The following is a 57,671-nucleotide window of genomic DNA, read 5'->3' as shown; positions in this document are numbered from 1 at the left end:
CCCGATCTTCCAGGACCTGAACAGCGGGATCACCCCCGCCGGTATCGAGTACTACCTGCCGCTGTTCTTCGAGGAAACCTCGACCCTGTTCGACTACCTGCCCCAGGACACCCAGGTGTTCTCCCTGCCAGGCATCGAACAGGCGGCGGAAAACTTCTGGAACGACGTGCGCAACCGCTACGAGGAGCGCCGCGTCGACCCGACCCGGCCACTGCTGCCGCCGGCCGAACTGTTCCTGCCGGTGGAAGACTGCTTCGCCCGCCTGAAAAGCTGGCCGCGAGTGGTTGCCAGCCAGCAGGACGTGGAAACCGGCATCGGCCGTGAACGCTTCCCGGCCCGCGAGTTGCCGAACCTGGCGATCGAGGCCAAGGCCAACCAGCCGCTGGCGGCACTCTCCGCGTTCCTCGATGAGTTTCCCGGCCGCGTGCTGTTCACCGCCGAATCCGCCGGTCGCCGGGAAGTCCTGCTGGAGTTGCTCGAACGCCTGAAGCTGCGACCCAAGACCGTCGACAGCTGGCCGGACTTCGTCGCCGGCAAGGATCGCCTGGCGATCACCATCGCGCCGCTGGACGAAGGCCTGGTGCTGGACGATCCGGCCCTGGCGCTGGTAGCCGAAAGCCCGTTGTTCGGCCAGCGCGTGATGCAGCGCCGGCGTCGGGAAAAACGCGCCGATGCCAACAACGACGCGGTGATCAAGAACCTCACCGAGCTGCGTGAAGGTGCGCCGGTGGTACATATCGACCACGGTGTCGGCCGCTACCTGGGCCTGGCGACCCTGGAGATCGACAACCAGGTCGCCGAGTTCCTCACCCTGGCCTACGCCGAGGGTGCCAAGCTCTATGTGCCGGTGGCCAACCTGCACCTGATCGCCCGCTACACCGGCAGCGACGACGCCCTCGCCCCGCTGCACCGGCTGGGTTCGGAAACCTGGCAGAAAGCCAAGCGCAAGGCCGCCGAACAGGTTCGCGACGTCGCCGCCGAACTGCTCGATATCTACGCCCGCCGCGCCGCCCGCGAAGGTTATGCGTTCGCCGACCCGAAAGCCGACTACGCGACCTTCAGCGCCGGCTTCCCGTTCGAGGAAACCCCGGACCAGCAGACCACCATCGACGCCGTGCGCGCCGACATGCTCGCACCCAAGCCGATGGACCGCCTGGTCTGCGGCGACGTCGGCTTCGGCAAGACCGAAGTGGCCATGCGCGCGGCGTTTATCGCCGTGCACGGCGGCAAGCAGGTGGCGATCCTGGTGCCCACCACCCTGCTCGCCCAGCAGCACTACAACAGCTTCCGCGACCGCTTCGCCGACTGGCCGGTGAGCGTGGAGGTGATGAGCCGCTTCAAGTCCACCAAGGAAGTGAACGCCGCGGTGGCGGACCTCGCCGAAGGCAAGATCGATATCGTGATCGGCACCCACAAGCTGCTGCAGGACGATGTGAAGATCAAGAACCTGGGCCTGGTGATCATCGACGAAGAACACCGTTTCGGCGTGCGCCAGAAGGAACAGCTCAAGGCCCTGCGCAGCGAAGTCGACATCCTCACCCTGACCGCCACGCCGATCCCGCGCACGCTGAACATGGCCGTGTCGGGCATGCGCGACCTGTCGATCATCGCCACCCCGCCGGCACGCCGGCTGTCGGTGCGCACCTTCGTCATGGAGCAGAACAAGAGCACGGTCAAGGAAGCCCTGCTCCGCGAATTGCTGCGCGGCGGCCAGGTCTACTACCTGCACAACGATGTGAAGACCATCGAGAAATGCGCCGCCGACCTCGCCGAACTGGTCCCGGAAGCGCGTATCGGCATCGGCCACGGACAGATGCGCGAACGCGAACTCGAACAGGTGATGAGCGACTTCTACCACAAGCGCTTCAACGTGCTGATCGCCTCGACCATCATCGAGACCGGCATCGACGTGCCGAGCGCCAACACCATCATCATCGAGCGCGCCGACAAGTTCGGCCTGGCACAATTGCACCAGCTGCGCGGCCGGGTCGGACGCAGTCACCACCAGGCCTATGCCTACCTGCTGACCCCGGGTCGCCAGCAGATCACCCCCGACGCGGAAAAGCGCCTGGAAGCCATCGCCAATACCCAGGACCTCGGTGCCGGCTTCGTGCTCGCCACCAATGACCTGGAAATCCGTGGCGCCGGCGAACTGCTGGGCGACGGCCAGAGCGGGCAGATCCAGGCGGTAGGATTTACCCTTTACATGGAAATGCTCGAGCGCGCGGTCAAGGCCATTCGCAAGGGCGAGCAACCCAACCTCGACCAGCCCCTGGGCGGTGGTCCGGAAATCAACCTGCGCCTGCCGGCGCTGATTCCCGAAGACTACCTGCCGGACGTGCATGCACGGCTGATCCTCTACAAGCGCATCGCCTCGGCGACCGACGAAGAGGGTCTCAAGGACCTGCAAGTGGAAATGATCGACCGCTTCGGCCTGCTGCCGGAGCCGACCAAGAACCTTGTGCGCCTGACCCTGCTCAAGCTGCAGGCCGAGCAACTGGGCATCAAGAAGGTCGACGGCGGTCCGCAAGGCGGGCGCATCGAGTTCGCCGCGGACACCCCGGTCGATCCGCTGTCGCTGATCAAGTTGATCCAGGGCCAGCCCAACCGCTACAAATTCGAAGGTGCGACCCTGTTCAAGTTCATGGTACCGATGGAACGTGCAGAAGAGCGCTTTAATACACTGGAGGCGCTGTTCGAACGCCTCACCCCGAAAACTGCCTGAAGGACGCCGTATGCGCCTGATACCCTCGCTGGCCTTGTTGTTGGTCCTGATCGCCCCGGCGGCGTTGGCCGACGAGTTGTATCAGATCGAAATGATCCTGATCCGGCAGAACCTGGAGCAACCCTTCCAGAGCCAACCGGCGCCCGAGGATTGGGCCAAGGGGGCCAAGCCGGTCACCGCCGACCAGGAACGCACCCCCAGCCTCAATGACATGACCGCCAAGCTCGGCGCCAGCGGCAACTACGAGGTGCTGCTGCACAAGGCCTGGCAACAGCCCCTGGGCGACCAGCCGAGCCTGATCTCGATCACCGAGGGCCAGGAACAGTTCGGCCAGTTCCCGGTGCAAGGCACCCTGAGCCTGACCCTCAAGCGTTTCACCGACGTGCAGGCGCAGTTCTGGGTCAACCAGTTCGACAACAACGGCGTGGTCAGTGCCAGCGAACGCTTGAACCAGACCAGCCAGACCAAGAACGGTCAACTCAACTTCCTCGATGCCGGCCACCTCGCCCTGCTGCTCAAGGTGACCTCACTCGCCGCATCGAAACGCGAAGCGCCGTCACAGAATCTCGACCAGTGAAAGTCCGATGCCCTCGTCCCTGACGCCCGCCCTGACGAAACCGCTCGCCGCGTCCTGGGTCAGTCGCTTCAAGGAACAGAGCCTGGAGCGTGGCCGACGTTACGCCCTGGAAAACCGCGTGAGGATCGTCCAGGCCGGCGACAGCACCATAACCGCCAGTTGCGAAGGCTCGGGCGGCAATACCTATCGCCAGACCATTCACCTGCGTGAGTCCGCCAAAGGCACGCTGCTGCTGGTCGACGCCACCTGCACCTGCCCGGTGCGCACCTGCTGCAAGCACACCGCCGCGGTGTTGCTGCAAGTCCAGGAAACCCTGGCCTATCCCGCTGCGGAAAAAGACGCCCAATTGCTGGAAAAACTCCAGGCCGTGCTGGATGCGCGCACGCCGTCGCCCTTGCCGCAACAGCAGATCGATGACCTGATGCCGGTGCCGCGCCTGTGGCTGGCGAGCATCGAGTTCAGCGCCTTCGAACCGCGCAACGGGCGGATGCAGCGCTATATCCAGCACCGCGCGGCACTGTCCTTCGAGTACCTGGGCGAATACGTCAGCGGGCAGAAAAACGCCGATATCATCCTGCGCCAGGAACACCAGAGCCTGCGCATCAAGCGCCAGCTTGAAGCGGAAAGGGCCTGTCGCGAGCAATTGCGCGTGCTGGGATTCAAGATCGCCACGCGCCAGAGCAAGGCGTTGCCGGAAAGTGCCGGCGAGCTGTTCGAAATGGTCAATGACAGCGCCTGGCTGAATTTCACCCTCAACGAACTGCCGGGCCTGCGCGCCCAGGGCTGGGAACTGCAGATCGAGGATGACTTCGGTTTCGACCTCAGCCCCGTGGAAGACTGGTACGCCACGGTCGACGAAGCCCCCGAGCGCGACTGGTTCGACCTCGAACTGGGGATCATCGTCAATGGCGAACGCCTGAGCCTGCTGCCGATCCTGCTGAACCTGGTGCGCTCGCACACCGAACTGCTCAATCCCGAGCGCCTGGCCCGGCGCCGCGACGACGAACTGATCCTGGTGAATATCCCGGCCTCCCCCGCCGGTAACCATGGGCCACTCCAGGTCGCCTTGCCCTATGGGCGCCTGCGGCCGGTACTGAACACCCTGGGCGAGTTCTACCTGCAGGAACCCGGCACCACGCGCCTGCGCCTGAGTCATGCCGATGCGACCCGGCTCAATCCACTGGACGAGCTGTCACTGCTCTGGGAAGGCGGCGAACAGATCCGTGGCTTCGCCCAGCGACTGCGGGATATCCGCGACTACAGCGCAACGCTTCCCGAAGGCCTCAACGCAACGCTGCGCCCCTACCAGCACGAAGGCCTGAGCTGGATGCAATCGCTGCGGCAACTGGAAGTCGGCGGCATCCTGGCCGATGACATGGGCCTGGGCAAAACCCTGCAGACCCTGGCGCACATTCTCAGCGAAAAGCAGGCCGGACGCCTCGACCGCCCGTGCATGGTGGTGATGCCCACCAGCCTGATTCCCAACTGGCTGGACGAGGCCGCGCATTTCACCCCGCAGCTCAAGGTGCTGGCGCTGTACGGCGCCGGGCGCAAGAAGCATTTCGAGCAGTTGCAGGACTACGACCTGCTGCTCACCACCTACGCCCTGCTGCCCAAGGATATCGAACTGCTCAAGGCCCAGCCGCTGCACGTGCTGGTACTCGACGAGGCGCAGTACATCAAGAATCCGGGCAGCAAGGCCGCCCAGGCCGCCCGTGAACTGGACGCGCGGCAACGCCTGTGCCTGAGCGGTACGCCGCTGGAAAACCACCTGGGCGAGCTCTGGTCGCTGTTTCACTTCCTGCTGCCGGGCTGGCTGGGGGACGTCAAGAGCTTCAACCGCGACTATCGGACGCCGATCGAAAAACACGCCAGCGAAGTCCGCCTGCAACACCTCAACGGCCGGATCAAACCCTTCCTGCTGCGCCGCACCAAGGAACAGGTGGCCACCGAGCTGCCACCCAAGACCGAGATCATCCACTGGGTCGAGCTCAACGAGGCCCAGCGCGACGTCTACGAGACCATGCGCCTGGCCATGGACAAGAAGGTCCGCGCCGAGATCACCCGCAAAGGCGTGGCCCGCAGCCAGATCATCATCCTCGAGGCGCTGCTCAAGCTGCGCCAGGTCTGTTGCGACCTGCGCCTGGTCAACGAAGCGCCGCTGCCCGCGCGCGGCAGCGCTTCCGGCAAGCTCGACAGCCTGATGGAGATGCTTGAGGAATTGTTCGACGAGGGGCGGCGGATCCTGTTGTTCTCGCAGTTCACCTCGATGCTGTCACTGATCGAGTTGGAGTTGCGTAAACGCGGGGTGGCCTACGCACTGCTGACCGGGCAGACCCGTGACCGGCGCACGCCGGTCAAGGACTTCCAGAGTGGCAAGTTGCAGATTTTCCTGATCAGCCTCAAGGCTGGCGGCGTGGGGCTGAACCTCACCGAAGCCGACACGGTGATCCACTACGATCCGTGGTGGAACCCGGCTGCCGAACATCAGGCGACGGACCGTGCCTATCGGATTGGCCAGGAGAAGCCGGTGTTCGTCTACAAGATGATTGCCCGTGGCACGGTTGAGGAAAAGATCCAGCACCTGCAACGGGAAAAATCGGACCTGGCCGCCGGCGTGCTCGATGGCCGCCAGGCCGGCGACTGGCAATTGCAGAACGACGATATCGAAGCCTTGTTCGCGCCACTGCCGGACAAGAAAGCGGGTCGTTAGCCTTAGCCGCCCGCTGCGAGCACCCGAGCCAGGGTCGACTTCACCTGCCCCATGCCGTCATGCAAGGCCTGCTCGATCTCGGCCATGGTAATGACCGCCGTCGACTTGCCCGCCGCCGGATTCACCACCAATGCCAGGCAGGCATAGTCCAGCTCAAGCTCGCGAGCCAGCGCGGCTTCCGGCATACCGGTCATGCCGACGATATCGCAACCATCACGCTCCAACCGGGCGATCTCGGCCACTGTCTCCAGGCGCGGCCCCTGGGTGCAGGCATAGACGCCATGGCTGCTGTAGGCACAACCCTCAGCCGCCAGCGCCGCAATCAACTGTGCCCGCAAGACTTCGCTGTAGGGATAGCTGAAATCGATGTGGGTCACCTGCTCCAGGTCATCGGCAAAGTAGGTGTGCTGACGTCCGCTGGTGTAGTCGATCAGTTGATGCGGCACGCAAAAATGCCCGGTACCCATCGCCGCATGAATCCCGCCCACGGCGTTGACCGCCAGGATCGCCTCCGCACCCGCCTGTTTCAGCGCCCAGAGGTTGGCCCGGTAATTCACCTGATGCGGCGGGAAACGGTGCGGATGCCCGTGACGCGCCAGGAACAGCACTTCACGCCCGGCGTATTCACCGATCTGGATATCCGCCGAAGGGGCGCCGTAGGGCGTATCCAACGCCAACGACTGGCGAATGCTCAAGCCTTCGAGTTGCGTCAGGCCCGTGCCGCCGATAATTGCGTAAACCGTCATGCAAGATTCCTCAGTCAATCAGTTGAGCATCTTTAAGCGCCATCAGCGCCGACAACCAGCGTGGGTCCTGGCGATAATCCGTGTGGGCGAACCCCTGGCCGCGCATCCGCGCAATACGTGGCGACGGCTGGACCTTCAGGCGCTGGACGGCACTCAAGGCCAGTTCGGCGGCCGCACGGTCGTTGCACACCAGGCCCATGTCGCAGCCGGCGGACAACGCCGCTTCGATCCGGCTGGCGGCGTCGCCGACCACATGGGCACCGGCCATCGACAGGTCATCACTGAAGATAACCCCGTCAAATTGCAATTCGCCACGCAGGATCTCCTGCAGCCAACGGCGCGAGAAACCGGCCGGTTGCGCATCGACCTGTGGATAAATCACATGGGCCGGCATCACTGCGGCAAGCTGTTTGCTCAAGCGGGCAAAAGGCAGCAGGTCATTGGCACGGATTTCGTCCAGGCTGCGTTCATCGGTGGGAATCGCTACATGGGAGTCGGCTTCAGCCCAGCCATGGCCGGGAAAATGCTTGCCGGTGGCGGCCATGCCGGCACTGTTCATCCCACGGATAAACGCCCCGGCGAGCAATGCCGCACGTTCGGGATCACCCTCGAAGGCACGACTGCCAACCACCGCGCTGCGCTGGTAGTCGAGGTCCAGGACCGGCGCGAAGCTGAGGTCCAGGCCCACCGCCAAAACCTCGGTCGCCATCAGCCAGCCGCACTGCTCGGCCAGGTATTCGGCGTTCGGATTGTCGGCAAGCGCGCGCATCGCCGGCAAACGCACGAACCCCTGGCGCAGGCGCTGCACCCGTCCGCCTTCCTGGTCGACCGCCAGCAGCAGGTCCGGGCGCACGGCGCGAATCGCCGCGCTCAGTTCGCGGACCTGACGCGGATGCTCGATATTGCGCGCAAAGATGATCAGCCCGCCAACTTGCGGCTGGCGCAACAACTGGCGATCTTCGGCCGTCAGCCAGGTACCGGCGACGTCCACCATCAGGGAGCCTTGCAGGGCAGTACTCATAGGGAATCCTTGGACAAAAGTGCCCATTGCCCTCGCGGGCCTGCACGCCAGGCGGCGACAGACAGGCACGGCAACGCCTTGCCATGGACAACGCCAGGCAAGCAGGAACGGGCAAGGGAGACTTGGAACAGAAAGAAATCAGGCATGGGCGGCAGCTTAGCGGATCGAAGCCGGCGCGCCCACCCGTAGTGCGTTAAACCTTGGCTGCCGCAGTCGTAGCCGGCGCCGGCGTCGACTTGCTACGCGGACGCAACTGCGCCGCCGCCATGGAGGCATCGGTCACACCGCTGTCGGCGCGCATGCCGGCCGCGAGGAACGGCACCATCAGGCGCATGACCTGCTCGATGGAGGTATTGACCCCGAAGTCGGTCTCGGCAATCGCCCGCAGGGCCTTGATACCCGACATGCTGAACGCCGCCGCACCGAGCATGAAGTGCACGCGCCAGAACAGCTCGATTGGGGGAATTCGTGGCGCTGCATCGTTGACCAGCAACATATAGCGGCGGAACACCTTGCCGTACATGTCTTCCAGGTAACGCCGCAGGTGGCCCTGGCTCTGGCTGAAGGCCAGACCCAGCAAGCGCATGAAGATCGACAGGTCGTTGCCGCTGCGCGGTTGTACCACCAGGGCCTGCTCAACGAGGATTTCCAGCAGTTCTTCCAGCCCGGGCTTGACCTCGGGCTTGGCCTGGCGGCGCTCCAGCTCACGGTCGAGGCTGATGCAGAACGGGCCGAGGAAGCGCGAGAACACCGCCTGGATCAGGGCTTTCTTCGAGCCGAAATGGTAGTTCACCGCCGCGAGATTGACCCCCGCCTTGCTGGTGATCAACCGCAATGAGGTCTCGGCGAAACCTTTTTCCGCGAACAATTGCTCGGCAGCATCGAGAATGCGTTCAACGGTTTCCGACTGGGCCATGGTTACTCCGCCTGACAAACACTTGTTTGAAACATACGTTTCAGCCCCAGGAATGTCAAGCCTGACGGTCCGTTCGTGGCCCGTCGGTCAGGCATTAAATCATACAAACCCTGGCCTGTAGCCATCCCCCCGATCCGGCTCGGACACCCTGGCCCGGCGACCGTCTGGCGGACGTCAGAAAAAGGAGGATTGCCAAGCGCCTTGCACTGTATATAATCCCAGTCACTGTATAAAAAGACAGAGCGCTCAAAATGATAAAACTGACGCCACGCCAAGCTGAGATTCTGGCCTTTATCAAACGATGCCTGGAGGATAATGGCTATCCGCCAACCCGCGCGGAAATTGCCCTGGAACTCGGCTTCAAATCACCGAACGCGGCTGAAGAGCACCTCAAGGCCCTGGCCCGCAAGGGTGCGATCGAAATGACCCCGGGCGCATCCCGCGGCATTCGTATCCCCGGCTTCGAAGCCAAGACCGATGAATCCACCCTGCCGATCATCGGCCGCGTGGCCGCCGGTGCGCCGATTCTCGCCCAGCAGCACGTCGAGGAATCCTGCAACATCAACCCGACCTTCTTCCATCCCCGGGCCGACTATCTGTTGCGCGTTCACGGCATGAGCATGAAGGACGTCGGCATTTTCGACGGCGACCTGCTGGCCGTGCACACCTGCCGAGAAGCCCGCAACGGCCAGATCGTGGTGGCGCGGATCGGCGAGGAAGTCACCGTCAAGCGCTTCAAGCGCGAAGGCAGCAAGGTCTGGCTGCTGGCGGAAAACCCCGAGTTCGCCCCCATCGAAGTCAACCTGAAAGATCAGGACTTCGTCATCGAAGGTTTGAGTGTCGGCGTTATTCGCCGCTGAAGGAGGCGTCATGCAATTCCAGCAAACCCCACAACACCCACAGCTTTCCCTGTTCGAAGCGTTCATGGCGCAACCCCTCGCGCCCCTGCTCAAGGAGGTGGTCGAAGCCCCCTGGAGCACTGAGCCAGAAGTTTTCAGTGAGCTGTCGTTGCGGGGCGCTGCCGGGAGTTGCCTGAGCCTGCTGGCGCCGATCCTGCGGGAATTGAGCCAGGATCAGGAAGCCCGCTGGCTGACCCTGATCGCCCCGCCATCGAGCCTGACCCAGGCGTGGTTGCGGGATGCCGGACTCAACCGGGAACGGATTCTGCTCCTGCAACCCAGCAGCGCTCAAAACGCCCAGCAATTGACCTGTGAAGCCTTGCGCCTGGGCCGTAGCCACACCGTGGTCAGCTGGCTGAATCCGCTGAACGCCAACGCGCGTCAACAGTTGATCAGCGCGGCTCGTCAAGGCGATGCGCAAAGTCTGAATATTCGCTTGGGCTGACTGATTGAACGGCCGTCAGGGCCGGTGCTTCATGCTGATCGCTTCAGGGCTTCTCCAGGACAGAGAAGCCGATCTGAAACAGCGCCGAACGAGCCTCGGTTCAGTGAAGAACCCGTGGCCCGCCGTCGTCCTTCTCGATCTCACCTTCGGCCAAACGCCCGGCCATCTGCACGCCCACGCTCAACATGGCCTTGGCCACCTCTACATGCTGGCCCTGCAGGAACGCCTTGGCATCTTCGGAAAAGTTAAGGGTCACCAGAGAACCTTCGTCCTCGGCCCGGCGCAGCTCGATACGGCCGTCCGGCAGCTCGACAATTTCTAGAAAGGACGTAGGCATAGTGTCTGTTCTCCACGAAAGGCCATCATTATATCAGTCATCAACGGCACCTCGCAGGAGAACTGAAGCGCTTTCTTTACCGCTTGATGAACATCTGACAGATGGAGACTACTTTTTGCGAAGAAAAAGGCGACAAAATAATCGCCCTCTGTTCATCCATATGCCCGCTCAATCACTCAGCACTCGTTGAGCCCATCGCGGAAACGGATCGCCAGCGCCTTCAGGTTCTGCCGCCAGCTCTCCAGCTCCTCACGCCCCAGCTCAGGCGCCTCGTCCTCATCCAGGCTCACCGCCACGATCAACGGCTGCAACACGTCGCCCTTGACCTTCCGGGGGGGCTGGGGCGGCAGATACAACGTGGCATGCTCACTGATCAAGCGGGCCAGCCAGGTTTGCGGGCTATGGGCCAACTCCACCAGCTCGGCCATTTCCGGAATGGCGATCGCCTCCAGCACTTCGCGGGTCAGCAGCAACTCGGCCCGAGGCGCGGCCGCCTGGGGAAGGCGATAGAAGCCGGCAATCTCATGGCAGAGCCCGAGCAACGCACCGTATAGATGAAACACCGCGGCTTCGCGCTCTGCCTGGATCAGCGCCAGGGCATTCATCGCCCCGCTCGCCTCGGCCTTGCCCAAGGCCTCCAGGGCGAGGCCGGCGTAAAAGATCTTCTGGTTGGTACGGGTATAGAGTTCATTGGCCATGACGGCGCGCTCCAGGGAAAAAGGCCACAGGCAGGTCAGTCAGTTTCAGGGATCGGGCAAGTTCGCCGCAAGCCAAAAAAACAAAGGCCGCGTGAAAACCCAGGTTTTCACGCGGCCTTGGTGTTCATACCCGATCAGCGGATCGGGGACTCAGCTTACGAGCGCTTGTCTTCCACCTTCCATTTGCCGCCGTCGTAGAACGCCTTCCAGCCGGTCGGCTTGCCTTCCACTTCGGTCTGCACGTACTGCTCCTTGGTCTTGCGACTGTAGCGAATGACCGACGGACGACCGTCCGGGTCCTTCTGCGGGGCATCACACAGGAAGTGGTACTTGGGATCGATCTCGTCCTTGTGGGGCAGGATCTCGATCACCAGCGGCGCACGGGTTTCACGGTTTTTCGGGAACTGGCTGGCAGCCAGGAACAGGCCGGAAGCACCGTCACGCAGGATGTAGGTGTCGTTGACCTTCTCGCACTTGAGCTCCGGCATCTTCACCGGGTCCATCTTCGGCGGCGCCGCATCACCGCTCTTGAGCAGCTTGCGGGTGTTCTTGCAGGTCGCGTTGGTGCACCCGAAGAACTTGCCGAAACGGCCGGTCTTGAGCTGCATCTCGCTGCCGCACTTGTCGCATTCCAGGCTCGGGCCTTCGTAGCCCTTGATGCGGTAGCTGCCTTCTTCGATCTCGTAACCGTCGCAATCCGGGTTGTTACCGCAGATGTGCAGCTTGCGCTTCTCGTCAAGCAGGTAGGCATCCATCGCCGTGCTGCAGATCGGGCAGCGATGCTTGCCGCGCAGTACCAGGGATTCCGATTCACCCTCGTCGTCGGCGGCGATTTCGTCGCCCGGCACCAGGTTGACGGTGGCCTTGCAGCGTTCCTTGGGCGGCAGGCTGTAGCCCGAGCAGCCGAGGAACACGCCAGTAGAGGCGGTACGAATCTGCATCGGCCGGCCACAGGTCAGGCACGGGATGTCAGTCATCACCGGCTGGTTGGCGCGCATGCCGCCGTCAGGGCTTTCCGCCACTTCGAGCTTTTTCTTGAAGTCGCCGTAGAACTCATCGAGCACGTTCTTCCAGTCACGCTCGCCCTGGGCCACGTCGTCGAGGTGCTCTTCCATGCTGGCGGTAAAACCGTAGTCCATCAGGTCGGAGAAGCTTTCCGAGAGGCGCTCGGTGACGATGTCGCCCATCTTCTCGGAGTAGAAGCGGCGGTTGTGCAGCGCCACATAACCACGGTCCTGGATGGTCGAGATGATCGCCGCATAGGTCGAAGGACGACCGATACCGCGCTTTTCCATTTCCTTGACCAGGCTGGCTTCGGAGTAACGGGCCGGCGGCTTGGTGAAGTGCTGGGTCGGATCGAGCTGGATCAGCTTCATCACCTCGCCCTGGGCCATGTCCGGCAGCACATCGTCGTCGCCCGGCTTGCTCATCTGCGGCAATACCCGGGTGTAACCGTCGAACTTCAGGATACGGCCCTTGGCACGCAGCTCGAAGTCACCAGCGGCGACGCTGACGGTGGTCGACAGGTATTGCGCCGGCAGCATCTGGCAGGCCACGAATTGGCGCCAGATCAGCTCGTAGAGGCGCTCGGCATCACGTTCCATGCCCGACAGCTTGCTCGGGTCGGTATTCACATCCGAAGGACGGATGGCTTCGTGAGCTTCCTGGGCGCCGGCCTTGCTGCTGTAGACGTTGGCGTTTTCCGGCAGGTATTTGGCGCCGAACTCGCCTTCGATATAGGTCCGCGCCATCGCCACGGCATCGGCCGAGAGGTTGGTGGAGTCGGTACGCATATAGGTGATGTAGCCCGCTTCGTACAAGCGCTGGGCCATCATCATGGTTTTCTTCACCCCATAGCCCAGGCGGTTACTCGCGGCCTGCTGCAGGGTGGAAGTAATGAAAGGGGCCGACGGCTTGCTGCTGGTCGGTTTGTCCTCGCGCTTGGCGATGGTGTAGGCCGACGCCTTGAGCTTCTCCAGGGCCGCCATGGCCTGGGCTTCATTGAGCGGCTTGAACGCCTCGCCCTTCTCCCGCGCGACTTCGAAGCGCACCTTGGCGCCCTTGGCGGTGCCGAGGTCGGCGTGGACTTCCCAGTATTCTTCGGGGTTGAACGCACGGATCTCGCGCTCACGCTCGACCACCAGCTTCACCGCTACCGACTGTACGCGACCGGCGGACAGGCCACGGGCGATCTTCGACCAGAGCAACGGCGAGACCATGTAACCCACGACACGGTCGAGGAAGCGGCGGGCCTGCTGGGCGTTGACGCGATCGATGTCCAGCTCGCCAGGTGCCGAGAAAGCTTCCTGGATGGCTTTCTTGGTGATCTCGTTGAACACCACGCGCTTGTAGCGGCTGTCATCCCCACCGATGGCTTCGCGCAGGTGCCAGGCAATGGCTTCCCCCTCGCGGTCCAAGTCGGTTGCGAGATAGATGGTGTCGGCATCCTTGGCCAGGCGGCGCAGTTCCTCGATCACCTTCTCCTTGCCGGGAAGGATCTCGTAGCGGGCTTTCCAGCCGTGGTCCGGATCGACGCCCATGCGCGAGACCAGTTGCTTGCGCGCCTTCTCCTTCGCCGTCAGCACGGGGGCTTCGCCAACCGCCGCCTTGCCACGCTTGGCAGCAGGCTCTTTGGTGGCACTCGCCGAACCGCTGGTGGGCAGGTCTCGGATATGGCCGATACTCGACTTCACCACGTACTGGGTACCCAAGTACTTGTTGATGGTCTTGGCCTTAGCCGGGGATTCCACAATGACCAGCGATTTGCCCATGGATCAGAAAATTCCTGAATGCTAGAAGTGAGAGGCGGCCTGCGCCTGACGCGGCACCGCTATATATAGTGGCTACAAGGTGAGGTCAAGCGCAGGGTTCTGCGCGACCTCCCCTCAAGGCCTTGAAAAAAGGCTCGGTTCAGCTTGCACCAAAGCAAAGCGCGGGACCTGTTCGCCGTCAACCTCGACCGACTCCAGGAACATGCTCAAGGGACGTACCCAAAAGCCGTAATCGCCATACAGGGCTTGGTAGAACACCAGTTCTTCGTCGGTCTCGGAGTGCCGCGCAACGTTGAAAACACGGTACTGCGGTCCCTTGTAATGCTGATAGAGCCCGGGTTCCAATTTCATGTATCGGCTCCTTACAAATAAAAATAAAAAAATTCGGAAAAACAAAAGCCGGGGCACCAGGCCCCGGCTTCCTTCTACGAGACGCTTAGACGCGTTCGAAGACGGTGGTGATGCCTTGGCCGAGACCAATGCACATGGTGGCCACCCCGAGGGTACCGCCATTCTGCTTCATCACGTTGAGCAAAGTGCCGGAGATCCGCGCACCGGAACAACCGAATGGGTGACCCAAGGCAATGGCGCCGCCGTGCAGGTTAACCTTCTCGTTCATCTTGTCGAGCACTTTCAAATCCTTGAGCACCGGCAGGGCCTGTGCGGCGAAGGCTTCGTTGAGCTCGAAGAAGTCGATATCGGAGATCGCCAGGCCCGCACGCTTGAGGGCTTTCTGGGTCGCCGGTACCGGACCATAGCCCATGATCGCCGGGTCCACACCCGCCACGGCCATGGAACGGATCACCGCCAAAGGCTGGATCCCCAGGTCCTGGGCACGCTGGGCCGACATCACGATCATGCACGAGGCGCCGTCGGTGATCTGCGAGGAAGTCCCCGCCGTCACGGTGCCGCCCTTGGGGTTGAACGCCGGCTTCAGGGCCGCCAGGCTTTCCAGGGTGGTTTCCGGACGAATGGTTTCGTCGTAGTCGAAAACCTTCAGGAAGCCGTTCTCGTCATAACCCTGCATCGGGATGATCTCGTCCTTGAACTTGCCTTCCACGGTGGCCTTGTAGGCCAGTTGGTGGGAACGCACGCCAAAGGCGTCCTGCTGCTCGCGGGTGATGCCGTGCATCTTGCCGAGCATTTCCGCAGTCAGGCCCATCATGCCCGAGGCTTTCGCCGCGTACAGCGACATGTGCGGGTTCGGATCGACACCGTGCATCATGCCGACGTGGCCCATATGCTCGACGCCGCCGACGACGAAGACGTCACCGTTGCCAGTCATGATCGCCTGGGCGGCGGTGTGCAGCGCGCTCATGGACGAGCCACACAGGCGGCTGACGGTCTGGCCGGCAGCGGTGTGCGGGATCTGGGTCATCAGCGACGCCATGCGGGCGATGTTCCAGCCCTGCTCCAGGGTCTGGTTCACACAGCCCCAGATCACGTCCTCGACTTCGTTCGGGTCGACCTTGACGTTGCGTTCCAGCAGTTTGCTGATCAGGTGCGCCGACATGTCCTCGGCGCGGGTGTTGCGGTGCATGCCGCCCTTGGAGCGGCCCATCGGAGTACGACCGAAGTCGACAATCACGACGTCTCTAGGATTCAAGCTCATATCGTTCACTCTCGCTCTAGTGTGGGCGCTTAACCGAAGAACCGCTGGCCAGTCTTGGCCATTTCACGCAGCTTCGCGGTCGGGTGGTACAGCGCGCCCAGGTCGGCGTACTGATCGGCCAGGGCAACGAATTCGGCGACACCGATGGAGTCGATGTAGCGCAACGCACCGCCACGGAAGGGAGGGAAACCAATACCGTAGACCAGACCCATGTCGGCTTCGGCGGCGGTTTCGACAATCCCGTCTTCCAGGCAACGCACGGTTTCCAGGCACAGCGGGACCATCAACCAGTTGATGATGTCCTCGTCGGTCACTTCACGCTGCTCGTAGATGATCGGCTTGAGCACTTCCAGCACCGACGAATCAGCGACTTTCTTCTGCTTGCCGCGCTTGTCGGTCTCGTAGGCGTAGAAGCCCTTGCCGTTCTTCTGGCCCAGGCGCTTGGCTTCGTAGAGGGCATCCACCGCCGAACGGCGATCGTCCTTCATACGGTCCGGGAACCCTTCAGCCATTACGTCACGACCGTGGTGGCCAGTGTCGATGCCGACCACGTCCATCAGGTAGGCCGGGCCCATCGGCCAGCCGAACTTCTCCATGATCTTGTCGATACGGACGAAGTCCACACCGGCGCTGACCAGTTTGGCGAAGCCGCCGAAGTACGGGAACAGGATACGGTTGACCAGGAAGCCCGGGCAGTCATTGACCACGATCGGGTTCTTGCCCATTTTCTTGGCGTAGGCCACGGTGGTGGCGACCGCTTCTTCGCTGGACTTCTCGCCACGGATCACTTCCACCAGCGGCATCATGTGCACCGGGTTGAAGAAGTGCATGCCGACGAAGTTTTCCGGACGCTTGAGGGCCTTGGCCAGCAGGCTGATGGAAATGGTCGAGGTGTTGGAGGCCAGGATGGCATCTTCCTTGACCTGGGCTTCCACTTCCGCCAGTACCGCTTGCTTGACTTTAGGGTTCTCGACGACCGCCTCGACCACCAGGTCGACATGACCGAAGTCACCGTAGGACAGGGTCGGACGAATGCCGTTGAGCACTTCAGCCATCTTCGCCGCGGTCATGCGACCTTTATCAACGCGACCGACCAGCAGTTTCGCGGCTTCCGCCAGACCCTGCTCGATGCCGTGCTCGTTGATGTCCTTCATCAGGATCGGCGTGCCTTTGGACGCCGACTGATAAGCGATACCGCCCCCCATGATACCGGCTCCCAACACGGCGGCCTGTTTCACGTCCTTGGCGATTTCGTCGTAGGCCTTGGCCTTTTTCTTCAATTCCTGGTCGTTCAGGAACAGACCGATCAGGCTTTGCGCAGCCGAGGTCTTGGCCAGTTTCACGAAGCCGGCGGCTTCGATTTCCAGGGCCTTGTCGCGACCGAAGTTGGCGGCTTTCTGGATGGTCTTGATGGCTTCGACCGGGGCCGGGTAGTTCGGACCGGCTTGACCGGCAACAAAACCCTTGGCGGTTTCGAAGGCCATCATCTGCTCGATGGCGTTGAGCTTGAGCTTGTCCAGCTTCGGCTGGCGCTTGGCCTTGTGATCGAGCTCGCCGGAGATGGCGCGCTTGAGCAGTTCCAGAGCGGCTTCCTGGAGTTTTTCCGGAGCGACCACGGCATCGACGGCGCCAACTTTCAGGGCGTCTTCGGCACGGTTCTCTTTACCGGCGGCAATCCACTCGATGGCGTTGTCCGCACCGATCAGGCGCGGCAGACGGACGGTACCGCCAAAGCCCGGGTAGATGCCCAGCTTGACTTCCGGCAGGCCGATCTTGGCGCTGCTGGACATGACGCGGAAGTCCGCGGCCAGGCACATTTCCAGACCGCCACCCAGGGCGATGCCATTGATCGCGGCGACAGTCGGCACGGCCAGGTCTTCGAAATCGCTGAAAATCTTGTTGGCTTCGAGGTTGGCAGCGACCAACTCGGCATCCGGCAACTTGAAGTTGTCGACAAATTCGGTGATGTCGGCGCCGACGATAAACACGTCCTTGCCGCTGCTGACGATAACGCCCTTGACGGACGCATCAGCCTTGAGGGTGTCCACGGCCTGGCGCAATTCGCCCAGGGTTAGACGGTTGAACTTGTTGACGGACTCACCCTTGAGGTCGAACTTCAGTTCGACGATGCCACTTTCAAGAGCCTTAACCGTGATGGCTTTACCTTCGTAAATCATCAACTGATCTCCACGATATGGAAGCTGAACAGTACACGTCGGACGCGGGCGGATGGTACGGCATGGACGTTACCGTCGATGCTACGCCAAGCCGCCAGGCACACCCGCCAACGCGATAGTCGGGATTCTGTTTGGAGCCGTCTGATCAGACAAACGCTCAATTCATACGCCCGTTTGATTTGGGTGTGGACACCTTCACGGAATTCGCGGCAATTGTCAATTGCGGAAAACGTTGCGAAAAAAACGACTTCCCGGTCATATTCCGGGCGTGAAAGCGCTTGGGTGCCAGGGGTTATGGCCGCCCATTCAGCGATTCAATAGTGTAGCGGCGAGCGGCCGATCCCGCCCTGCGTCAGGCCAGGGCCTTGAGGACCGCCGCAATGGCCGGCAAGGCCTGGGCATCACCACGCTCGCCCCAATAGACGGCGATCATCTGCTTGTCCGCCTCGATCTTGTAGACGTTGTCCGGCAACGTCCGCAAATGCACCAGCAGCTTGTCGTCGGTCAGGGTTTCGCGCCATTGGTTGGCCCAGACTCCGGGGGCGGTTTGCCAGTAGCACCAACAAGGGCTGTCGGCGCGCAAGCGTGGTCGATGATATTGCGCACAGGGGCTCGGCGGCTCATGGGGCAGCCAGTGCGGCCACTCCTGGGGCGCCAGTTGCATGCCCAGGCCGATGCGCCGCGCTTCCATGCGCACGGCCATCATCCCGCTCTGGCGGCGCGAAGGACGCAACCAGGCCAAAGGGCTCAATACCAGCGCAAGGATTGACACCACTATCCATACCGTCATATCTAACTCTCTCGATTCTTGATGAGCGATGGGTTCGCCGCTGAACCAATCCGCTTGAAACCAGCCATACTTAAAGCTAATGCGATCCTCAGGAGTGCCTTTCATGAGCTACGAACACATTCTGGTAGCTGTCGACCTGACAGAAGAATGCGACCCGGTCATCAAGCGCGCACGCGAACTGTCGGTCAGCAGCCAAGCCAAGCTGTCCCTGGTGCATATCGTCGAACCCATGGCCATGGCCTTCGGTGGCGACGTGCCCATGGACCTTTCGCAGTTGCAGCAACAGCAATTCGACCAGGCCAAGGAGCGCCTCGATCGCCTGATCGTCAAGTACCCGGAGGTCTCACGGGACAATTGTCACCTGACCTACGGCCAGCCGCGCCAGGAAATCCACCACCTGGCCAAGGAACAGCATTGCGACCTGATCGTGGTCGGCAGCCACGGCCGCCACGGTTTGGCGCTACTGCTGGGCTCCACCGCCAATGACGTATTGCACGGCGCGCCCTGCGATGTGCTGGCGGTACACCTGGTCAAACGCCCGACCTGAAGATCGGCGGCGCCAATAAAAAGCCCGGCACCCACGCAAATGGGGCCGGGCTTTTCGTTACCCAGGGATCGCTCAGGCGTCCAGCTCAGCCCAGCGTTCCACCATCACTTCCAGCTCGGCCTGGAGTTTTTCCAGTTTGGCGATGACCGCAGCAGTCTCCGCCGCCGGACGCTGATAGAACCCCGACTCCGCCATTTCGGCTTCAACGGCGGCAATCTGCTGTTCCTTGGCTTCGATCTCGCCCGGCAACGCTTCCAGCTCACGCTGCAATTTGTAGCTGAGCTTTTTCTTCGCCACCGGCTGTTCGACGGCCGTCGCCGGTGCTGGCGTCGCCGCCACTACCGCGGAATTGAGCTCGGCCTTGCCGGACTTGTTCTCGGTCACACCGAGCAAACGCGGCGAACCGCCCTGGCGCAGCCAGTCCTGGTAACCACCGACGTACTCGCGCACCTTGCCCTCGCCTTCGAAGACCAGGGTGCTGGTGACCACGTTGTCGAGGAAGGCCCGGTCGTGGCTGACCATCAGCACGGTGCCGCTGAACGTCAGCAGCACTTCTTCCAGCAACTCGAGGGTTTCCACATCGAGGTCGTTGGTCGGTTCGTCGAGTACCAGCAGGTTGGACGGCTTGCTGAACAGCTTGGCCAGCAGCAGGCGCGCGCGCTCACCACCGGACAGGGCTTTCACCGGGGTACGGGCGCGCTGCGGGCTGAACAGGAAGTCGCCCAGATAACTCAGCACGTGGCGGCTCTGGCCGTCGATGTCGATAAAGTCGCGACCTTCGGCAACGTTGTCGATCACGGTCTTTTCCAGGTCCAGCTGATGGCGCAACTGGTCGAAGTAGGCCACGTCGATCCGCGTCCCCTCTTCCACCTTGCCGCTGGTCGGTTGCAGGCCATTGAGCATCAGCTTGAGCAAGGTGGTCTTGCCGGTACCGTTGGCCCCGAGCAGGCCGATCCGGTCGCCACGTTGCAGGACCATGGAGAAGTCCTTGATCAGGAACGGACCGCCCGGGTGCGCGAAGCTGACGTTTTCCAGCACCATGACCTGCTTGCCGGACTTGTCGGCGGTATCGAGCAGGATGTTCGCCTTGCCGGTGCGCTCGCGACGCTCGCTACGCTCCACGCGCAGGGCTTTCAAGGCGCGCACGCGGCCTTCGTTACGGGTGCGGCGGGCCTTGATGCCCTGGCGGATCCAGACTTCTTCCTGGGCCAGGCGCTTGTCGAACAGCGCGTTGGCGGTTTCCTCGGCGGCCAGCGTGGCTTCCTTGTGCACCAGGAAGCTGGCGTAGTCGCCGTTCCAGTCGATCAGGCCGCCGCGATCCAGTTCGAGGATGCGGGTGGCCAGGTTCTGCAGGAAGGAACGGTCGTGGGTGATAAACAGCACCGCGCCCTGGAAATCCTTCAGGGCTTCTTCCAGCCAGGCGATCGCACCGATGTCCAGGTGGTTGGTCGGTTCGTCGAGCAGCAGCAGGTCCGGTTCCGAAACCAGTGCCTGGGCCAGCAGGACGCGCCGGCGCCAGCCGCCGGACAACTCGGCGAGGGTCTTGTCGGCCGGCAGTTGCAGGCGGCTCAGGGTGCTGTCGACCAGGGTCTGCAAGCGCCAGCCATCGCGGGCTTCGAGGTCGTGCTGGACATGCATGAGCTTGTCCAGGTCGGCATCGGTGACGATGTTCTGGCTCAGGTGGTGGTACTGCGCGAGCAGCTCGCCAACCCCGTCCAGGCCTTCGGCAACCACATCGAACACGGTGCGGTCGTCGGCCAGCGGCAATTCTTGCGGCAACTCGCCGATCTTGAGGCCGGGCGCACGCCAGACGGAGCCGTCATCGGGCTTTTGCACGCCCTTGACCAGCTTCAACATACTGGACTTGCCTGTGCCGTTGCGGCCGATGATGCACACCCGCTCACCACGGGCGATCTGCCACGACACCTTGTCCAACAACGGCATGGCGCCGAAGGCAAGGGACACATCGCTGAATTTGAGCAGGGTCATGAGCTTCTCCAAAAACCGGGCGCGCATTCTACCTGACTTGAGCCAGGAGGCGGCCGGCAATTTTATCGGCACCTCGGTTCAAGATGACAATTGGTATCAAGTTACGTACAGCGGGCCGCAAAACTTTCGCCCGTAGCCGGCAAAAGGCTAAGCTACCCGGCAATCAGCGCCGCATTGACGCGACGCTTGTCAGGTTTTTTTGTTTCGGAATTCCCATGCGCAGCCGTCTTTTCAACTTTTTATCGTGTCTGCTTCTTTCCGCCTGCGCCATCCAAACCGCCCAGGCTGTCGACCTCTCCCAACAACGCCAGTTTTACGATGAAGCCAAGCGCGCCCTCGCCAAGGGTGACTCAGGCCCCTATTTCCGTTACCAGGACGCCCTGCGGGACTACCCGCTGGAGCCCTACCTGGCCTACGACGAGCTGACCGCCCGCCTGAAAACCGCGAGCAATGCCGAGATCGAGCAATTCCTTGCCGAGCACGGCGACCTGCCCCAGGCCAACTGGATGAAACTGCGCTGGTTGCGCTGGCTGGCCGATCGCGGCGACTGGCAGCCCTTCGCCAAGTACTACGACCCCAAGCTGAACTTCACCGAACTGGACTGCCTCAACGGCCAGTACCAGCTCAGCCACAACCTGCGCGCCGAAGGTTATGCCACGGCGGAAAAACTCTGGATGACCGGCAAGACCCAGCCGAGCGCCTGCGACGCCCTGTTCAGCAGTTGGGCCGCTGACGGCCAACTGACCGAACAGAAACGCTGGCAGCGCCTGAAGATGGCGGCCGAGGCGCGCAACTACAGCCTGGCCAACAGCCTCGTCAGCGGCCTGACCACCCTCGCCGCTCAGGGTCGACTGATGATCGACGTGGCCCAGCGGCCGGATCTGCTGAGCCAGACTTCGCGCTTCACCCCGGCGGACGAGGCCATGTCCGACGTGGTCGGCCTCGGCCTGCGCCGTCTGGCACGCCAGGACCCGGACAAGGCCATGCCGCTGCTCGACACTTATGCCGTGAGCATGCACTTCTCCCGTGACGAAAAGGTTGCGATCGCCCGCGAAATCGGCCTGACCCTGGCCCGCAGCTATGACAGCCGCGCACTGGACATCATGACCCAGTACGACCCGGAACTGCGGGACAACACCGTGACCGAATGGCGCCTGCGCCTGCTGTTGCGCCTGGGCCGCTGGGAAGACGCCTACCAGTTGACCCGCCGCCTGCCGCCGGAGCTGGCAACCACCAACCGCTGGCGCTACTGGCAGGCCCGCAGCCTGGAACTGGCACAACCCCAGAACCCGCAGGCGCAGGTGCTGTTCAAGGCCGTCGCCCGCGAACGGGACTTCTACGGTTTCCTCGCCGCCGATCGCTCGCAAACCCCCTATCAGTTGACCAACCGACCACTGGTCCTCAGCCAGCAGTTGATCAACAAGGTCCGCAATACCCCCGGCATACGCCGCGCCCTGGAGCTGCATGACCGCGGCCAGGTGGTCGACGGGCGCCGCGAGTGGTACCACGTCAGCCGCCTGTTCAGCCGTGATGAAATGGTCGCCCAGGCCAAGCTGGCCTATGACCTGAAATGGTATTTCCCGGCCATCCGCACCATCAGCCAGGCGCAATACTGGGATGACCTGGATATCCGCTTCCCCATGGCCCATCGCGACACCCTGGTGCGTGAAGCCAAGATCCGCGGACTGCACTCGAGCTGGGTGTTCGCCATTACCCGCCAGGAAAGCGCCTTCATGGACGACGCCCGTTCAGGCGTGGGAGCCAGCGGGCTGATGCAATTGATGCCGGGGACCGCCAAGGAAACCGCACGCAAGTTCAGCATTCCGCTCGCCTCGCCGCAGCAGGTGCTGGACCCGGACAAGAACGTCCAGCTGGGCGCGGCCTACCTGAGCCAGGTGCACGGCCAGTTCAACGGCAACCGCGTGCTTGCGACGGCGGCCTACAACGCCGGCCCCGGCCGCGTCAGGCAGTGGCTCAAGGGCGCCAATCACCTGGGCTTCGATGTGTGGGTGGAAAGCATTCCGTTCGACGAAACCCGTCAGTACGTGCAGAACGTATTGTCGTATGCGGTGATCTACGGCCAGAAACTCAACGTGCCGCAGCCGTTGGTGGATTGGAACGAACAGTATTTCGACGACCAATAATGGTTTTTTGTAGGTGCCGGCTTGCCGGCGATGGCGTCCGCGAGATCAATGCAAGACTCCAGGGCCTCATCGCCGGCAAGCCGGCCCCCACAGTGACCGCGTTATAAGGTCAAGACGGTGAAATCCTGCTATTCGAGTACGGTCACCGGCATCCCGACTTCCAGAACACCCTGACCATCATTGACCAGGTTCTGTCCGAACATCACGTCGCCATCCTGCTCGCGATAAGTCTTGAGGGTCGTCAACGGCTCGCGGTCGGCGCTGCGCTCCCCGGTCTGCGGGTCGAGGGTGGTCAGGATGCAGCGGGAACAGGGCTTCACCAGCCGAAACTCGACATCGCCGATCCGAATGCGCTTCCAGCCGTCTTCGGCAAAGGCATCGCTGCCCTCGATCACCAGGTTTGGCCGAAAGCGCAGCATCTCCAGCTCACGCCCGACCTTCCGCGACAGGTCATCCAGCGAAGCCTGGCCGATCAGCAGCAGGGGGAAACCATCGGCAAACGCCACCCGATCCTCTTCCTTGCCGTAACCGGCCTCGGTCAGGCGGGCGCGCTCCAACGGCACATGCACCAGGCGAGTCGGCTTGCCGATAAACCCGCTCAGCCAGGCCGCCGCCTCATCGCCGGCATCCGGCACGCGCAAGGTGTCGCTCCAGATGGTCACGCCACGCAAGGTGTCGTCCTTGCCGGGCAAGGCCACGTCCAGCGGCGAATGACCGGGGGCACTCAGGGTCAGGCCCCCGGCGACATTCCACAGGGCCGATAACTGGCTCATCTTGCCTACCGCGCGCTGGGTCAGAAAGCGCCCGCTGGCCTCGTCCACCAGCATCCAGCGCCGATCCCCGGCCAGGCCCAGCTCATCCAGTGGACTCTGGCGCAGGGCCTCGCCGCGGGCGGACTTCAACGGATATCGATACAGCGCGCTCAGACGCAACATGTCCAGCTCCCGACAAGTAAAACCGTGATTCTACTGCAGGAGCCGTCGGTCAGGCGTTATCCAGCATCAAGCGCTGGCGCACCACGTCCACCAGCTTGTCCGGCTGGAACTTGGAGAGGAAGTTGTCGCAACCGACCTTCTTCACCATGGCATCGTTGAAGCTACCGGACAACGAGGTGTGCAGGACCACATACAGCCCGCGCAGGCGAGGGTCGTTGCGAATTTCGGTGGTCAGGCGGTAACCGTCCATTTCCGGCATTTCCGCGTCGGTGAAGACCATCAGCAGCTTGTCGGTCATCACCGCACCACCATCCGCCCAGCCCTTGAGCATGTTCAAGGCCTTCAAGCCATCACTGGCGATATGCATTTTCACCCCCAGTTGCCCGAGGGTATCGCGCAACTGGGACAGCGCCACGTTCGAGTCATCGACCAGCAGCACTTCGCGGCCACGGGCCTGCTCCATAACCGGATCTTCGAGCTTTTCACGGGACACCTTGGCGTTGTACGGCACGATCTCGGCCAGGACCTTTTCCACGTCGATGATTTCCACCAACTGGTCGTCCACCTTGCTGATGGCAGTCAGGTAATGCTGGCGACCGGCGCTGGTCGGCGGCGGCAGGATGGCTTCCCAGTTCATGTTGACGATGCGGTCCACGCCACCGACCAGGAACGCCTGCACCGAACGGTTGTACTCGGTGACGATGATAGTGCTGTCAGGCCCCGGCACCAGCGGACGCATGCCGATCGCCTGGGACAGATCGATCACCGGCAACGTCTGGCCACGCAGGTTGACCACACCGCAGACAAACGGATGGCGCTGGGGCATCAAGGTCAACTTGGGCAGTTGCAGTACTTCCTGAACCTTGAACACGTTGATTGCGAACAGCTGGCGCCCCGCCAGGCGAAACATGAGAATTTCCAGCCGGTTCTCACCCACCAGTTGCGTACGTTGATCTACTGTGTCGAGAATGCCGGCCATTAATGACTCCTGGGCTTGCTGCTGAAAGTGACATTGAATAGGTTATCGGCGGAGAACATCGGAGCTTGACCCTCCGACCAAATACCGGTCAAAAGCATTGATGTCACATTAACATCATGCTTTACTCAGTTCACCCCCCCTCCGTCGCCCTGCGCGACCGCAAATTTCAGCTATAGTTCCCCATACTAGGGGAATCCCCTAGTGACAATCAGGCCCAACCTGATATTCGCGATATCCAATAGCCATTAATGTGACGCCATTCTCATTGCATGAATGGAGTCAGGCTTTTGCTTTCGACTGCAGGACCCCGGCCAGACAGCCCGGTGAACACGTTCACTGATCGTGCTCAAGCCCTCTGGACCGCCGCTTCCGCTGAATTTCTGCGAGCCTGCCCGCGGGGCTTTCGGGTGCCCGCCAACCTGCACCTGAGAACAAAATGCAATAGCCGTAATTCGAAACAATCAGAAACAGACTACAGACACACACGGCCTGTCGGCATTAACTTTAAAACCGTTCGCCCCGTGCGACCTTCTATCGCCTGCCTATGCATTCAAGGAGATAAAGCATGCTGAACGGTAAAGAACGGCAAGCCAGCTTGCCGGAGTTCCTCGTCGAGGCCCAGGCCCTGCAAACGAAGATGCAGGAGTGCTGCCAGCACCTGGAACTGATCCGCAACGACAAGGACGCCATTGACTGCCTCCTCGCCTCGTTGCACACCCTGGCCAGTTGCGCGCAAAGCCTGGGCGTACGTTCGACGGCCCGGTTCTCGCGGCAGATCCACGCCCTCCTGAGCCAGCCCCAGGACCCGCTCAACCTGCACGAAGACGCCTTGCTGGCCTTGCGCAACTGCCTGACGCTGCTGGCCTGGCAAGTCGAACTGATCGACCCGCGTACCGGTCAACTGGGCCTGGACGACGAGGAAGAGTCCGAACTGATCACCGCGCTCGCCATCCAGACCGGCCAATACGGCTCCGCGATCACCGGGCCCAAGACCTTCACCCTGATCACCTTTCCTGAACGATCGGCTTGAACCGTTCGCCATCCTCACGCCTTCGATCCGCCCTCTTCATACCCAAAAACGACAATAACAACTCCCCTCGAACTTTCGGGTTTCAGGTCATGGGTTTTTAATGCAAAAAGAATAACTAGCGTCTACGCGATAAAGCGCCGGAACAGCCTTCGGACTTCAGTTAGAGTAAGCGGGCTTAACAGCACTTCATGGAACAAACGCACGAAAAAAGTTGACCACTTGGACATATATCAGCCGAAAGCGACCACCCCCGGATGGCGTGCTACCATGCCGTTTATTCGCATATGTACTTGTACAGCTTAGTAATTTTACTAACAGATATCAAAATGACATCATTGCGCAAAGTTTCTCACCCTGACACTGTTTCACTCCGAACGCACACATTAAACCGTACCCGTTTTTCAAACTTGGCCTGTCGGTTGTCCTGACGGTCTACCCGTAGCGAACATTCATCGGCTCCATACGCTATGTACGCCAGCCTCAAGTCATTCAAGCCTTGGCTCCCCTCTCGAAAAAATGCCCGCCGGCTGACCGTCGTGCTATGCATCAGTTCGGCCATTGCCAGCCTGCTTGTCTACAGCACTTGCGCCCGCTTCCCGGCAGGATTGTTGATCCTCAACCTGACCGCCCTGGCCGGCGTCTGGCTCCAGCACCGCGACGCCGGCACCTCCATCCAGTTCCAGCCGCAGGAACTGGCCGATCGCCTGCTCCAGGTGCAGGAGAACGAGCGGCATCGCCTCAGCCGTGAATTGCATGATGACATCGGCCAGTTGCTCACCGCGGCCAAGCTCCAGACCCAGTGGTTGCAGCGGCGCTTGCCCGACGACCTGCAAAGTCACTGCGAAACCCTGGGCAATACCCTCGACGAAACCCTGGCCAAGGTTCGCGACGTTTCAGCCATTCTCAATCCCCGCCAGTTGACCAGCCTTGGCCTGGAAGCCAGCCTGCGCGCGCATTTGCTCAAGACCCTGGAAAACACCAGCGTGCTCTGGAGCCTCGAATGCCACCAGCGGCTGACCGGCATCCCCGAGGAGATGGCGGTGACCGCCTTCCGCGTGACCCAGGAAGCCGTCACCAACATGCTGCGCCATGCCCAGGCACGTAACCTGCTGGTGCGCATCAAGCGCCTGCCGGAAGGTTTGTCCCTGCACATCGCCGATGACGGCCAGGGCTTTTCGCCGCAACTCAATCCCGGCGAGGCAGGCCAGCGTGGCATGGCCGGCATGGTCGAGCGTGTCGAACAGGCCGGCGGAACATTGACAGTCACCAGCGGACCCGGCAAAGGTACGCAGATCGAAGCACTGCTGCCCTGGGCACCACGCGCCCTGGAACGCGCCAGCAAGAATAAGGCTCCATGACCTGCACCCTACTTCTGGTGGATGACCACTCACTGATCCGGGCCGGTGTTCGCGCCCTGGTACTGGATATCCCGGGTTACGCCGTGATCGGCGAGGCCAGCGACGGCGCGCAATTGCTCGACGCCGTGGAGCGGCTGAACCCGGACATCATCCTGCTCGACCTGTCCATGCGCGAAACCGGTGGCCTGGATGCCCTGCGCAAGCTCAAGGCGGTGCGCCCCCAGAGCAAGGTGCTGATCCTGTCGATGCACACCGATCCGCAGTTGATCATGCAGGCCCTGGAAATCGGCGCCCACGGCTACCTGCTCAAGGACACCACCGCCACCGAACTGGCCCAGGCCCTCGATGCCCTGCGCAGCAACGAGCGCTACCTGAGCCCGGCCATCGCCCATACGGTGATCAACCAGGCCCTGACCCAGGTCCAGCGCCACCTGCCGGCCGAACGAGCGGTCAATCACAACCTGACCGGGCGCCAGTTGGAGATCCTGCGACTGATCGTGCGCGGCAAGTCGACCCGGGAAATCGCCAATGGCCTGGGCCTGAGCATCAAGACCGTGGAAACCCACCGCTCGCAGATCATGAAGCGGCTGCAGATCTTCGACGTCGCCGGCCTGGTGCTGTTCGCCGTACGTGAGCAGATCATCAGCCTCGATGACTGAGCAGCGGCGAACCCTCCGGCAAGTGCACCCGCAGGGCCGCCGGACGGACCTCGAAGCGCAGGCTGTCACTGAGCAGGGGCTCACCGTCGAGATTGAGGTACAGCCCCTCTGACACCTTGATTTCGACCCAGGGCAGGCGAGCCCGGATAAACAGGTTGTCCAGACCCCAGCCACCGGTCATCAACTCGCGCAAGGTCCCGATCATCTCCTGGGGAGCCGGCAGGATGCTGATATCGAGCAAACCATCGTCGACCAGCGCCTCGGGACACAGCGGGTGTCCGCCTCCCGCCTGACGGCCGTTGCCGATGCCCAACGCCAGCAGATCGCCCTTCCAATGGAAGTCCGGCCCCTGCAGCTCGCCATAGGCGGCATGCAGCTCACTGAAACGGCTAAGACCGGTGAACAGGTAGGCAGCACCGCCCAGCAGCTTCTTCAGGTCCTCCGAGGTATTGGCGGTGACCAGGCTGCCAAAGCCGCCGGTGGCCATGTTGAGGAACATCTGCTCGCCGACGCCACCGAGGTCGATCGCCCGCGCCGGGACCTCCAGCAGCGCCAGGGCCTTGGCCGGCTCCAGCGGCACGCCGGCCGAGCGGGCAAAGTCATTGGCGGTCCCCAGCGGCAGCAACACCAGGCTGGCATCCACATCGGCATTGGCCAGGGCCTCGGCGATATCACGCAAGGTGCCGTCACCACCGCCGGCAATCACCTGCCGATAACCCAGCGCCAGCGCTTCACCGACCAGGCGCCGTGCGTCGCCGGCCTCCCAGGTCAGGCGTACCGCTAGGTCCCAGCCCTCGGCCCGCTTCCCCTCGACGGCAGCCCGCACAGCCTCGTTGAGGGCTTGTTTGCCATGCAGAATCAACAATGCCTTGCGCTCGTTCATGAGCAACCGCTCCCTTCAAAATGGGCTTGAAAGATGTTGACCGCAAGGGAAGCAAAAAAACCCCTTGGTCCGTAGAATTTATCTGCCTTCCGTGTAGTCATAATACGAAAGAATTAGTCGGATTTTTTTTACAACAAATTATCATTCGGTTAGCAAGCTGCTGTTTCATAGGCTTTACTCAAGCCCATGCCAGCAGACCAGAGAGGACGCATGAAGCGGCATACTGTTAAAAGTCGGAAAACGACACGCCAAAAGATTCACTTGGTTTAAAACTGTTCAACCCACAATATGACCGGCCTCCACGGATGGAATTAGCGTAAAAAGCCCAGGCTTTTCAACAAAAACAACTGCCACGATGTTTCGTAATTGCCATTTCGTGATGGTATGACGGGAGGGGTTTATGCGCCTGCAGCCGGTTGACAGCCTATTCCTGACCCGACCTAGTATGGTCGAGTACTTCCTGTTCGGCATCCGCCTGGTCCACGGCCTGACCGCGATGCTGCCCGGCCTGATGCTGCTGGTGTACCTGGGCGAGCAAGACCCCACAGTCATCAAGAGCTATCTCACCCTGCTGCTGTTCTTCGGTTTCATCAGCGTGCTGATCTTCCAGGCACTTGGGGTATATGCAGAGACCATCTTCAGCAACCTGCTGCGTTTCCAGCTCACACTCTTCGCCTGGTCATCGGCGTTCTGCCTGCTGCTGTTCATGCACCATGGCTTGTCACTGTTCAACTTCCTGACCAATACCGAATTGTTTGTCTGGTTTATTTCAAGCCTGGTACTTTTCGGTATAGAGCGCCTGGTCCTGCTGACACTGTTCCAGCAACTGATGCAACGGGGTTTTTTCCTGCAGCACGCGGTCATCCTCGGCGCCACCGAAAACGGCCAGCGCCTGGCCGAATACCTGGCCCAACATCAGGACATCCGTTCCGGTGTCATCGGTTTTATCGACGACCGCATCGGCCGCCTGCCCAAGACCCTGGTCAACCTGCCGCTGCTGGGCAACTCCAGCGACCTGGAACGCCTGATCCGCGAAGAAAAAGTCACCCAGGTCCTGGTCGCCCTGCCCTGGTCGGCGGAAAACCGCATGGACTACATCATCCGCGAGCTGCGCCGCCTGCCGGTCAACGTGCTGCTGGTGCCGGACATGGTTGCCTTCCGGCATGCCCACAACCGCATCACCGAAGTCGCCAACCTGCCGATGTTCAACGCCTCGGAAGTGCCCCTGCGCGGCTGGTCACCGATGTTCAAGCGCCTGGAAGACATGGTCCTGTCGAGCCTCGCGCTGATCCTCTTGTCGCCGATCATGCTGCTGACGGCCCTCGCGATCAAAATCGACTCGCCGGGCCCGGTGCTGTTCCGCCAGAAGCGCTACGGCTACAACAACCGCCTGATCGAAGTCTTCAAGTTCCGCTCGATGCACCAGCACCAGAGCGATGCCAACGCCGAAACACAAACCACTCGCGGCGATCCACGGATCACCCGGGTCGGACGTTTTATCCGCAAGACCAGCCTCGATGAGCTGCCGCAACTGTTCAATGTCTTCATCGGCAGCATGTCGATGGTCGGCCCGCGCCCCCACGCCACGGCCACCAAGGCGGCAGGCATCCTGTTCGAGGAAGCGGTCAAGGAGTACACCTCGCGCCACCGGGTCAAGCCAGGCATCACCGGACTCGCCCAGATCAATGGCTACCGCGGCGAAACCGACACACTGGAAAAAATCGAAAAACGTGTCGAGTTCGATCTGGAGTACATCGAAAACTGGTCGATCTGGTTCGACCTCTACATTCTGTTTCGCACTGTCCCGGCAGTGCTCATGACCCGCGAGGCTTTCTGAATGGGCGCACTCATTCCCTGCATCATCGCCGGTGGCGCCGGCACCCGTCTGTGGCCGGTCTCCCGCGAGGCCATGCCGAAACCCTTCATGCGCCTGCCCGATGGCGAAAGCCTGTTGCAGAAGACCTTCCGCCGGGCCGCCGGACTGGCCGATGTGCGGCGGGTCCTGACGGTGACCAACCGCGAGGTGTTCTTCCGCACGCTGGATGACTACCGCCTGTTGAACCAGGGCGACGCGGCACTGGATTTCATCCTCGAACCCTTTGGCCGCAATACCGCCCCGGCCATCGCCGCCGCGGCCTTGCATGTGGCCAGGCTCTACGGCGACGACGCGCAACTGCTGGTGTTGCCGGCCGATCACCTGATCAAGGACCTGGACGCCTTCGCCAGGGCGGTCGGCAGTGCTCGACTCCTGGCCGAGCAAGGCTGGCTGGTGACCTTCGGCCTGGTGCCGACCCAACCCGAGACCGGCTTCGGCTATATCGAGAAAGGCCAGGCCCTGGGCGACGAGGCGTTCCAGGTCGCGCGCTTCGTCGAGAAACCCGATGCGAAGACGGCGCAGCAATACCTCGATGGCGGCCGGCACCTGTGGAACGCCGGCATGTTCTGCCTGCGGGCCGACGCCGTGCTGCGCGAACTGCGCGAACACGCCCCGGATGTCCTCGACGCCATGACCGAGTGCCTGGCCCTGAGTCACAGCCGCGAAGGCAGCCAGGAACTTCAACTGGAACTGGATGGCAAGAGCCTGGCCCGGGCGCCGGACATTTCCATCGACTACGCGCTGATGGAGCGCTCGCGCAAAGTCGCGGTGGTGCCCTGCCAGCTCGGCTGGAGCGATATCGGCTCGTGGCAGGCGGTGCGTGAACTGACACCGGCCGATGCCCAGGGTAACCAGTGCAACGGCGAGACCGTGCTGCATGACGTCAGCAACTGCTACATCGATTCGCCCAAGCGCCTGGTGGGCGGTGTCGGGCTCAATGACCTGATCATCATCGACACCCCGGATGCCCTGCTGATCGCCGACGGCAAGCGCAGCCAGGACGTCAAGCTGATCGCCCAGGAACTCAAGCGCCAGGGCCACGACGCCTACCGCCTGCACCGGACCGTGACCCGTCCATGGGGCACCTACACCGTGCTCGAGGAAGGCAAGCGCTTCAAGATCAAGCGCATCGTGGTCAAGCCCAACGCCTCGCTGTCGCTGCAGATGCACCACCACCGCAGCGAACACTGGATCGTGGTCAGCGGCATGGCACGGGTTACCAACGGCGACAACGAATTCATGCTCGATACCAATGAGTCGACCTTTATCAAGCCGGGCAAACAACACCGGCTGGTCAACCCGGGGGTGATCGACCTGGTGATGATCGAAGTGCAGAGCGGCGAATACCTCGGCGAAGACGACATCGTGCGTTTCACCGACATTTATGGACGGGTTCCCGTCGAAACCAGCAAGACCTGAAACACCTGAAACAGTAGGAGCGCCCGCATGCACGGACCCCAGGTCCGTCAGGGGGGGTAACCATGCATAAAGGGAAGACTGATCAATGAACAAACTCCTGCTGATCCTCAGTGTTTTATTAATCAGCGCGTGCAGCATTCCGGCCAAGGTGGCATTGCCCGATAGCGACGTCCTGCGCGAAGGTCACAAGGCCGGCGACTCCCTGGCCGGCAAGCCGCTGCCGGACCAGCGCATCCGTGCCGGCGACACCTTGCGGATCGTGCGCAATACCGGCGAAGCGCCGTCCATTTCAGCCTTTACCGCCAACTCGATCTACGAACTGACGCTGTTCATCGTGATGAACGACGGCAGCTTTTCCTACCCCTACGTCGGCAACGTCAAGGCTGCCGGCCTGACGCCGCAACAGCTGACCCTGTTCCTCGAAGACAAGCTGAAGAACGTCTACCAGGATTCGGCCCTGACGGTGAATATCTCCCAGGCACCGAGCAACACCGTGTTCGTCGGTGGCTCGGTGCGTAACCCGGCCAGCCTGCCGGTGACCACCGTCACCACCCTGGAACAAGCGCTGATCGGTGCCGGCGGCCTGCTGCCGGTGGGCGACAGCCGCAATATCGCCCTGCTGCGCCAGGACGACGACGGCCGCTACAAGACCTACTTCTTCGACTATCGCGACACCATGCTCGCCGGCGCCAGCAACCGTGCGCCGGTGCTGCTGCAACGCGGCGACGTGGTGTTCGTGCCCAAGTCCCATGTGGGTAACGGCATCGAGTGGGTCGACCTGTATCTGAACCAATTGATTCCGTTCCAGAAATCGATCGGCATCGGCGCGAACTACAACTTGAACAACTCCACCAGCACTGGCAACTGATCGTTAAGGACAACAGACATGATCAATATCCGCTCCTTCCGAGATTTGTTGCGCCTATTCTTCATCTTCAAGCGCGAAGTGAAAATCACCGTGCTGGTCACCTTCGTGGTCATCCTGCTGGGTGCCTTCCTGTTGCCCAACCGCTACGAGTCCACGGCCCTGCTGCTGGTCAAGCCGGGGCGGGATACCAGCACCTTGCCGATCGAGATTTCCGATCGCCAGGCGACCATCATCCCCAGCGCCCAGCGCGACCCGATCATCGATGAGGAACGCATCCTCACCGGACGCCCGATCGCCCGGCTGGTGGCTGAGCAATACCTCGACGAGCTGTCTCGGGTACCGCCCCAGGAAGGCTTTATCGCCACCCTCAAGACCCTGGTCAAGAGCACGGTCCAGGGCCTGCTGGAGGTCGGCCGTGGCCTGCTGCAACTGCTCGGCCTGGTGGAGAAGCAGACACCGGTCGAACGCCTCACCGACCAGTTGACGAAGAACTTCAGCGTGACCCACGCCGCGGGCTCCTCGGTGATGGAAATCAGCTTTACCTGGAACGATCCGCAGGTGGCCCAGACCATCGTCAAGAGCTGGATCGAGCAGTATGAACAGGAACGCACCCGTACCCTCGGGCGCAAGAGCCTGTACACCTTCTACGAAGGCGAAAGCACCGCGACCACCAAACGCATCCTCGACTACAAGAAGCAGATCGAAGCCCACCTCAACGAACTGGGGGCGGTGAGCATCGGCGAGCGCCTGAACGATATCTCGCGCAACCTCAACAACCTGCGTGGCGAGCACCTGAACACCACCCGCGCGGTGGCCTCGACCAAGAGCGGGCTGGATCGGATCAAATCCCAGCTCGACAGCATGAAGAAAGAAATCAGTATCGGTCGGCAGATGAGCATCAACCCGGACCGCCAGGACCTGCAACAGCGGATCAATGCCAAGCAGATCGAGCGCCAGGAAATGCTCCGCACCTTCAAGGAAGGCGCACCGCCAGTGAAGGCCATGGACAAGGCGATTGCCAACCTGGAAGACCTGCTCAAGTCGCAGAACGCGGTGGTGCAGCGCACGGATAACCTGGCGCCGAATCCGGTCTACACCCGCCTGCAGAACAGCTTCGCCGACCAGCAGGCCAGCCTCAGCCGTCTGCAGACCCAGGCCAGCCAGCAAGAAACCCAGCTCAACCAGTTGGAGCAGGACCGCCGTCAGGCCCTGGCCCTGGAGCCGGAAATGGCCCGCCTGCAACGTGAACTCGATGCCGCGGAAAAGAACTTCGCCCTGTACAGCACCAGCACCGAGAAAGCGCGGATCGACCGTGAACTGGACAAGAGCCAGATCAGCAACATCGCGGTGATCGAACAAGCCACCCTCAACGAAAGCCGGGTCTTCCCGAAAAGCCTGACCATGCTGTTACTGGCGATTCCGCTGAGCCTGGGGGTCGGCCTGCTGGCCCTGTATTTCTTCTATCTGCTGGACCAGCGCATCCATGACGGCGACAAGATCGAGTCACGCTTCGGCGTCAAGATCTGGACCAGCCTGCAAGACATCAGCAACGGCAGCCTCCAGCGCCGCACCGCGTTCACCGCCAGCATGTACCGGCTCTATGGGGTCTTGCCACTGGAGCAGGTCGCCGAACAGGGCCTGGCCATCGGCCTGACCTCGGCCCGGCGTGGCGAGGGGGTCAGTTTTGTCATCGAGCACCTGGCCAACCTGCTGCAGGAGCGCGGTCATCGGGTCCGCGTCGACAACCACGGCCCGGCGCACCCAGGGGAAATCCTGCTGCTCAATGCCAGCGCCTTCTTCTCCAACCAGGAAGCCTTCGTGACCCTGCGCCAGGCCGACCTGATCGCGTTGATCATCGAAGCGGAAAGCACCACCGTACCGATCCTGGAAAATGCCCTGTCGACACTCAATACCGCGTTCAAGCGCGTCGACGGCATCATCCTCAATCGGCGGCGCTTCGAGATCCCCGACCGCGTACTCAATACCCTGGCTCGTATCCGGAGCCATGCCTGATGCATATCGCCCTGATAGCGCCCCTGCCACCGGAACAGAATGGCATCGCCGACTACGCTGGGCACCTGAAGACGGCACTGGAAAACCTCGGGGTGCGTGTCAGCACGCCCCTCGCGGGACTGGGCAACGACCCGCAACGGGCCAGGGAGCTTGTCGCGCAAGCGTCGTGGGAAGGCATCGATCTGGTCCACGCCGAAATCGGTGGCGGGCGCCTGGCCGAGTTCCACGCGTTGAAGGCCCTGCGCGAACGCTTCCCGAGGCTACCGCTGACCGCCACCCTGCATGACCCCGAACGCCTGGTCTGGCGCCGCGAGCGCTTGCCCTGGCCGCTCTCGCTGGTGGCACGGCTGCCGTCACCGCTGCCACAGATGGCCACGGTGCTGGCCGATCCGCTGTGCCTGTACGAAGAGCGGCAACTGGCCCGCAGCCTGACCCGCCTGGTGACACTCACCCATTTGGGCGGCCATTGCCTGCGCCAGCGCATGGGGTTGCGCAACGAACAGATGGCGGTGATTCCCCACGGCAACCTGGCCATCGCGACAAAGCCCCTGCCCGCGCTGGAGCCGCTGCGGCTGCTGTATTTCGGCTTCATCTACCGGGGCAAGGGCATCGAAGACCTGCTCGACGCCCTGGCTCTCACCTTCACCCGGCAACCGGGGTTGCGTACCCGCGTGCGCCTGACCCTGGCCGGGGGCAGTGAGCCGGAGATGGCCTTCGGCCCCTCAGGCAGCTACCTCGATCAACTGCGCCAGTTGATCCAGAACCTCGGCCTGCAAGACAGCATCGACTGGCAACTGGACCTGCCGGCCGCGGATATCCCCACGGTGATCCAGGCCCACCATGTGATGGTGCTGCCGTACCGCGAGTCGAGCAAACTCAAACTGCTGGGCAGCCTGCGTGGTACCAGCGGCGCGCTGTCCTGGGCCGTCGCCTGCGGGCGCGGCGCCATCACCTCGGATGCGCGCTCGTTTGCCGAGGAAGTGGCCCATGGCAATGGAGTGATTTTCCCCCAGGGCAATGTTACGGCCCTGGCGGCGGAACTGAGCCGCCTGTGTGCCACACCGGAACTGGCAATCAGCTGGGCCGGACAGGCCAGCGTGGTCGGCCAGCAGCGGGTCTGGAGCCACACCGCCGAGCGCTTCCTGCAACTGTTCCAAGCGGCCTGCGGAGGACATGAAGATGTGGCGTAAAGTCTTTTTGTGGCTGCCGGCCCTGTTGCTGATGGTGGTCGCCGTCAGCCTGATCCCCTGGAGCCCCAACGTCGCCGCCCAGACCACGCTCAAGGCGCCCCGCGCGGTGGAGTGGAAAAACTTTCTCGGGGTCAACGCACAGTTCCAGTATTTCGATCCGGACAACTACCAGAAGCAGATGACGCAGCTCGACGCGCTGGGCTTGAACTGGATACGCCTGACCCTGCATTGGTTCATCCTCGAACCCGAACAGGGGGCTTTCCAGTTCAGCGAACTCGATGCAGCCATGGCGGCGATGAAAAGCCATGGCTACAACACCGTCGCCTACCTGGTCGGCTCGCCGCCGTTCGCCAGCAGCGCCCCGGCCGGCACCCCGAGCAGCGACCAGTACCCGCCGACTGACTTCAAGCTGTTCGCCTCGCGCATGGTCAGCCTGGCCCAGCGGTATCCACAGGTGAGCACCTGGCAGGTGTGGAACGAACCGAACATCATCTGGCGGCCCAAGGAAGATCCCGTGGCCTACTACCAGATGCTGACCACTACCGCCGATGCCATCCGCACCCAGGTGCCGGGCAAAGCCATCGCTACCGCCGGCGTCGCTTACTTCGGCCAGATGCACAGCACTTCCGGGCTGATGCTCGATGCCCTGCTGACCCAGGGCCTGGCCAGCCAGAACATCATCGCCGCCTATCACCCCTATACCCAGTTTCCGGAAGGCGACAACGCTGCGGCCCAGGACTTCCTGACCAGGGGCAACGCCATGAACAGCGATCTGCACGGCAAGGGTGTCACCCAGGTCTGGGCCACCGAATGGGGCTGGTCAAGCTATGCCGGGCCCAAGGAAATGCAGGCCCTGATCGGCGTCGACGGACAGGCCGACTACACCCTGCGGCGCCTGGCCCTGATGAGCGCCATGGACTACCAGCGGATTTTCCTGTTCAACCTCAGCGACCTGGATGATCGGGCCACCCCACGCGACCAGTTTTACGGCCTGCTCGACCTCAACGGCGAGCCGAAGCCGGTGTATAACGCCCTGAAGAACTTCCTCACGGTCACCGGCCCGGCCCTCCAGCCGGCTGATGCCCCGGCGTCGAACAATGCACCCGCCGACCTCTACAACATCACCTGGACCCGCAACGACGGCGCCCATGTCTGGATGTTCTGGAGCGCCAGCGGCCAGAGCCTGCAATTGCCCGGCGTGACCCGGGCGACGCTGTTCGACCCGCTGAGCGGTACCCAGACAAATCTGAGCGACAGCACAGCCATTACCGTGCCGCTGAAAACCAGCCTGCAGCTATTGGTGTGGACGCCATGAAAATCCTCTGGACCCTGCCCTACCTGCCCTGGCCCACCACCAGTGGCGGCAAGACCCGGCAATTTCACTTGCTGCGCAGCCTGGCGGCGCGTGGGCATCGGATTACCCTGCTGGTGCAATCGAAAACCGACGTCGACGAGGCCACCCGCCACGCCCTCGCGCCGATTGTCGAGCGGCTGATCGTGGTGCCGCGACGGTCGTTGCGCAGCCTGAAAACCCTGCTCGGCGTGCTGCTCGCGCCCTATCCGATGCTGGCCACGATCAACGGCCTGGCGCCGCAGTTGCAGGCACAGTTGCGCACCTTGCTGGAAGAAGACTGGGACGTGATCCAGATCGAGCACAGCTACAGTTTCCAGCCTTTCGAACAACCGCTGCTCGACGCCGGCAAGCCCTTCATTCTTACCGAGCACAATGTCGAATCAGCCCTCGGCGCCGCCAGTTATGACCGCCTGCCGGGCTGGATGAAACCCTTCACGCAGTATGACCAGCGGCGCTACCGGCGTTGGGAAAGCCGGGTGTTTCGCCAGGCCGCCGAACTGGTCGCCGTGACCCGCGAGGACGCCATGGTATTGCGCCAGCAGACCGGCAAGCCGGTGGCGGTAGTCGTCAACGGTGTCGACACCGACCTCTATGCCGGTGTCCAGCCCGACCTCCACGCCCGGCGCCTGCTGTTTATCGGCAACTACGAATACAGTCCGAACCTGGACGCCGTCGAATGGGCCCTGGAGGAAATTCTCCCGGCCCTCTGGCAGCTCAATCCGGGAGTACGTTTCGCCATTGCCGGATTCGGCTTGCCGCAGGCCTGGCGTACGCGCTGGACCGATCCGCGAATCGAATGGCAAGGTTTCGTCCCCGACCTGCGCACCCTGCAAAGCAAAGCCTCGGTGTTCTTCGCACCACTGCGCCAGGGCGGCGGGTCCAAGCTCAAGGTGCTCGAAGCCATGGCCGCCGGCCTGCCGGTGGTCACCACCGGCCAGGGCGTGTCGGGGCTGCGGATCGAAAACGGCCAGCACTATCTGGGCAGCGAAGACCCGCAAGCCCTCGCCCGGATGCTCGCCGAACTCCTCGAACATCCGTCGCGCCTGCACCAGATCGCCGAAGCCGGCCGAGCCTACGTCAAGGCCGAGCACGATTGGTCCGTGGCCGCCGCACAACTGGAAGCGGTCTATAACCGCCTCCCCCACCTCAAGGAAGCAGAATCCGTATGCGCATAGGTCTGGATTATCGCCCGGCAGCGGGTTACACCCACAGCGGCATCGGCCGTCAGAACCTGGCCCTGGAACAGGCCCTGCGCGCCCATCCCGAGGTGAGCCTGCAACTGTTCGGGGTGGCCCCGGAGGATCACCCGATCCGTCGTCGCGTCCACTGTCCAAAGTGGGGCTCGCCCCTGTTCGGCGTACACCGCCTGCCGATACGCCTGCGTTTCGAGGCCGGCTTCCTGCCCGGTGCGTTACGCGAAGCCGGAATCGAGGTCTACCTCTGCAACTTCAACATGGGCCTGCCACCAGGACGCAAGCCCGCCGGCATGCGCTATGTGCTGCAACTGCACGACCTGTTCCAGCTGACCCTGCAAAACAGCCATGGCTCGAAACTCAAGGAGCGCGTCTACCGCGCCACCGACCGCCTCTCCATCGGCCACTCGGTGAAGGTCGCCGACCGGATCTGGACACCGTCGCAATACACCGCCGACGAACTGGTCAAGTTGTTTCCCGAGGCCCGCGACAAAGTCCGCGTATTGCCCAACCTGGTCACCGGCTTCGTCGGTGAAGCCGCCGACATCAGCGACCTGCAACTGCCCGAGCACTACTGGCTGGCCGTCGGCACCCGTGAACCGCGCAAGAACATTCCCTGGTTCGTCAGCGCCTGGCAGGCCGCCCGCCAGCAATCGCCACAGGTGCCGGAACTGGTGCTGATCGGTGCCCCCGAGGACCTGCCCGCGTCGCTGCAACATCTGCCGGGCCTGCATTACCTGACCGGCCTCAGCGATGCCCAACTGCACGGGGTGTACCAACAAGCCGAGCGTTTGTGGCAACCGTCCTATGCCGAAGGTTTCGGCCTGCCGGTGATCGAAGCCCTCAGCGTCGGCACTCCGGTGGCCGTCGCCAGCGGCTCGGCGCTGGACGAAATCACCCCATCGCACAGCCCGCGCTTCTCACCCACCGACGGTCCGGCCCTCAGCGCGCTGATGATCGGCCTGGCCGATGCCCCCGCCGAAGATCCCGAGACACTCCGGGCCTGGGCTGCGGGTTACGGCAACGCGGCCTACCAGGAGCGCTTCAACCACCTGCTCGAGGAGCTGAAATAATGCCCCTGGCGTTGCCCATCGCCCTGTTGTCCGGGTTGCTCTTCGGCATCCTCGCCTGGCTGCTGCCGCCGTTCAAGGTGGCGGTCGTGCTGGTCGCCATCGGCGGTGTGGTGACCATCATCCGCCACCCGCTCTGGGGGCTGCTGCTGTTCAGCGTGCTCGCCACCTTCCTGCCCTACTCGACGGTGCAGGTCGGCCTGCGCACCACGGTGTCCGAGGCGCTGATCCTGCTGGTCTGGGGCAGCGTGCTGGTGCAAGGCCTGTTCAACAACCTGCCGCAAAAACCGCCCCTCTTGCGCACTGAGCGCTGGCTGCTGGCCTTGATGTTGTTCAGTACCTTTCCATTTATCGTCGGTCAGTTGACGATCAGCGCCGAAGGCAACGGCCCGGTGAACTGGGTACGCTGGCTGCTCAACCTGTCGGTACTGTTCCTGGTGCCCCGCCTGCTCGACCAGCAAAAGTCCCGCGAACAGGTGGTCACCGGCCTGCTCCTCGGGACCCTGATGCTGTTGCTGCTGTCGATCCCGGTATTCCTCAAGAACGGCAGCGCCACCGGCATGACTCCGATCCTTGCCGCGCTCGGCTATGGCGGCGTCGAGGTGCTCGGTGACAGTCTGTCGGCGATGTCCAATCGCATGGGCTCGCCCTGGATGCACCCCAACGCCCTGGGCGGCGCCATGGCCCTGCTGCTGCCGCTGGCATTCTGCTACGGCCTGGCCCGCCAAGGCTGGCGGCGCACGCTGGGCCTGGCGGTGGCGAGTCTGGGGGTGATAGGCCTGCTGCTCTCGGGCTCACGCGGGGCACTGGTCAGTCTGCTGGTCGTCCTGCTCTGGATGGCCCGCAAACGCGTGCCCTACGCCGGTCAAGTGATCCTCGCCGGCCTGGCGCTCGGCAGCTTGCTGCTGATGTTCTACCCGCCCTTGCAGGATCGTCTGCTGGGGCTATTCTCCAGCAACGATGCCAGTACCAGCGTGCGTTTCGACGAGTACTCGCACTTCCCCGAGGCCGTGGCCATGTTCCCCTTCGGCATCGGTTTCAAGGTCGAGCCACCCGTGCCCGGCACCGGCCTGTGGGGTATCTCCAACCTGTGGCTGAACTTCATCTACAAACTCGGCGTGCCGGGTCTGGTACTGTTTGCCGCGGTGATCTGGAGTTGGTGGAGCGACACCCGCTCTTCCTTGTCCACCCTCAAGCTTAACGAAGATAACGCGATCTGGCTCGGCACCACCTACGGCCTTTTGGCGGCGCTGGTCAGCGGCTTCTTCGACCACTATTTCAGCTTTACCAATGTGCTGGTCGCCCTGTTCTGGCTATTGCTGGGCCTGAACCTGCACGAAACACGGCGCCTCAAGCTCAAGGCCACCCCTCTGCCAGGAATCCGCCCATGAAACACCGCATGTTCCACTCGCTGAACCTGAGGCAGGCCCTGCCCGAATACGCCGAGAAGATGGGCGTCGGGCTGGAGGAGCTGGAGAGCAGCTACCAGTGGATGCTGGAAAACGACGTCTGTTTCGAACAGCCGCTCAAGGGCAATCTGCTGTGTTTCATCAGCTACCTGAACATCGAACCGCGAATCGAACCGCCCCTGGCCCGGCGTTTCTATGCCCTGCTCGGCCGCGAGGTCAAAGGCGCGCTGATCCCGCTGTACGGGATCAACTGGCCGACCCTGCGCGACCGCATGCTGCGCTGGTGGGAACTGGCCTACAACATGATCATCTGCAAGATCCCCAGCCATACGCTGCGACTGTTCTGGCTGCGTGCGGGCGGGGCGAAGATCGGCAAGGGCTCGACGGTCTGGCGCAACACCGAAGTGCTGGGGGTGGACAGCCTGCGCATCGGCAACGACAGCACCGTGGCCTGGCATTGCCAGTTGGATGCCCGTGGCGGCCTGATCATCGGCGACCATGTGACCATCGCCTCCCACGTGCTGATCATTGCCGGCGGCCATGATGTCCAGGCCCCGGAGTTCTGGGCCGTCGGCGGGCCGATCTATATCCGCGACTACGCCTGGATCGCCAGTCGCGCCCTGCTCTCGTTCGGCGCCGATATCGGTGAAGGCGCGGTGGTCGGCGGCCAGTGCGTGGTCTCCAAGCCGGTGCCGGCCTACGCCATCGTCGGCGGGCCGGATGCGGCGATCAAGGGCGAGCGTTGCCGTGGCCTGAACTACAAGGTGGGCGGCAAAGGCCTGTTCACTTTGTTCCATTGAGCCCCGGGCATGCCTGACTCGAAACTGCTCGGCTCGACCCTGTGGCTGACCCTGGCGACCCTCACGGGCCTCGTCGCCGGGTTCGCCCGCGAGTGGCTGCTGGTCGCCGCCTGGGGCGCCGGCGGGCGCAGCGACAGTTTCCTGGTGGCGCTGTTCCTGCCCGACGCCTTGCGCATGGCCCTGGCGGCCGGCCTGCTCAGCGCCGCCGCACTGCCCCTCTACCAACAACGCACGGCCACCGAACAAACCGCCTGGCTCGGCGCGATGGTGCCCCGGCTGCTGCTCTGCGGCCTGCTGCTGGCGCTGGTGCTGAGCGCAGGTTCGCCGCTGTGGGTCCGGCTGATCGGCCCGGGACTCGACAGCCAGGGCTACGCACTGGCCGGGGCCAGCCTGCACTGGCTGGCCTGGTGTGTTCCCGGTGTCATCCTGCATGCCTTGTTCTGCATTCCCTTGCAGGCCCGTTCACGCTTTGTCCTGGCCGGGCTCGGCTCGCTGCTGTTCAACCTGCCGCCGGTGTTGTACCTGGCCATCCTGCGCCAGGCCGCCACCCCGACCGGCCTGGCCAGCGCCTGTGTGCTGGGCAGCCTGTTGATGCCGACGCTGCTGTTGCCGGCCATGTACCGCAGCGGCTGGAAACCCTGGCATTTCGGCCACGCACCCGGCGCCGTGAAAGAACTGCTGCAACGCATCGGCCCGCTGCTCAGCAGCAACCTGGCCAGCCAGGGCCTGGCCTTGCTCGAACGGATGGTCGCGTCGTTGCTCGGCGAAGGCGCCGTAACCTGGATCAACCTGGCGCGCAAACTGATCAACCTGCCGCTGATCGCGCTGATGAGCCTGAACCAGGTGCTCCTCGGTCTGATGAGCGGCAGCCAGGGCAGCGAACGCCTGGGCCTGCTGCGCAAAGGCCTGGCCAGCGCCAGCCTGCTGACCCTCCCCGCCGTGGTCGGGCTGATCGGTGCCGCCGGGGCGCTGGTCAGCCTGCTGCTGCCCCACCAGGCCGCCGACAGCCCGCTGCCGGAACTGCTGGCCTGGTTTTCGATCCCCCTGGTCTTCGGTGCCTGGAACGCCCTGCTCGCCCGCTACGCCTACGCCGCCGGCGACACCCGCCTGCCACTCACCTGTGAACTCACCGGCAGCCTGCTCAATGCCCTGCTGCTGGCCGTGCTGCCGCATTTCCTCGGGTTGATCGGCATCGCCCTGGCCGCCATCTGCGGGGTCATACTCACCGGCCTGCTGCTGATCCGCCGCCAACAGTTGCAAGCCCAGGTGCCGTGGCTCAGCCATGGGCTGCTGGGCTTGGCGGTGATGGTGCTGGCCGCGCTGGTCCTCCATCCACTGCATGGTATCTGGCTGCAACTGGGCCTGAGCAGTCTGTGCAGCCTGATCCTGCTGATTGCCCTCGCGGCGTGGCTGCGCCCCTGGCGCGCCGTGCCCGGCTGAACCTGGAGACCGAACAATGTCGCCCCCTCAAGTGGCCGTAGTGATTCCGACCTACAACGGACGCCGCGACCTGGAACGCCTGCTCGACTCCCTGGCGATCCAGACCGCGACCTTCGACACCCTGATCGTCGACTCCAGTTCCAGCGACGGTACCTTCGAGCTGGCCTGCGCGCGCTGCCCGCAAGTGCAACGTATCGACAGCAAGGACTTCAACCATGGCGGCACCCGTCAATGGATGGTCGAGCGCAACCCCGGTTACGAGCTCTACGTGTTCATGACCCAGGACGCCTACCTGGACGATCCCGAAGGCATTGCCAACATCGTCCGGCCGTTTGCCGACGAGCAGGTCGGTGCCGTCTGCGGCCGGCAACTGCCGCACCTGGATGCCACGCCCCTGGCCGAGCACGCCCGGTTGTTCAACTACCCACCGGATTCCCAGGTCAAGAGCCTGGCCGATGCCCCCCGGCTGGGGATCAAGACCGCCTTCATCTCCAATTCCTTTTCCGCCTATCGGCGCCAGGCCCTGATGCAGGTCGGCGGATTCCCCCAGCACGTCATCCTGTCGGAAGATATGTATGTCGCCGCGAAAATGCTTCAGGCCGGCTGGAAGGTCGCCTACGAAGGCAGCGCGCGTTGCCGGCATTCCCATAACTACAGCCTCGGTGAAGAGTTCCGACGCTACTTCGATATCGGCGTCTTCCACGCTCGCGAGCCGTGGATCCGCCAGCAGTTCGGCGGGGCCGGCGGCGAGGGCCTGCGCTACGTGGTTTCTGAACTGAAGTTCCTCGGTCCCGCGCGTTGCCTGGCCTGGCCCGGCTCACTGTGGCGCAACGCGGTGAAACTGCTCGCCTACAAACTGAGCCAGCAAGAGCGGCATTTGCCCAGGCAGCTGAAAAAGAACCTGGGCATGTACAAACGCTACTGGGACAGCCCGCACGCCTGATTTGGCAGGCCCTCAAACGATAAGGAATTTTCCGATAACCATCAGCGAACAACCTCAATTGACCCAGAGGCGAAATAAAGCGAACTTCTTCAAGCTCTTTTTATCGAGCGAATAACACTCTGGACCTGAACCATCGAGGAAGCATATTCACATGGAAGTCGAGCTACAGCACTGCGCGGCACCGCACTTGAGCGCCTCGGCCCACGAGCCGGGCCATCACGACGCCAAACCGCAACTCCCGCCCCGCCATGACAAGGCCAAGACGACCCGTACCCCTGGAGGCGATGCTATGGAACCCCGAATCACAGAGCTGGAAACCCGCTTCGAATACATCCACCGCGATCTCAATGAGGTGCGCAACGATGTCAAATCCATCAAGAGCCGACTCACCTACATAGCCGGTGCCGCGGCGGTCATCGGCGCGCCCCTGGCCTGGATTGCCAACAATCGCATGGACCAGATCCTGCTGTTGCTGACCTCCTGACCTCACCCCGCTACTCGTGTCGCGCCGCCGGAGCGCGACCGAGAACCTCGTGACTTCAAGCGGTGCGGCCAACGCCGGGCTGACTTACAACGAAATCGGCTTACGCCCGGCAAACGAATGCGCCAGGGTTCCACCGTCCACCAGTTCCAGTTCCCCACCCAGCGGCACACCATGGGCGATACGCGAGGTGATCAGGCCTTTGTTGGCCAGCAACTGGGCGATGTAATGAGCCGTGGCTTCACCTTCAACCGTCGGGTTGGTGGCGAGGATGATCTCGGTAAAACTGCCCTGCTCTTCGATTCGTGCCAGCAACTGCGGGATACCGATTGCTTCCGGACCGAGGCCATCGAGGGGCGACAGATGTCCCTTGAGCACGAAGTAGCGGCCGCGGTAGCCCGTCTGCTCCACGGCATAGACGTCCATCGGACCTTCGACCACGCACAGCAAACTGTCGTCACGCCGAGGGTCGGCGCACTGCGGGCAAAGATCGTCTTCGGTGAGAGTGCGGCACTGGCGACAGTGGCCAACACCTTCCATGGCCTGGCCAAGGGCCTGGGCCAGGCGCGAACCGCCACTGCGGTCGCGTTCGAGCAGTTGCAGGGCCATGCGTTGGGCGGTTTTCTGGCCGACACCGGGGAGTACCCGCAGGGCGTCGATCAGTTGGCGAATCAGGGGGCTGAAGCTCATGGCAAAGGGTCCGACAGAACACGAGACGCGGTTTATACCCGCGCCTCCAGCCAGCGTCCAGGGGTCACGCTGGAACACAATTCCCTTGCAGGAGCGTGGCTTGCTTGCGAAGGGTAAAAGCTTCGCGGGCAAGCCACGCTCCTACAGGGTAAGGCGATAGCACCTTAGAACGGCATCTTGAAGCCCGGCGGCAGTTGCATACCGGCGGTCATGCCAGACATCTTGTCCTGGCTGTTGCTCTCAATCTTGCGCGTCGCATCGTTGAACGCCGCGGCGATCAGGTCTTCCAGGACTTCCAGATCTTCGTCCTTCAGGCTCGGGTCGATGCTGACGCGCTTGACGTCATGACGACCGGTCATCACCACGGACACCAGGCCGGCACCGGATTGGCCGGTCACTTCGGCGTTGGCCAACTCTTCCTGCATCTTGGCCATCTTTTCCTGCATCTGCTGCGCCTGCTTCATCAGGCCGGCCATGCCACCTTTCATCATGGGAATCACCTCAAGAGTTACATGTACAAAGAGACGCAAGGCACGGGGCCTGGCATCGTTCAGTTATTAGCCCTGGACCACCAGGGCATCGACAGGTTCGATTGTATCGCCACGGATCACCGCGCCGAACTGTTGCATCATCTGCCGGATAAGCGGATCGGCATGAATCGACGCCACCGCTTCGTCCTGGCGTTCATGGCGCCGACGGGAAGCCGCCTGGGCCGGAGTTTCCTGCTCGGGCTTGATCAGCTCGATGGTCAGTTTCAGCGCACGCCCGTGATACTGGTTCAGGGCGTCGTTGAGACGGCGTTGCTGTGTGGCATTGAACAAGGCGCTGTGGGCCGGATCCAGGTGCAACAGCCAGTCGTCACCGCTGACCGCCATCAAGGTGCAATTGGCCGCGATGCTGCCGGTCATGCCAGAGACCGGCAGTTTCGGGAACAGTTCCAGCCACTCCAGCGCCAGGCCGGTGGCTGGGGCTGCCGCCGGTTGCGGCTCGGGCTCCGGTGCCGGGTCGGCAGCGTGCTCGCTGGCCAGTTCGTCGAGATAGCTGTAGGCCGAATCGATATCCGGCTCGATATAGTCTTCATCCAGCGGCGGCTCGTCGTCGGGGTCCAGCCCCGGCGTCGCGGCTTCCACCTGGGCAGGCGTCGGCTCGGGCAGGGTCGCGGCAACCCATTCGGGCGCATCCGGGACCACGCTGTCCGGGGTCGGCAGCGGCATGGCGGCCAGCTCCGGCTGTTCGGCAACGGTTTCCAGCACCGGTTCGACAGCAGGCTCCTGCAGTATCTCTTCAGGCTCGACCGGGTCGTTCCACGGCAGATCCACGACCTCCACCGCCGGGGCAACGGACTCGGCCGGCGGCGGCGTCTCGGCCACCGCGACAGGAACGGCCACGGGCGCGGCTTCGACCGGCGCAGCGACTGGTACGGGTTGCGCCGCCATCGGCGACACCACCTCGGCAGGCACGGGCGCGACCACCGGTGTCTCGACAACGGGGGCGACCACAGGCGCGGCTGGCGCGGCAACGGCTGCGCCAGCCACGCTCTGTGCGGAATCAACTGTGGCCTGGCTGATCCCCACTGGCTTTAGCGGCGGTCTCGGCGGCGCCGTGCTGTCGGCCGGGCGGAACGCCAGCATGCGCAGCAACACCATCTCGAAACCGCCTCGTGGGTCCGGCGCCAGCGGCAGGTCGCGCCGGCCGATCAAACCCATCTGGTAATAAAATTGCACATCTTCGGCCGGCAGGGCCTGGGCCAGCGCCAACACGCGGTCGCGGTCGCCATGACCATTGTCGACACCCTCGGGCAACGCCTGGGCGATCGCCACGCGGTGCAGCACATTGAGGATTTCCGACAACACGCCGTTCCAGTCCGGGCCTTGTTCGGCCAGATGCCGCACCGCTTCGAGCAGGGCCTTGGCATCGCCGTCGATCAACGCCTGCAACACGTCGAAGACCTGGCCATGGTCGAGGGTGCCGAGCATCGCCCGCACATCGACGGCCATGACCTTGCCTTCACCGAAGGCAATGGCCTGGTCGGTCAGGCTCATGGCATCGCGCATCGAACCGTCGGCGGCACGCCCCAGCAACCAGAGGGCGTCGTCCTCGAACGGGACGTTCTCGACCCCGAGCACGTGGGTCAGGTGCTCGACCACCCGCTCGGGGGTCATGTTCTTCAGGGAGAACTGCAGGCAGCGCGACAAAATCGTTGCCGGAAGTTTTTGCGGGTCCGTGGTCGCCAGGATGAACTTGACGTAGGGCGGCGGCTCTTCCAGGGTTTTCAACAACGCGTTGAAGGAGTGGCTGGAGAGCATGTGCACTTCGTCGATCAGGTAGACCTTGAAGCGCCCGCGGCTCGGCGCGTACTGCACATTGTCGAGCAGTTCGCGGGTGTCCTCGACCTTGGTCCGGCTCGCGGCGTCGATCTCGATCAGGTCGACGAAGCGCCCCTCGTCGATCTCCCGGCAGACCGAGCAGGTCCCGCAGGGGGTCGAGGTAATGCCGGTCTCGCAGTTCAGGCACTTGGCAATGATTCGTGCGATGGTGGTCTTGCCGACACCGCGGGTACCGGTGAACAGGTAGGCGTGATGCAGCCGCTGGCTGTCCAGGGCATTGATCAGAGCCTTGAGCACATGGGTCTGGCCGACCATTTCGCGGAACGAGCGCGGACGCCATTTACGTGCAAGAACCTGATAACTCATCGATAACCATCGCGTCGGGGAAGCGGAAGACCGCTAATGCTAGCGGAGCAGGGGTAAAAATGCATCCGGCATGGGATGCTAATCTGGTTAAGCTGCACTTTGTGTATGGATTGGCGGCCTTGTGGCGCTCCCGCCGGAGAGTTTGATGCGTGCAGTTCTTTACGCCCTGGCCTTGATGACCGCCCCTGCTTTCGCCGCCCCGGCGCCGTTGCGCTTCTCCGTGGCCGACAGTTGGAGCATGCCGATCATCCAGATCGAGCACGGACAACCGACCCAGGGTATTTTGTATGACCTGATGACCAGCCTGGCCCACCAGGTCGGCAGCCCGGCCGAGTTTCATGTTCTGGCCCGCGCTCGAGTGCAGAGCGCCATGGAGCGCGGTGAAATCGATGTGCGCTGCTATGCCGCGCAATCCTGGCTGCCGAACCAGTCCGGCGACTATATCTGGAGCATCCCCTTCCTCACCCAGCGCAACCTGCTGGTCAGCAAGGCCAAGCCGCCCATGGCGATGACCCTGAAAGATCTTGAGCCTCAACGACTCGGCACCGTACTGGGCTACTCGTACCCGGCCATACAGGCTCAGTTCGAAAGCGGTCGGTTCATCCGCGACGAGGCGCGCAATGAGCAACAGGTCCTGCAAAAGCTTGAGGTCGGGCGCTACGCCTATGCCATCAGCAGCCAGTGGGCACTGGACTGGTTCAACCAGACCCGCATGCCGGATCAGCAGTTGCACGCGGTGGCGGTCGTGCAGGAAGACGCCGTGGGCTGTTTTGTCCGCAATGACCCGGACCTGCCGGTACAACGCATCCTCAGGACCCTGCTGCGAATGAAGATGTCCGGGGAAATCGACCGGACCATCCACCTCTATACCGGGCATGACGACCAGAAGGTCGCGCCTGAATCAAGTGACACTGCGCCATAAGGCCGGTGGCTCGAACGCCTCGACCCAGGCCGGCACCTCGTCCGCCGACATCGGCCGGGCAATGAAATAACCCTGTGCCACATCGCAACCCAGGCTCATCAGCAAGCGGCCGTGCTCGGCGGACTCCAGCCCCTCGGCAATCACTTCCCGGCCAAACGCCCGGGCCAGGCCGATCACCGCCGTGGTCAAGGCCAGGTCATCCTGGTCATGGAGGATGTCGCGCACGAACGAGCGATCAATCTTGATGGTCTGGCTGGGCAGGCGCTTGAGGTAACTCAGGGACGAGTAACCGGTGCCGAAGTCGTCCAGGGAAAAACGCACCCCAAGCGTCTGGCAATCCTGCAGGCATTGACTCACCCGCTGGATGTTCTCGATGGCCACCGACTCGATGATCTCCAGATCGAGCATGTGCGGCGGCACCTCGGCGTGACGCATCAGCAAGGCGCGCAGACGTTCGACGAAATCGCCGCGCTGGAAATGCCGGGCGGCGATATTCAGGCTGACCGGCCACTCGTGCCCCGCCCGCCCCCAGGCCTGCATCTGCGCCATGACCCGGTCGATGACCCATTCGCCGATATCGATGATCACATCGGTCTGCGCCACCAGCGGCAGGAACGCCTGGGGCTGGAGCAGTCCCTCGTGCGGGTGCTGCCAGCGCATCAACGCCTCGAACCCCACCACCCGGCCGGTGCGCATATTGACCTTGGGCTGATAGGCCAGGCGGAACTCGCCATTGGCCAGGGCCTGGCGTATCAACGCCACTGTCTGGTGGGTGGCCTTGACCTCCTGATCCAGCGACACATCGAACAAATGGAAACGATTGCGCCCGCTCTGCTTGGCCAGGTACATCGCCTGGTCGGCATGGCGCAACAGGGTATCGGCGTCCTCGTCGTCGGCGGGAAACAGCGTCACGCCGATGCTGGCATCCACATGGATGGTCTGGCCGAGTATCGAATAGGGGGCCGAAATGGCGCCGAGCACCCGTTGCAACGCAGCGTGCAGTTCCTCGGCGTCGTGCACATAACGCAGGATCAGCACGAACTCGTCACCGGCCAGCCGCGCCACCACATCTTCCCCGCGCATGATGGTGCGCAGGCGCGCCGCCACTTCCACCAGGAGCATGTCGCCGCTGGCATGCCCGTAGCCATCGTTGACCGCCTTGAAGCCGTCCAGGTCGAGCATGCACACCGCCAGCGGAATGGCTTCGCGTCGGGAAAAATCCAGGGCCTGGTTCAACAGGTCCGACAAAAACGCCCGATTGGGCAGGCCGGTCAGCACATCGTGCCCCACCCGCCACTGCAAGGTATGCAACAGGCGCAACTTTTCGCTGACATCGAAACGGATCGACACATACCGGCGCACCCGCCCGGTGGCTTCATCCAGCAGCGGCACCATGGTGCTGTCGACCCAGTACAAGGAACCGTCCTTGGCGCGATTGCAGACCTCACCTTTCCAGACCCGCCCCTGGGCAATGGTGCTCCACATGTCGACAAAGAACTCGGACGGGTGGTAGCCGGAATTCAGGATCCGGTGATTCTGCCCCAGCAATTCATCACGGCTATAACCGGAAATCACGCAGAATGGATCGTTGACGTAAGTGATCCGTCCTTCCAGGTCGGTTTCGGAGAAAATGGCGGCGACGTCCACGACCCTGCGATACGTCTCATCCATGAGTCAGCTCACCTGGGCAGCTAGAGGTTGTCCCGAATTCGCAGCACAACCGCGCCTGGCGGCATCGCCTGGCCGTACTTCGACGAAGATCAACTAGGATTAAATGAAGGTCATCATTAGCTGGGACAGGTATTCGTGGCAGTCCTAAGACAGTGCCTTGCTCAAGCCTTATGACCGTCATGGCATGGGCACCAAAGAAATGCGCGGTTTTCCCGTTTCACAAATATTTCCCCTGAAACTGGATCACCAAATACCTGTCCTAAATGCCGATTCTACGAATTACATCACATTATGCAACAGAAGGTGATGATCCATGGCGTTGTCTAATGTAAAGATTTATCGTTAAGTTCTTGATTCTAAATGGGAATTGAGCGATGAAAATTTCAAGTTTGGGTGCAGCCATCAGGCGCTACCGCAAGGTAGCGGGGCTAACTCAGGCTGAACTCGGAGAGAAAACCGGTTTTGACCCTAAAACCATCAGCCGCTTCGAAACCGGCAGTTACACACCCAGCGTGGAGGCCTTGTTCCTGTTTGCCGACGTACTGGGCGTGAAGCTAAAAGCCTTTTTCACGGATCTGGGTGACGAAGACGAGCAGCGTGCCTACCTGTTCGGCGTCATTCACAACGCTCCCCCGAAGGACCTGGGAAAGCTGATCGCTGCGGTCGATCTGGCCTTGTCCAAGCCTTAGCCTTACGCCTGCCACCTGCCGTCCATCGACATGCGGTCGCCAGACTGCAAGATACCTGGAACCTGCCGGAGCCGGAGGGGTCCGCGAAGAGGTCTTCAAGACCGCCCAACACTTCGCTGACCAAGCCCGCTCCGGCGGGGCTGGGCGGGCTGTCGCCGCCCTTCCAGATTGAGCGCCAGCACGCTGCCCAGGACAATCGCGCCGCCGACCATCACCAACCCTGAAACACCCACCCCCAGGACCAGCGCCGCCATCAGCATCGCCACGGGCGGAATAAGGTACAGGGCAATGGACGAGCGGCTGACCAGCGAATGGCTCAACACATAGGCCCAGGCCAGGTAGGCCAGGGCACTGGGGAAAATCCCCAGCAGCAGCACCGCGATATTGACCCGCAGCGGCGCCACCGCCACCTCATCTGCCAGCCCGGGTGCATAGACACAGAGTAACAAGGTCCCCGCCCAGACCATGTAACACACCGTGGTCAGCCCGCTGTAGTGCCCGGAATAGTGCTTTTGCAAAGCGAAGTAAATGCTCCAGGACAGCGCCGCGAACAGAATCAGCAAGGCCCGGGGGTCGACCGTTCCCACCCCATGATCACCCCAGACCACCACCAGGGCGCCGGCCAATCCCGACAACACCCCGAGCCAGCGAACGAGTGACACCGACTCCTTCAACCAGAAAAACGCGATCAAGGTGCTGAACAACGGCGTGGACTGCGACAGCACACTCCCCGCCCCCGGACTGACCCACTGCTGACCGTAATTGAGACTGATGTGATGGAGGAAAATCGCGAAAAAACTCAGCGCAAACAACCAGGGCAAATCCCGCCGACGCGGCAGCGCGATCCCCTTCACCAGCGCGACCACCGCCATGAACAGCGAGGCAATCAAAAACCGCAGCAGCGCCAGGTGTCCGGGGCTGTAGCTTTCCAGGCCGATATGGATCCCCACGGGCGAGTAGGCCCAGCAGAGGATGACGAGCGCGGTGGCAAGAGGCACTTTTAAAGCGGACAGGGCTTTCACGAGCGGGCGATATCCAAGATGATCCGAGGTGTGCGCACAGTCTCGAGCGGCCTGTCAGCCAGAACAATTGATCAATATTGAGTCGAGAATTCACCAGGAGTGAATCATGGAACTGGCGCAAATGCGCATGGTGAAAGCCGTCGCTGAAACCGGCAGCATCGCCCAGGCGGCACAGCGGCTGCACTGCGTGCCGTCGAACATCACCACGCGGATCAAGCAGCTGGAAAGCGAACTGGGCACCGACCTGTTTATCCGCGCCGGACGCGGCCTGAGCCTGAGCCCGGCCGGAGTGGTGTTCCTCGACTACTGCACGAAAATCCTCGGGCTGGTGGACGAAGCCAAGCGCGCCGTCGACGCCAACACCCAACCGTCGGGCCTGCTGCGCATCGGCGCGATCGAATCCTGCGCCACGGTGCACCTGCCCGCGCTGCTGGCCGAGTACCAACAGGCTTACCCCGGCGTCAGCCTGGAATTGATCACCGGCACCTGGTCACAACTGCTGGAAGACGTGCGCCAACGGCGCCTCGATGGCGCCCTGGTCGCCGCCGACATCCAGCATCCGAAAATCGCCAGCAGCGCGCTTTACCGTGAACAGCTGGTGCTGATCAGCGCCGCCGGCAGCGGTCCGATCCAGGGTGCCGGCGACTTGCGCGGCAAGACCCTGATCATGTGGCCCAACGGCTGCCCCTATCGCGCGGCGCTGAAAAACTGGGTGCAGCCCCATGACCCGCATCCGGCCATTGCCAGCTATGCCAGTTGGGCCACCATCATCGGCAGCGTGCATGCCGGTGCCGGCGTGTCCCTGGTGCCCGAGGGGATCCTGCAACGCTACGAGCAGTCCGCCGGGCTTGAAACCCACCGTTTCGCTGAACTGGCGCCAGTGGAAAACTGCTTTATCTGGCACAAGGAAACCACTCGCCATCCGGCTCGGGAGGCGTTTGCCCGATTGCTGCAGGAGCGCCTGGAACAGAGGGGCCTGTGATCACTCGGCGGTTTTTTCATCGATCTGCACGACAAGCTTTTCCAATTGGCGCATCTCGACGACCGGATGGACGGCGTTTCTCCCGAGAAAACTCCCATGCTCCACCAACAGCAAGCCAACAATCTGCGCGCCCTGCATGGCGCTAGTCGCTTGGGCCCAAGCGACTTTCTTCTCGATCTTCGCGTGAAAACCTTCACTGTCGGAGGGGCCCAACTTACCGACCACATTGCTCAGCTTGCTCATTGAAAAAGGCTGGCTGAGCACCTTGCACTCGATCAGGAGGGCGACCCGCCCGGAAGGGTGCAAGGCCAACACATCGATTTCCCCGGGCACTTTCTGGCCACTCTCGTGCTCCAGGCGAGACTCCCCAGCTTGCCAATATCCGGAATCACTGACCCCGCTGGCTTTCCAGCCAGCGTTCCGGAGCAATTGCACCGCGGCATTTTCAAAAGGCTGCGAGACATGCACGCGAAAGGACTCATCGTCCACAGGAGCACCGCCATAACCCATGTAGCGGAAAACAGAGTGCTCAACAAAACAATTCACGGAATCGATTATCGTCAGGACGCTCGTGGCAAATGTCTTGTCATCAATCCGCACGACAGGTCGCTCGACCAACATGTTCGAGGGATAGCTCCTCACTCGGTCCGGGTACCAGGGCTCCTGCCAAAAACAGGCTTCGAGAGACTGCTTGGCAAGTACGGGATCATCACCGAAAGCATCGGTGACAATAGGAAGATCCTCGAATAGCACCACGCCGGCCATGCGCTTCGACCCGGTCGACTTGATGTGGCGCACACAGGCCAACAACACCAACCGGGCATTGAGCCCGATCCAGAATGCCGGGTTCTTTCCGGCCAGCGCAAAGACCGTTCCGGCAAACAACTCAATCGTCGTGGAGTCGCGCCCCGACAGGACGAGAGAGACGGCCTGGGAAAACCGCAAGAGATCCTTCCAGATAACGGCTTTCGAATGCTCAAGCGTTCTCTGGTTCTCACCATAGGGCGCCGCCATGGTGTTCCACTGCCCCAGCAGCACCTGGTCAGCCTTGTCTGAAAACGCAAATCCATGGGACTTGAGACTGACCGCTTGAAAGTTGAAAACCCGGCTGCTCTCGTAGATCTCTCTCAATTGCTCCCAGGCAATCACCGCATTGACCAGATTGAGCAATTGGGCGGCGCTTCTATCAACGGCCAGCGGTTCTTTACGATTGGGCCATATGAGCGCGATCGTCGTTTTCAAGGACGAACCGCACCACGGCACCTTCTTGCGCCAGCTTTTCTGGCCGTAGTAGAAATCGTCCACCGCCTCGATCAGCGCGGGAATGGCGAGTCGTGGATCAATCCGGCACGCCAGGGCATCCAGATCTTTCTTTGCCCACCCAATCGCCGACTGCCACTGCTCATCGGTCTGCAACAGTCCAAGACCTTGGGCGGCCAGGCTGTCCGCCGTTCTGGAAAAACAATGACGACTCCCCGCGATGCTGGCTTTACGCAGCTTGTCGGCCAACTCGCGAGCCTGCTTGTAGAGGCGTGACGACGCCTGGAATGGATACTGTTCTCGTGCCATTTGCTGCCTCGCGATCCTTGCCAAAAACACGCTGTGTCAATGGCATCAGAGTGCAACAAATCCATCGCACTCTCCTTACACAGGCCAGCCCAACACCACCCTAAAGCAGCCACACGCCTTCTCTAGCGTGACCTTCACCCCTTCAGCTATCCTGCCGACCAAATTAATTCAAAATGTAAGGGACTACGATGAAACATCACCTGCGCCAGCTTTTGGCGGCGGTGGCGCTCAGCAGCCTCACTTTGCCTGTCATGGCCACCAGCTCTCCTGCCCCGGCGCCGACCGCCAGTACCCAGCCTCACCAGACGACTGAACAATGGCTGGCCACCCTCAAGCAGCAGCACGGCAATATCACCCTGCCCGGCGGCATTGCCACCCTGCAACTCAATGACGACTTCTACTACCTGTCCCCGGCGGATACCGAGCGCCTGCTGACCGAGGGCTGGGGCAACCCGCCTGGTCACAAGACCTTGGGCATGATCATTCCCAAGTCGACCAGCCCACTGGCGGACGATGGCTGGGGGGTGATCGTCAGCTACAAGAACGACGGGCATATTTCCGACGATGACGCGGCCAAGATCGACTACGCCGACCTGCTCAAGCAGATGCAGGCCGATGATGAGGAAAACAACAAGGAGCGTCACAAGCAGGGTTATGCCGGCCTGTCGCTGCTGGGCTGGGCCGAGCCACCGAGCTACGACCAGGGCAGCCACAAAATGTACTGGGCCCGCGAGTTGAAGGCCGACGATGCCCAACAGACCACCCTGAACTACAGCATCCGCGTGCTGGGTCGCGAAGGTGTTCTGGAGCTCAACGCGGTGGCGGCGATGGCCGATTTGCAGACCATCAAGCAGGAAACACCGAAGATTCTCGACTTCACCAACTTCACCGACGGCAACCGTTATGCCGACTACGACTCCAAGACTGACAAGCTGGCGCCCTATGGACTGGCAGCGTTGGTGGCGGGCGGGATTGCAGCCAAGGCAGGGCTGTTCGCCAAGATCGGCGTGATGTTGCTGGCGCTGAAGAAATTTCTCGTGGTGGGACTGGTGGTGGTTGCCGGGTTCTTCCGCAAGTTGTTCAAGCGCTAGCCCTTGCAGGAGCCGGCTTGCTGGCGATAAACGTCAACGATAACGCGGAGCGCCTGACGCCCCGCGCTATTCCGACGACTAGAGCTTCCACCGTCGACTCCTGAAAAAAGCACCCTGAGCGTTTCGGCACAATGGTCGAGCGCAGCGGCACAACGACCTGTCCCCACCCTCAATAGACTCGTATCTCCTCTCCCACCAAGACGAGATCAGCATGAAAACCCGATTTCTCCTCACCGCCTTCACCCTCGGCCTGAGCCTCACCGCCCAGGCCGCCGACTTCACCCTCAGCAGCCGCGACATCGCCAACGGCAAGCCGTTGAGCAGCCGCGAAGTGTTCCAGGGCTTCGGCTGCGAAGGCGGCAACACCTCGCCTGAACTGTCCTGGCAAAACGCCCCGGCCGGCACGAAAAGTTTTGCCATCACCGTCTACGATCCCGATGCTCCGACCGGCAGCGGCTGGTGGCACTGGACAGTCGTCAACCTCCCGACGTCCACCCATGAACTGCCTTCCGGCGCGGGCAATCCCAGTGCCAGCCAACTACCCGCAGGTGCCGTCCAGGGCCGCACCGACTATGGTCAAGCAGGCTTCGGCGGCGCCTGCCCACCGGCCGGCGACAAACCGCATCGCTATCAATTTACCGTCTGGGCCCTGAAGGTCGATAAACTGCCCATCAACGAACAATCCAGCGGCGCCATGGTAGGTTACATGCTCAACGCCAACGCACTGGGCAAAGCCACCCTCACCGCCCCCTACGGACGCTAGGAACCATGAACGCCCCCGCCGGCATCCAGCATCGCCAAAGCCGTATCGGCGCCAGTGTCATACAGGCGCGCCAGCCCCATGCACTGCAACGGGTGCCGATTTTCATCACCACCCTGTGCCGTGTCCGTCAGGGCGAAAAGCTGATGGGCTGGGATGATCGGCAAATGCGCGTGGGTTCGCGGCATCTGATCCTGATGCCGGCGGGGTGCGAAGTGGGGATCAGCAATTACCCAGGGGCACAGGGTTACTACATCGCCGATGCGGTGACCTTTCCCACGGAGTTGTTGCGGGCGTTCAGCGTTCGTTACAGCCAGCAGATCACCACACATCCTGGGCGAACGGCGACGCAGGAGCTCTGTGTACCGCTGGATCGGCATACGACCCAGGCCTGGGAAAACCTGCTGGACTGCATCAATGCCGACTCTCCGGACGCCTTGCGCACCCATTACGCGGAAGCGGTGTTGTTGGCGTTGGCCCTGGAGGGTTGGGCCGGACCGGTGCTAGTGGACCGCCGTGATCCGCTGTGCGAGCGCGTGCAGCAGATTGTCATGAGCGATCCGGCACGGGACTGG

General features: G+C 62.4%; 49 protein-coding genes (2 of these 49 cut by a window edge). 29 read left to right on the top strand and 20 right to left on the bottom strand.

Annotation, left to right across the window (positions count from 1 at the left end; translation table 11 throughout):
- The 3 genes in view from mfd to CWE01_RS03835 are tightly spaced (at most 19 nt apart) and all read left to right on the top strand, a layout consistent with a single transcriptional unit that may run on beyond the window.
- A protein-coding gene (gene mfd / locus CWE01_RS03845) for a transcription-repair coupling factor (RefSeq protein ID WP_100939183.1) crosses the window boundary here: on the top strand, positions 1 to 2,725 show its 3' portion. Its footprint begins 725 nt before the window's first position; the window shows 2,725 of its 3,450 coding nt (coding positions 726-3,450); the start codon falls outside the window, past its left edge; the stop codon is at positions 2,723 to 2,725.
- A 10-nt stretch (positions 2,726 to 2,735) separates the two neighbouring features.
- The gene (locus CWE01_RS03840) at positions 2,736 to 3,302 is read left to right on the top strand and encodes a CsiV family protein (RefSeq protein WP_100939182.1); all 567 of its coding nucleotides are present in this window, start codon (positions 2,736 to 2,738) and stop codon (positions 3,300 to 3,302) included.
- Between the two features lie 19 nt (positions 3,303 to 3,321).
- Positions 3,322 to 6,015 carry a DEAD/DEAH box helicase gene (locus CWE01_RS03835; RefSeq protein WP_100939224.1) on the top strand — a complete coding sequence of 898 codons (2,694 nt, stop codon included), beginning with the start codon at positions 3,322 to 3,324 and terminating at the stop codon, positions 6,013 to 6,015.
- Between the two features lie 2 nt (positions 6,016 to 6,017).
- Here CWE01_RS03835 and CWE01_RS03830 read toward each other — a convergent pair whose 3' ends face one another.
- From CWE01_RS03830 to CWE01_RS03820, 3 genes are all read right to left on the bottom strand, one after another.
- Complete coding sequence (locus CWE01_RS03830) at positions 6,018 to 6,761, bottom strand: S-methyl-5'-thioinosine phosphorylase (RefSeq protein ID WP_100939181.1); 744 nt, start codon at positions 6,759 to 6,761, stop codon at positions 6,018 to 6,020.
- A 10-nt stretch (positions 6,762 to 6,771) separates the two neighbouring features.
- Positions 6,772 to 7,770 carry a beta-N-acetylhexosaminidase gene (nagZ, locus tag CWE01_RS03825; RefSeq protein WP_177144816.1) on the bottom strand — a complete coding sequence of 333 codons (999 nt, stop codon included), beginning with the start codon at positions 7,768 to 7,770 and terminating at the stop codon, positions 6,772 to 6,774.
- Positions 7,771 to 7,975: 205 nt separating this feature from the next.
- Entirely contained in the window at positions 7,976 to 8,698 is a 723-nt protein-coding gene (locus tag CWE01_RS03820) for a TetR/AcrR family transcriptional regulator (RefSeq protein ID WP_100939179.1), read from the bottom strand.
- Positions 8,699 to 8,949: 251 nt separating this feature from the next.
- On the opposite strand from CWE01_RS03820, the gene lexA reads away from it, so the two are divergent.
- Both lexA and sulA read left to right on the top strand, forming a co-directional pair.
- Positions 8,950 to 9,558: a transcriptional repressor LexA gene (gene lexA, locus CWE01_RS03815; protein ID WP_100939178.1), complete on the top strand. Its 609-nt coding sequence runs from the start codon at positions 8,950 to 8,952 to the stop codon at positions 9,556 to 9,558.
- 10 nt (positions 9,559 to 9,568) lie between these two features.
- Positions 9,569 to 10,042 carry an SOS-induced cell division inhibitor SulA gene (gene sulA, locus CWE01_RS03810; RefSeq protein WP_100939177.1) on the top strand — a complete coding sequence of 158 codons (474 nt, stop codon included), beginning with the start codon at positions 9,569 to 9,571 and terminating at the stop codon, positions 10,040 to 10,042.
- Positions 10,043 to 10,142: 100 nt separating this feature from the next.
- Here sulA and CWE01_RS03805 read toward each other — a convergent pair whose 3' ends face one another.
- The 7 genes from CWE01_RS03805 to CWE01_RS03770 form a co-directional block, all read right to left on the bottom strand.
- On the bottom strand, positions 10,143 to 10,379 hold the full coding sequence (locus CWE01_RS03805) for a hypothetical protein (RefSeq protein WP_100939176.1): 237 nt from the start codon (positions 10,377 to 10,379) through the stop codon (positions 10,143 to 10,145).
- 176 nt (positions 10,380 to 10,555) lie between these two features.
- Positions 10,556 to 11,077 (bottom strand): DUF6586 family protein, encoded by a 522-nt coding sequence (locus CWE01_RS03800; protein ID WP_100939175.1) that lies wholly within the window; start codon positions 11,075 to 11,077, stop codon positions 10,556 to 10,558.
- A 155-nt stretch (positions 11,078 to 11,232) separates the two neighbouring features.
- Complete coding sequence (gene topA / locus CWE01_RS03795) at positions 11,233 to 13,848, bottom strand: type I DNA topoisomerase (RefSeq protein ID WP_100939174.1); 2,616 nt, start codon at positions 13,846 to 13,848, stop codon at positions 11,233 to 11,235.
- Positions 13,849 to 13,962: 114 nt separating this feature from the next.
- The gene (locus CWE01_RS03790; protein WP_100939173.1) at positions 13,963 to 14,199 is read right to left on the bottom strand and encodes a DUF1653 domain-containing protein; all 237 of its coding nucleotides are present in this window, start codon (positions 14,197 to 14,199) and stop codon (positions 13,963 to 13,965) included.
- A gap of 85 nt (positions 14,200 to 14,284) precedes the next feature.
- On the bottom strand, positions 14,285 to 15,460 hold the full coding sequence (fadA, locus tag CWE01_RS03785; RefSeq protein WP_100939172.1) for an acetyl-CoA C-acyltransferase FadA: 1,176 nt from the start codon (positions 15,458 to 15,460) through the stop codon (positions 14,285 to 14,287).
- Between the two features lie 29 nt (positions 15,461 to 15,489).
- Positions 15,490 to 17,637: a fatty acid oxidation complex subunit alpha FadB gene (gene fadB, locus CWE01_RS03780; RefSeq protein WP_100939171.1), complete on the bottom strand. Its 2,148-nt coding sequence runs from the start codon at positions 17,635 to 17,637 to the stop codon at positions 15,490 to 15,492.
- Positions 17,638 to 17,989: 352 nt separating this feature from the next.
- Positions 17,990 to 18,427 (bottom strand): hypothetical protein, encoded by a 438-nt coding sequence (locus CWE01_RS03770; protein ID WP_100939169.1) that lies wholly within the window; start codon positions 18,425 to 18,427, stop codon positions 17,990 to 17,992.
- 103 nt (positions 18,428 to 18,530) lie between these two features.
- Here CWE01_RS03770 and CWE01_RS03765 point away from each other — a divergent pair, with 103 nt between their 5' ends.
- Positions 18,531 to 18,974, top strand: coding sequence for a universal stress protein (locus CWE01_RS03765; protein WP_100939168.1), 444 nt, complete (start codon positions 18,531 to 18,533; stop codon positions 18,972 to 18,974).
- A gap of 72 nt (positions 18,975 to 19,046) precedes the next feature.
- On the opposite strand, the gene CWE01_RS03760 is transcribed toward CWE01_RS03765, so the two are convergent.
- Positions 19,047 to 20,963: an ATP-binding cassette domain-containing protein gene (locus CWE01_RS03760; protein WP_100939167.1), complete on the bottom strand. Its 1,917-nt coding sequence runs from the start codon at positions 20,961 to 20,963 to the stop codon at positions 19,047 to 19,049.
- Between the two features lie 215 nt (positions 20,964 to 21,178).
- Between CWE01_RS03760 and CWE01_RS03755 the strand changes: the two genes are divergently transcribed.
- A complete protein-coding gene (locus CWE01_RS03755; RefSeq protein WP_100939166.1) occupies positions 21,179 to 23,107 on the top strand; it encodes a transglycosylase SLT domain-containing protein in 1,929 nt (642 codons plus the stop codon).
- A 128-nt stretch (positions 23,108 to 23,235) separates the two neighbouring features.
- On the opposite strand, the gene CWE01_RS03750 is transcribed toward CWE01_RS03755, so the two are convergent.
- Both CWE01_RS03750 and CWE01_RS03745 read right to left on the bottom strand, forming a co-directional pair.
- Complete coding sequence (locus CWE01_RS03750; protein ID WP_100939165.1) at positions 23,236 to 24,042, bottom strand: MOSC domain-containing protein; 807 nt, start codon at positions 24,040 to 24,042, stop codon at positions 23,236 to 23,238.
- Positions 24,043 to 24,091: 49 nt separating this feature from the next.
- Positions 24,092 to 25,021 (bottom strand): chemotaxis protein CheV, encoded by a 930-nt coding sequence (locus CWE01_RS03745; RefSeq protein WP_100939164.1) that lies wholly within the window; start codon positions 25,019 to 25,021, stop codon positions 24,092 to 24,094.
- A 565-nt stretch (positions 25,022 to 25,586) separates the two neighbouring features.
- Here CWE01_RS03745 and CWE01_RS03740 point away from each other — a divergent pair.
- The 3 genes from CWE01_RS03740 to CWE01_RS03730 all read left to right on the top strand — a co-directional run bounded on the left by CWE01_RS03740 (position 25,587) and on the right by CWE01_RS03730 (position 28,068).
- Positions 25,587 to 26,051: an Hpt domain-containing protein gene (locus CWE01_RS03740; protein WP_100939163.1), complete on the top strand. Its 465-nt coding sequence runs from the start codon at positions 25,587 to 25,589 to the stop codon at positions 26,049 to 26,051.
- Between the two features lie 467 nt (positions 26,052 to 26,518).
- Positions 26,519 to 27,409: a sensor histidine kinase gene (locus CWE01_RS03735; RefSeq protein WP_100939162.1), complete on the top strand. Its 891-nt coding sequence runs from the start codon at positions 26,519 to 26,521 to the stop codon at positions 27,407 to 27,409.
- Positions 27,406 to 28,068: a response regulator transcription factor gene (locus CWE01_RS03730; protein ID WP_100939161.1), complete on the top strand. Its 663-nt coding sequence runs from the start codon at positions 27,406 to 27,408 to the stop codon at positions 28,066 to 28,068. The genes CWE01_RS03735 and CWE01_RS03730 overlap by 4 nt, the downstream gene beginning before the upstream one ends.
- On the opposite strand, the gene yegS is transcribed toward CWE01_RS03730, so the two are convergent.
- Complete coding sequence (yegS, locus tag CWE01_RS03725) at positions 28,052 to 28,951, bottom strand: lipid kinase YegS (protein WP_100939160.1); 900 nt, start codon at positions 28,949 to 28,951, stop codon at positions 28,052 to 28,054. The two genes, CWE01_RS03730 and yegS, sit on opposite strands and share 17 nt — an antisense overlap.
- A gap of 400 nt (positions 28,952 to 29,351) precedes the next feature.
- Here yegS and CWE01_RS03720 point away from each other — a divergent pair, with 400 nt between their 5' ends.
- The 13 genes from CWE01_RS03720 (at position 29,352) to CWE01_RS33770 (ending at position 45,010) form a co-directional block, all read left to right on the top strand.
- Positions 29,352 to 30,788 carry an undecaprenyl-phosphate glucose phosphotransferase gene (locus CWE01_RS03720; RefSeq protein ID WP_100939159.1) on the top strand — a complete coding sequence of 479 codons (1,437 nt, stop codon included), beginning with the start codon at positions 29,352 to 29,354 and terminating at the stop codon, positions 30,786 to 30,788.
- On the top strand, positions 30,789 to 32,246 hold the full coding sequence (locus tag CWE01_RS03715; protein ID WP_100939158.1) for a mannose-1-phosphate guanylyltransferase/mannose-6-phosphate isomerase: 1,458 nt from the start codon (positions 30,789 to 30,791) through the stop codon (positions 32,244 to 32,246). It begins immediately after the preceding gene.
- 85 nt (positions 32,247 to 32,331) lie between these two features.
- Positions 32,332 to 33,114: a polysaccharide biosynthesis/export family protein gene (locus CWE01_RS03710; RefSeq protein WP_100939157.1), complete on the top strand. Its 783-nt coding sequence runs from the start codon at positions 32,332 to 32,334 to the stop codon at positions 33,112 to 33,114.
- Positions 33,115 to 33,132: 18 nt separating this feature from the next.
- Positions 33,133 to 35,127 carry an exopolysaccharide transport family protein gene (locus CWE01_RS03705; protein WP_100939156.1) on the top strand — a complete coding sequence of 665 codons (1,995 nt, stop codon included), beginning with the start codon at positions 33,133 to 33,135 and terminating at the stop codon, positions 35,125 to 35,127.
- Positions 35,127 to 36,317 (top strand): glycosyltransferase, encoded by a 1,191-nt coding sequence (locus CWE01_RS03700; protein WP_100939155.1) that lies wholly within the window; start codon positions 35,127 to 35,129, stop codon positions 36,315 to 36,317. Before CWE01_RS03705 ends, CWE01_RS03700 begins: the two co-directional genes overlap by 1 nt.
- 7 nt (positions 36,318 to 36,324) lie before the next feature.
- On the top strand, positions 36,325 to 37,632 hold the full coding sequence (locus CWE01_RS03695; protein WP_371315562.1) for a cellulase family glycosylhydrolase: 1,308 nt from the start codon (positions 36,325 to 36,327) through the stop codon (positions 37,630 to 37,632).
- Positions 37,629 to 38,846: a glycosyltransferase family 4 protein gene (locus CWE01_RS03690; RefSeq protein WP_100939153.1), complete on the top strand. Its 1,218-nt coding sequence runs from the start codon at positions 37,629 to 37,631 to the stop codon at positions 38,844 to 38,846. The genes CWE01_RS03695 and CWE01_RS03690 overlap by 4 nt, the downstream gene beginning before the upstream one ends.
- Positions 38,837 to 39,937: a glycosyltransferase family 1 protein gene (locus CWE01_RS03685; protein ID WP_100939152.1), complete on the top strand. Its 1,101-nt coding sequence runs from the start codon at positions 38,837 to 38,839 to the stop codon at positions 39,935 to 39,937. The genes CWE01_RS03690 and CWE01_RS03685 overlap by 10 nt, the downstream gene beginning before the upstream one ends.
- The gene (locus tag CWE01_RS03680) at positions 39,937 to 41,325 is read left to right on the top strand and encodes an O-antigen ligase (protein ID WP_100939151.1); all 1,389 of its coding nucleotides are present in this window, start codon (positions 39,937 to 39,939) and stop codon (positions 41,323 to 41,325) included. Before CWE01_RS03685 ends, CWE01_RS03680 begins: the two co-directional genes overlap by 1 nt.
- The gene (locus CWE01_RS03675; RefSeq protein WP_100939150.1) at positions 41,322 to 42,143 is read left to right on the top strand and encodes an acyltransferase; all 822 of its coding nucleotides are present in this window, start codon (positions 41,322 to 41,324) and stop codon (positions 42,141 to 42,143) included. The genes CWE01_RS03680 and CWE01_RS03675 overlap by 4 nt, the downstream gene beginning before the upstream one ends.
- Positions 42,144 to 42,167: 24 nt before the next feature.
- On the top strand, positions 42,168 to 43,583 hold the full coding sequence (locus tag CWE01_RS03670) for a lipid II flippase MurJ (protein WP_100939223.1): 1,416 nt from the start codon (positions 42,168 to 42,170) through the stop codon (positions 43,581 to 43,583).
- A 16-nt stretch (positions 43,584 to 43,599) separates the two neighbouring features.
- Positions 43,600 to 44,526, top strand: a complete 927-nt coding sequence (locus CWE01_RS03665) for a glycosyltransferase family 2 protein (RefSeq protein WP_100939149.1) — start codon at positions 43,600 to 43,602, stop codon at positions 44,524 to 44,526.
- Between the two features lie 151 nt (positions 44,527 to 44,677).
- On the top strand, positions 44,678 to 45,010 hold the full coding sequence (locus tag CWE01_RS33770) for a hypothetical protein (protein WP_256145786.1): 333 nt from the start codon (positions 44,678 to 44,680) through the stop codon (positions 45,008 to 45,010).
- An 84-nt stretch (positions 45,011 to 45,094) separates the two neighbouring features.
- Here CWE01_RS33770 and recR read toward each other — a convergent pair whose 3' ends face one another.
- The 3 genes from recR to dnaX form a co-directional block, all read right to left on the bottom strand.
- The gene (gene recR / locus CWE01_RS03655) at positions 45,095 to 45,697 is read right to left on the bottom strand and encodes a recombination mediator RecR (protein WP_100939148.1); all 603 of its coding nucleotides are present in this window, start codon (positions 45,695 to 45,697) and stop codon (positions 45,095 to 45,097) included.
- Between the two features lie 164 nt (positions 45,698 to 45,861).
- Complete coding sequence (locus CWE01_RS03650; RefSeq protein WP_100939147.1) at positions 45,862 to 46,188, bottom strand: YbaB/EbfC family nucleoid-associated protein; 327 nt, start codon at positions 46,186 to 46,188, stop codon at positions 45,862 to 45,864.
- A 66-nt stretch (positions 46,189 to 46,254) separates the two neighbouring features.
- Positions 46,255 to 48,390: a DNA polymerase III subunit gamma/tau gene (gene dnaX, locus CWE01_RS03645; protein WP_100939146.1), complete on the bottom strand. Its 2,136-nt coding sequence runs from the start codon at positions 48,388 to 48,390 to the stop codon at positions 46,255 to 46,257.
- A 145-nt stretch (positions 48,391 to 48,535) separates the two neighbouring features.
- Here dnaX and CWE01_RS03640 point away from each other — a divergent pair, with 145 nt between their 5' ends.
- Positions 48,536 to 49,312: an ABC transporter substrate-binding protein gene (locus CWE01_RS03640; protein ID WP_100939145.1), complete on the top strand. Its 777-nt coding sequence runs from the start codon at positions 48,536 to 48,538 to the stop codon at positions 49,310 to 49,312.
- On the opposite strand, the gene CWE01_RS03635 is transcribed toward CWE01_RS03640, so the two are convergent.
- Complete coding sequence (locus CWE01_RS03635) at positions 49,292 to 50,983, bottom strand: bifunctional diguanylate cyclase/phosphodiesterase (protein ID WP_100939144.1); 1,692 nt, start codon at positions 50,981 to 50,983, stop codon at positions 49,292 to 49,294. The genes CWE01_RS03640 and CWE01_RS03635 overlap by 21 nt on opposite strands.
- Before the next feature lie 374 nt (positions 50,984 to 51,357).
- Between CWE01_RS03635 and CWE01_RS03630 the strand changes: the two genes are divergently transcribed.
- On the top strand, positions 51,358 to 51,672 hold the full coding sequence (locus tag CWE01_RS03630; RefSeq protein WP_100939143.1) for a helix-turn-helix domain-containing protein: 315 nt from the start codon (positions 51,358 to 51,360) through the stop codon (positions 51,670 to 51,672).
- A 95-nt stretch (positions 51,673 to 51,767) separates the two neighbouring features.
- Here CWE01_RS03630 and CWE01_RS03625 read toward each other — a convergent pair whose 3' ends face one another.
- Positions 51,768 to 52,694, bottom strand: a complete 927-nt coding sequence (locus tag CWE01_RS03625) for a DMT family transporter (protein ID WP_100939142.1) — start codon at positions 52,692 to 52,694, stop codon at positions 51,768 to 51,770.
- Between the two features lie 106 nt (positions 52,695 to 52,800).
- Here CWE01_RS03625 and CWE01_RS03620 point away from each other — a divergent pair, with 106 nt between their 5' ends.
- Positions 52,801 to 53,676: a LysR family transcriptional regulator gene (locus CWE01_RS03620; protein ID WP_100939141.1), complete on the top strand. Its 876-nt coding sequence runs from the start codon at positions 52,801 to 52,803 to the stop codon at positions 53,674 to 53,676.
- Here the strand turns inward: CWE01_RS03620 and CWE01_RS03615 are convergent, their stop codons facing one another.
- The gene (locus CWE01_RS03615; protein ID WP_100939140.1) at positions 53,677 to 55,245 is read right to left on the bottom strand and encodes a hypothetical protein; all 1,569 of its coding nucleotides are present in this window, start codon (positions 55,243 to 55,245) and stop codon (positions 53,677 to 53,679) included.
- 188 nt (positions 55,246 to 55,433) lie between these two features.
- Between CWE01_RS03615 and CWE01_RS03610 the strand changes: the two genes are divergently transcribed.
- From CWE01_RS03610 to CWE01_RS03600, 3 genes are all read left to right on the top strand, one after another.
- Positions 55,434 to 56,336, top strand: coding sequence for a DUF2167 domain-containing protein (locus CWE01_RS03610; protein WP_100939139.1), 903 nt, complete (start codon positions 55,434 to 55,436; stop codon positions 56,334 to 56,336).
- A 211-nt stretch (positions 56,337 to 56,547) separates the two neighbouring features.
- Positions 56,548 to 57,099 (top strand): kinase inhibitor, encoded by a 552-nt coding sequence (locus tag CWE01_RS03605; RefSeq protein WP_100939138.1) that lies wholly within the window; start codon positions 56,548 to 56,550, stop codon positions 57,097 to 57,099.
- A gap of 5 nt (positions 57,100 to 57,104) precedes the next feature.
- Positions 57,105 to 57,671: the 5' portion of a helix-turn-helix transcriptional regulator gene (locus tag CWE01_RS03600; protein WP_100939137.1), read on the top strand. The gene runs 255 nt beyond the window's last position; 567 of the gene's 822 nt are visible here — the first part of the coding sequence; its start codon is at positions 57,105 to 57,107; its stop codon lies beyond the right edge, outside the window.

This window comes from Pseudomonas sp. QS1027, from assembly GCF_002814235.1.
Lineage (GTDB): Bacteria > Pseudomonadota > Gammaproteobacteria > Pseudomonadales > Pseudomonadaceae > Aquipseudomonas.
Note: the sequence above shows the minus strand (reverse complement) of the source record. Positions and strands in the feature narration are given on the sequence as shown.

Bases quoted from the DNA above. Each gene is read 5' to 3' on its own strand.
- CWE01_RS03640 (WP_100939145.1), top strand. From the start codon at position 48,536: ATGCGTGCAGTTCTTTACGCCCTGGCCTTGATGACCGCCCCTGCTTTC.
- CWE01_RS03745 (WP_100939164.1), bottom strand. From the start codon at position 25,021: ATGGCCGGCATTCTCGACACAGTAGATCAACGTACGCAACTGGTGGGT.
- fadB (WP_100939171.1), bottom strand. From the start codon at position 17,637: ATGATTTACGAAGGTAAAGCCATCACGGTTAAGGCTCTTGAAAGTGGC.
- CWE01_RS03635 (WP_100939144.1), bottom strand. From the start codon at position 50,983: ATGGATGAGACGTATCGCAGGGTCGTGGACGTCGCCGCCATTTTCTCC.
- sulA (WP_100939177.1), top strand. From the start codon at position 9,569: ATGCAATTCCAGCAAACCCCACAACACCCACAGCTTTCCCTGTTCGAA.
- CWE01_RS03680 (WP_100939151.1), top strand. From the start codon at position 39,937: ATGCCCCTGGCGTTGCCCATCGCCCTGTTGTCCGGGTTGCTCTTCGGC.
- CWE01_RS03820 (WP_100939179.1), bottom strand. From the start codon at position 8,698: ATGGCCCAGTCGGAAACCGTTGAACGCATTCTCGATGCTGCCGAGCAA.
- CWE01_RS03650 (WP_100939147.1), bottom strand. From the start codon at position 46,188: ATGATGAAAGGTGGCATGGCCGGCCTGATGAAGCAGGCGCAGCAGATG.
- topA (WP_100939174.1), bottom strand. From the start codon at position 13,848: ATGGGCAAATCGCTGGTCATTGTGGAATCCCCGGCTAAGGCCAAGACC.
- CWE01_RS03740 (WP_100939163.1), top strand. From the start codon at position 25,587: ATGCTGAACGGTAAAGAACGGCAAGCCAGCTTGCCGGAGTTCCTCGTC.
- CWE01_RS03790 (WP_100939173.1), bottom strand. From the start codon at position 14,199: ATGAAATTGGAACCCGGGCTCTATCAGCATTACAAGGGACCGCAGTAC.
- CWE01_RS03690 (WP_100939153.1), top strand. From the start codon at position 37,629: ATGAAAATCCTCTGGACCCTGCCCTACCTGCCCTGGCCCACCACCAGT.
- lexA (WP_100939178.1), top strand. From the start codon at position 8,950: ATGATAAAACTGACGCCACGCCAAGCTGAGATTCTGGCCTTTATCAAA.
- CWE01_RS03665 (WP_100939149.1), top strand. From the start codon at position 43,600: ATGTCGCCCCCTCAAGTGGCCGTAGTGATTCCGACCTACAACGGACGC.
- CWE01_RS03700 (WP_100939155.1), top strand. From the start codon at position 35,127: ATGCATATCGCCCTGATAGCGCCCCTGCCACCGGAACAGAATGGCATC.
- CWE01_RS03610 (WP_100939139.1), top strand. From the start codon at position 55,434: ATGAAACATCACCTGCGCCAGCTTTTGGCGGCGGTGGCGCTCAGCAGC.
- yegS (WP_100939160.1), bottom strand. From the start codon at position 28,951: ATGAACGAGCGCAAGGCATTGTTGATTCTGCATGGCAAACAAGCCCTC.
- CWE01_RS03710 (WP_100939157.1), top strand. From the start codon at position 32,332: ATGAACAAACTCCTGCTGATCCTCAGTGTTTTATTAATCAGCGCGTGC.
- CWE01_RS03615 (WP_100939140.1), bottom strand. From the start codon at position 55,245: ATGGCACGAGAACAGTATCCATTCCAGGCGTCGTCACGCCTCTACAAG.
- CWE01_RS03840 (WP_100939182.1), top strand. From the start codon at position 2,736: ATGCGCCTGATACCCTCGCTGGCCTTGTTGTTGGTCCTGATCGCCCCG.
- CWE01_RS03830 (WP_100939181.1), bottom strand. From the start codon at position 6,761: ATGACGGTTTACGCAATTATCGGCGGCACGGGCCTGACGCAACTCGAA.
- CWE01_RS03720 (WP_100939159.1), top strand. From the start codon at position 29,352: ATGCGCCTGCAGCCGGTTGACAGCCTATTCCTGACCCGACCTAGTATG.
- CWE01_RS03715 (WP_100939158.1), top strand. From the start codon at position 30,789: ATGGGCGCACTCATTCCCTGCATCATCGCCGGTGGCGCCGGCACCCGT.
- CWE01_RS03685 (WP_100939152.1), top strand. From the start codon at position 38,837: ATGCGCATAGGTCTGGATTATCGCCCGGCAGCGGGTTACACCCACAGC.
- CWE01_RS03730 (WP_100939161.1), top strand. From the start codon at position 27,406: ATGACCTGCACCCTACTTCTGGTGGATGACCACTCACTGATCCGGGCC.
- CWE01_RS03805 (WP_100939176.1), bottom strand. From the start codon at position 10,379: ATGCCTACGTCCTTTCTAGAAATTGTCGAGCTGCCGGACGGCCGTATC.
- CWE01_RS03675 (WP_100939150.1), top strand. From the start codon at position 41,322: ATGAAACACCGCATGTTCCACTCGCTGAACCTGAGGCAGGCCCTGCCC.
- CWE01_RS03605 (WP_100939138.1), top strand. From the start codon at position 56,548: ATGAAAACCCGATTTCTCCTCACCGCCTTCACCCTCGGCCTGAGCCTC.
- CWE01_RS03735 (WP_100939162.1), top strand. From the start codon at position 26,519: ATGTACGCCAGCCTCAAGTCATTCAAGCCTTGGCTCCCCTCTCGAAAA.
- CWE01_RS03760 (WP_100939167.1), bottom strand. From the start codon at position 20,963: ATGACCCTGCTCAAATTCAGCGATGTGTCCCTTGCCTTCGGCGCCATG.
- CWE01_RS33770 (WP_256145786.1), top strand. From the start codon at position 44,678: ATGGAAGTCGAGCTACAGCACTGCGCGGCACCGCACTTGAGCGCCTCG.
- CWE01_RS03705 (WP_100939156.1), top strand. From the start codon at position 33,133: ATGATCAATATCCGCTCCTTCCGAGATTTGTTGCGCCTATTCTTCATC.
- CWE01_RS03770 (WP_100939169.1), bottom strand. From the start codon at position 18,427: ATGACGGTATGGATAGTGGTGTCAATCCTTGCGCTGGTATTGAGCCCT.
- CWE01_RS03620 (WP_100939141.1), top strand. From the start codon at position 52,801: ATGGAACTGGCGCAAATGCGCATGGTGAAAGCCGTCGCTGAAACCGGC.
- recR (WP_100939148.1), bottom strand. From the start codon at position 45,697: ATGAGCTTCAGCCCCCTGATTCGCCAACTGATCGACGCCCTGCGGGTA.
- CWE01_RS03755 (WP_100939166.1), top strand. From the start codon at position 21,179: ATGCGCAGCCGTCTTTTCAACTTTTTATCGTGTCTGCTTCTTTCCGCC.
- CWE01_RS03765 (WP_100939168.1), top strand. From the start codon at position 18,531: ATGAGCTACGAACACATTCTGGTAGCTGTCGACCTGACAGAAGAATGC.
- fadA (WP_100939172.1), bottom strand. From the start codon at position 15,460: ATGAGCTTGAATCCTAGAGACGTCGTGATTGTCGACTTCGGTCGTACT.
- dnaX (WP_100939146.1), bottom strand. From the start codon at position 48,390: ATGAGTTATCAGGTTCTTGCACGTAAATGGCGTCCGCGCTCGTTCCGC.
- CWE01_RS03630 (WP_100939143.1), top strand. From the start codon at position 51,358: ATGAAAATTTCAAGTTTGGGTGCAGCCATCAGGCGCTACCGCAAGGTA.
- CWE01_RS03750 (WP_100939165.1), bottom strand. From the start codon at position 24,042: ATGTTGCGTCTGAGCGCGCTGTATCGATATCCGTTGAAGTCCGCCCGC.
- CWE01_RS03800 (WP_100939175.1), bottom strand. From the start codon at position 11,077: ATGGCCAATGAACTCTATACCCGTACCAACCAGAAGATCTTTTACGCC.